We start from the raw sequence: 57,671 nt of genomic DNA, 5'->3' as shown, positions 1-57,671 counted from the left end.
TAAAGCTTTGACAGACATCATCGGTACTGATGCTTTGACTAAAGAACAGTGGGCTGAAATCCAGCAGAAAGTAACTAAAGGTGGTGCAAACATCATCAACTTGCGTGGCCGTTCTTCATTCCAGAGCCCATCATACGTTTCTATCGAAATGATTGGTGCTGCTATGGGTGGAAAAGCATTCCGTTGGCCTGCTGGTACTTACGTTTCTAACGCTAAGTACGATCACATCATGATGGCTTGGGAAACTTCTATCGATACTGAAGGTTGCCACTGCGCTGAATTGAACGGTACTGCAGAAGAACAGGCTGCTTTGGATAAGAGCTACGAACACTTGTGCGCTTTGCGTGACGAAGTTATCGCAATGGGCGTTCTTCCTCCAGTATCAGAATGGAACAAACTGAACCCGAACATTAAATAATATATAGTTTGAATTCAGTGAAAGAGGCTATCTCAAAATAAATTGGGATGGCCTCTTTTTTTTTAATTTTAAATGATTAGGGATTTCTCTATTATAAGAACTTCCCAGTACCATTCATCTACATAAAAAGCACTCATTATCATAAATATAAACTCACGATTCCAACTGCCGGTTCAAACCGACGACGTCGGCTATACATTCAGCCACGTTGGCTGTACAGCCAACAACGGCAATTCTACATTCAACGACGACGATTAAAAGTTCCGACATTCATCATTGCTCCTTTATTTCTGTTACATCATCTACCGGTTGATAAGACCGGCCTTTTTCCTCCCTCTGTCTTCACTTTTTAACTTTATAAAAATGAACCATTTACTCTTTATTTTGTTCCTTCTAGATGTAATAGCTATAAAAAACACATTTTATGAAATCAAGAAAGTATTTTCTCCTTTTCATTTTATCGACCAGCAACAGCCTTGTATGTGCCAATGAAATACAGCTAAATATAAATAATGATACCACAGGGCATGCAAAAACATTCACCAAGCAGCCTCATTTTACTACATACGATTATTTCAAAAGAGAGTTCTCATACATGGGAATTCCCTTTATTGTATCCGGTCTTGTAGTCAAAAAACAGAACAGCGACTTCCGTACTTTAAGAAACCGGTTCAATCCAACCTTTCACCAACGTTACGACGACTATACCCAGTATGTCCCCCTTGCTGCTACATGGGGAATGAAATTGGCCGGTGTGGAAAGCCGAAGTTCGTGGAAAGAATTGGCAGTAAGCAATGTATTTTCGGCAGCACTAATGGCTGGATTCGTCAACACCTTGAAATATACGACCAAAGAAACCCGTCCGGATAATTCTTCCGACAACTCCTTTCCATCGGGACATACAGCTACTGCCTTTATGTGTGCGACTATTCTGCATAAAGAATACGGAATGAAAAGTCCCTGGTATAGCATAGGCGGATATACCCTGGCTGGACTTACCGGAGTGACACGTCAGTTGAACAACCGGCATTGGATTGGAGATGTGCTTGTGGGGGCTGGGATAGGTATGATATCAACTGATTTGGGATACTTTTTTTTCGGACCTGATTTTTAAACGTAATCAGACAGATACATGGAATGTAAATCCTACTTATAATCGTTATGACAACCCTTCATTCTTAAGTTTCAACATGGGGATTGCTTCCGGACCTTCGATGCTGAAAACAGCCGAGATATACGACTCGGAAGGAGGGAATCCGTTAGGCATGAAGCTTAAAGTCAGCACCGCTACCGTAGTAAGTGTAGAAGGAGCCTACTTTCTCAATCCATACATCGGAATGGGAGGACGGTTGAAGGTGGCTACACTTCCTGTAACAGCCGATATACCTACAGAAAATCTGAAGAACTTCGATTTGGACAGCGATTTACAAGCTGGAGCACCAGTCAATATGTTTCTGCTTGAAGGATTGGAATCGGACCATTTGGGAATGCTGGACATTGATTTGGGAGTGTATTTCTCTTATCCATTGAGCCGGCACTTTCAGATAGGAAGCAAGCTGCTGATGGGATGCAGAAGAACGGCCAATTTCAGTCTGAACTCACTCAGCCGAATCAATCCCCAGATTTTTGACCGACAGATTGTGAGTGAAGAAGCATATAAGAAATTCTATAAGGAAGATGTTGACTTCTATTTGCAACAAGAGCAAATCAGTCAAGCCGAATTGCTGAACAGTACTTTTGCAGACGAAGAGTTTCTAAGGATACGAAGAAGTTCGACCTATAAAATAGGGACTGGATTTTCATTTACCTACCGGTATAAAGAAGATGCAGCCCTCCGGCTATATTGTGACTACGACTTTGCTGCTCCCCGCCTCACCTACGAGCTGAATAACTCATGGGTAAACGAGGATGGAACGCGTCAGACACATTCGTACAGCAGAAAAACCCCGATGCACAACTTTACATTCGGAGCCTCTATTGCCTTTGTATTTTAACATACAGTCTGCCCGAAAGAGAGGCGAACAAAAAGGAATTGCACATTCTACATATTTTTATTATTTTCGCCTCTTAATATGATTGACCAAGCTACCATAGACCGAATACTCGATGCTGCGCAAATTGTAGACGTAGTATCCGAATTTGTCACTCTCCGACGCAGAGGAGTGAACTACATCGGTTTATGCCCGTTTCATAACGAAAAAACACCATCATTCAGTGTTTCACCCAGCAAAGGATTATGCAAATGTTTCAGTTGTGGAAAAGGAGGAAACGTAGTGCACTTCATTATGGAGCACGAACAGCTCTCGTACTATGAAGCACTGAAATGGCTGGCAAAGAAATACAACATTGAAATAAAGGAGCGCGAACTGACTACAGAAGAAAAACAGGCACAAAGCCTTCGGGAAAGTCTGTTTGTTGTCAACCAGTTCGCATCGGAATATTTCCAGAATATCCTGTACAACGATATCGACGGCCAGCGCATCGGTATGACTTATCTGAGAGGACGTGGCTTTCGTGACGATATCATCAAGAAATTCCAGTTGGGATTCAGTACAGAAAGCCACGATGCACTGGCCAAGGCTGCCATACAAAAAGGATTTAAGGAAGACTATCTGGTAAAGACCGGGTTGTGCTACCGTAAAGACGACGGAAGTTTGAGGGACCGTTTCTGGGGACGTGTCATCTTCCCCGTACATACACTTTCCGGAAAGGTCGTAGCTTTTGGAGGACGTGTACTTAGTGCTGCTACCAAGAACGTACAGATGAAGTACGTCAATTCTCCCGAATCTGAAATCTACCACAAAAGCCGGGAACTGTATGGCATCTATTTTGCCAAACAGGCTATCGTGCGACAAGACCGTTGCTTCCTGGTTGAGGGGTATACCGACGTTATTTCCATGCACCAGAGTGGAATAGAAAATGTGGTAGCCTCATCGGGTACAGCTCTTACTTCCGAGCAAATCCGTCTGATTCACCGTTTTACAAACAACATCACAATGCTGTACGATGGTGACGGAGCAGGTATCAAAGCCAGTCTCCGAGGAATTGATATGTTGCTGGAGGAAGGAATGAACATCAAGGTATGTCTGCTTCCTGACGGTGATGACCCCGATAGTTTTGCACGAAAACATAATGCAACCGACTATCAGGCTTACATCAACGGACATGAGGTGGACTTTATCCGCTTCAAGACCAATCTTCTGATGGAAGAAGCGGGAAAAGATCCTATCAAGCGTGCCTCACTGATTTCAAGTATCGTAAAAAGTATATCGGTGATTCCTGATGCCATTGTCCGCTCTGTTTATATCCGTGAATGCAGCCAGCTGCTTCAGATGGAGGAAAAGATATTGGTAGAAGCTACTGCCAAGCTGACTGAACAGGCAAGGGAGGCTAAATTCAAGGAAGAACAGAGAAAACAGTATCGTGCCCAACAGCAGACTACTGCTGCTCCAACTCCTCCCCCCAGTACCAATAAGGAGGAACAGGCGCCACAGGTATATCCGGAAACGGCTCCGCTGCCCGAACTGATTCCCGAGGTTTCATCGGCAGAACCGGAACAGCTACAACCACCTTTCCCAGTAGATATAGTTCCGCCGGAAGACAGTTATCAGTCTTATATCCCCGTTACAGGCAACGAACAAAAAATATTCTACGAGAAAGAACAGGAACTGATGCGCGTACTGATTCGGTACGGCGAGAAAGTGATGTGTTATATCGAAAATGAAGATGGAGAGCAGCTTCCTTTTACAGTAACCGAATGCATCTCTTCCGGACTGGCAGAAGATGAACTGCAGTTTCACGATGCCCTGCACCGAAGAGTTTTGAAAGAAGCTGAAACGCATATACATGACGAAAATTTTATAGCAGAACGCTACTTCATTGCTTCTCCCGATCCGGAAATAAGCAAACTGGCAGTAGAAATGGCAAGCGACCGCTATCAGCTTAGTAAATATCACTCCAAGGGACAGAAAATTGTGACTGACGAAGAACGTCTGTACGAACTTGTTCCTCGCTTGCTGCTGGATTTCAAGTTAGCTATCGTTACCGAAGAAATGAAACATACGTTACAGGCACTAAGCAAACCGGAAATAGCCAATGACCCGCAACGCTGTAACGAAATTATGCAGCGTTATAAGGAATTGCACCAGACCCAAAGTCTGATGGCACAACGAGCCGGCGACCGAGTGGTTCTGAAAGCCTGACTTTTATATGCAGCAAAAGATGTATGCCTCTTTCATACCTCTTTTGCTGCTATTTTTCTTTATCTGTTAGAACTGGAAATAAATAAACGGCTGGATATCGCTGCTTTTTACCTGAATTACGATATAAATAAGTCCTATTAAAATCAAGGCTTGTGCTACAAGTGGCAGACGCACTACACCACGGCAGAAGTAATTCTGCCAACTGTCCGGACACCAGTGCAACAGATACCCGATAAGCATGAAGGCAAAGACCTCCCAGTAACCGGTAAGCAATTGTCCCAACAACTCCGGATGGAAAGCAGTAACAATCTGCCGGATCATAGTCATAGAGGCTTCAAATGTTGTATTACGGAAGAATATCCAGCAGAAGCATACAAAATGAAAAGTCAGTACGACTGCAAAGAATTTCTTTATTCCGGTACTCTGGTAATGTTTAGGACGTTTCAGCAAACTACGCAGAAATTTATGTATTGCCAAAGCCACGCCATGGAGTCCTCCCCATACGATAAAGTTCCAGGAAGCTCCATGCCAGAGTCCTCCCAAAAGCATAGTCAATATCAGATTAATATAAGTGCGCAGTTTCCCTTTCCGGTTTCCTCCCAGCGAAATATAAAGATAATCGCGCAACCAGGTAGACAACGAGATATGCCAACAGTGCCAGAATTCGGTCACACTGTCCGACTTGTAAGGAGAATTAAAGTTGATAGGAAAGCGGAACCCCAATAACAAAGCAATACCAATAGCCATATCACTATAACCGGAGAAATCGCAATAAATCTGAAGGGCATATCCATATACCCCAAACAGATTCTCTATACCGGAATAAAGCCCGGGATTATCGAAGATTCTTTCTACAAAGTTAATGCTGATGTAATCGGATATAACTGCTTTTTTAAACAGACCGCTTATGATGAAAAACACACCCTGTCCGAACATTTCATTCGACACAAACAGGGGCTGACGGATTTGAGGAATGAAATCGCGGGCACGTACAATAGGACCGGCAACCAGCTGCGGAAAGAAAGATACGTAGAACACATAATCCAGCAGATTGTCAAGCGGCTTCAAATCACGACGATACACATCGAGTGTATAACTCAACGACTGGAAAGTAAAAAACGAAATACCCACCGGCAGGAAAATATCCAATGGCTCGAATGTACCATTCCATAAGGGAGCCAGCATTTCGTAAAAGAAGTTGGTATATTTAAAATAGCATAACAGTCCTAAATTAATTGCAAGACTGAGGGTTACCAGCATTTTACGCTTCCACAATGTTTCGATACGAGCAATCTGGCGAGCCAGCAGAAAATCGCTCACCGTGACAATGCCCAGCAAGAAAAAGTAGACACCACTACTTTTATAGTAAAAGTAATACGAGAATAACGATACAAACAGCAGTCGTGCAGTAGTTTTCCGCTGCAGCAGCATATACACCAGACTGAACCCTAAAAACAAGAACAAAAACAGTCCACTACTGAATATCATCGGCTGCTTAGGATCGTACGTCAATATATCGGTCAGTTTACTCCAGTCTATTTCCCACATATTTATTATATTCTTTTATCAATGCTTCGTGTAATAATAATCCTTGTAAAATATATCCTTCGCGTGTAAAATGAATTTTGTCACGCTGGAACAGATGAGCTGCAGTCCAATTCCGGCAGGCATATTGACTTCCTCCTGCCACATGATACATATCCCATACTGCCAATTGATTCTCTTCCGCAAATTTTAGCTGAGTATCGACCACTAAAGAAGTGCGAGGGTTTATGACACGTCCCCTTCGTCCGTTACGCACATAAGCTCCCGGAGGAGTAGTCAGCAGAAAAGTCACATTCGGACATTCCGACTTGATTTTATCAATCAAATGCTTCATTTCCACTGTATGCAATGTCTGTGCATACCGTCTGCCATGTGCCTCATTTGTTCCAAAAGAAAGAATCACCAAATCGGGCTGAAGAGAAGTTACCTCACGCATACGCTCTTCTGTAGCATAAGTACCACAAGTAGCTCCATTCACTCCTATTACATGATATACCACTCCTACGTTACCCGTTTCTTTTGCAATTCCGGATGTCTGATAAGTTAAGGGAATAGGTTCTACTGCATTTCTTCCAAAATCTTCTTCCAAATAACTGCGAACAATATAAGGAAATACGTGTCCACGCACATGTGAATCGCCTATATGTACAATACGTACCGGCTTTTCCAGCTTACACAATTTTTCCCAAAAAGGTGCTAAAGAAAAAGTTGGATCGAATATCTCATTTTCTTGTACACCTTTGAAACTATCAGGCATAGGAGATTCTACGGTCAACAGCTTCAGCAATTGCTTTATTTCTTTACTGACATATACCGGAGTAGAATGTGTATCAGCTTTAGCCTTTCGAGGCAAAGGGTCTTGTGCATATCCGCTCATAACCATCCATACACATACACACCACGCAATCAGCCTGTATTTATTCTGCTTCATACGCTTTCCGTTTCTCATGTTGTTCCTTACCGTACATCAAAGCTTCAAACAAAAGACCAGCAATGTGTTTACCGCCTCTAAAGTTGATATGTGTATAATCGTAATTTGCCATAGAAGGCTTGCTGTTTACCATTTCCACCATACTTCCTTCACCTCCCATGGCTTGAAATAAATTCCAAAAAGCCACATGAGTTTCTGCCGCTAAAGCCTGTTGATAACGAATCAGATTTTTCACTCCCGGCATGGTACGAAGTTCTCCATTTTCATCCTTATATTCTCTGTCTCCTATTCCCACAATCAGAATAGAAGCTTCTGGAAAAGCCTCTTTCAAACGGTTTACCACTTTTGCCATTGGAACTTTATAATAAGAATAGTCTTTCCCTTCCTGAAAAGCCACATTCAACCCATATTGCAATACAATCAAATCGTATGTACGCAAGCGATTGTAAGCTTTCAAGGTAGCCATTGGTATCCGCCCTAACTGCTGTCCTCCGCTACCACGAGTACTGAAGTTATCCAATGTTATTCCTTCTTCTCCATCCATTGTCACTCCATAGAAAGTAGCTACAGAATCCACCTTCTCTACTTTCCAGCAAATATTCCGGATGTTCCCCTCTACTGTAGCCGCCTGCATACTTTCGGCACCTGAGAAATGATAAGAGACAGGAGTACCTCCATTGATACTTGCGGAAAGAATCAGCGAATCGGAAGTATGGAAATAAAAAGTGGAAATACGACAGGAATCCAGTCGGGAAGCATATTTACGCTGTCCCTTCAAAGTAACAGATGCACCCTTCCCGGCTATGAAATAATGGTTGGACAAGTCTTGGCGTGCATCATCAAAAAAAGTAGAATCGGTCACGGAATGACTTTCCCATCCATCGAAAGAATGAAGTACCGTAGGACGGAAACCTGCTATTTTAGAGGTTACGGATACATAACCTACCCCACAACCTCCAAACTTGTTTTGGAGCATTGCACGCAAATCTCCCGTTAAAATATCTGCCTCAATAAATGAATCCCCAAAATAAGCAATACGAACCGGACGATTTAATGTAGAACGATTCGTCAAGGCCTCATAAAAATGAGTCATCCCACGCATCGTAGAATCTGAGTAATCTTCAATGCAGGTAATTCCGGTCTTGCAAGTATCAACAAACGTCGGCTTTACTACAGGAGGAAGAAGTACGGTATCCGAATCGGCAACTTCCACAATATCCGGACGTAAATCAGCTAGTAAATCTACTTTACGCAATGGCTTATCATTCACCTTAACAGGAGGCAGATAATGCAAAGCCAACAGTCCGACAACGACTAATAAAGTAAATAGGAATGTAAATGATATCTTATTCTTCATGCACATGTTTCTAAAAAACAAGTGCAAAGATAGTTTTATTTTTCATTACTTTTCTCTCACATCGCACAAGAAAGCATCTACCATCTTTCTTCCTTTTTCTGTAGTAATGCCGCGCATGTGCAAAAAAGTAATTTCCCTATAAATATCAGACAATGGATAGTTTTCCGATAAATCAGAATGAATAATCAGATCCAACTGCATAGACATGGCCTGATTGATAATCTCAAAATTTATATCTTCACGAAAGATTCCCTGTTTCACCCCTTCATTGAAATGATTTAATGCCGCTGCATCGGAAGAACGTTGTTCTTCTCTTATAAACTCCAACACCTTGGGATATTTCCGAAGGTCACGAAGAAACTGAGGATTCAATTCGTACAATTCTTTCGATTTTCTTCGATAAAAAGCAAAGATTACTTCCAAAGCATTATCAGCCTTGGAAGCAATCTCTATAATGTATTCATTCATTTCCTGCCGATGCATCCGAATGACTTCCATCAGCAACTGTTCTTTGTCATGAAACAATTCATAAAGAGTACGTTTAGACATAGAGAGCGAAAAAGCAATATCATCCATACGTACACTTCTGATCCCCGACTTGGTAAAAGCACGGGAAGCGGCATCCACAATCTGCTTTCGCAAAAGTTCTTTATCGTTTTTAGTCCTCCTTACGTTATTACTCATGCTTAATGAATGATTCCTAATTTAGATGTTTCTACAAATTCAATAATCTGTTCTATTTCCGGACTATTTGGAATTTGTTCTCTTATTCGTAGTAAAGCATCATGCTGTGATGTATTGGCCTTATACAAAATACGGTAAGCCTGAGCAATATGCTTTATCAGTGTTTCCGAAAATCCAAAATGCTCCAATACTACAGTATTTATACTATAAAACGCAATCGGTTCGTGCGCTGCTACGATGAAAGGAGGTATATCCTTTATAAAACGACATCCACCTTGTACAATAGAGAAACTACCTAATCGGGTTTTACCTTGCATCAAGACATTTGAAGTCAGAATTGCATTATCAAATATCTTACAGTTACCAGAAACCTGCGAACCATTACCAATGATACATTTGCTTCCCACTTCAACATCGTGTGACAAACGCGCTCCGGTCATGATAAAATTGTTATCACCAATAGAGCTTTCGTGTTCTACATGAGTTCCACGAATAATCACTGCATTTTCCCGAATCACGTTATTGTTTCCAATACGGGCAATGGTCTCTTCACCAGAATAATCAAAATCCTGAGGAGTTGCAGCTACTACAGCTCCCTGATACACGGTGTTTCCATTTCCCATACGAGTACCGCTCATCAGGCTCGCATAAGGCATAATCACATTGTCATCTCCAATTTCTACATTCTTATCAATGTAGGCAAAAGGATGGACAGTCACGTTGTTTCCAATCTTTGCAGACGGATCAACATAAGCTAAAGGACTAATCATAGTTATTTTATTTAAAGGTTAAACTATTCTCTTCCGCCTCCCAATGCACTATACAAGTTGATTACAGCCTGCATACGCTGGAAATTATCAGCCACTTCACTCAGTTGTGCACTAAGCAAACTTTGTTGTGCTGTCAGGATTTCCAAATAGGTAGCATCTCCACTTTGGAACAACGCTTTGGTGTAAGTTACAGCTTTGTCCAATTGTTCTACCTGTCCTTTATCCTCCTGTAATTTTTTATTTTGAGTTTCATACAAGAATAATGCATCACTTACTTCCTGTCCAGCTTTCAGGATAGCCTGTTGATAATTCATCTGGGCAATCTTTTCTTCAGCCTTAGACACTTTCAGGTTAGCAATCAATTTTCCATTGTTGAAAATAGGTTGAGTAAGAGAACCTATAGCAGTCAACAGCACTTTTCCGGGATTGACAACCATCGCACCAGCACTGTTAGTCCATCCAGCAGTACCAGTAATATTCAAGCCAGGATAAAATGCAGCACGAGCCTGATTAGTAGTATAATAAGCACTTGCCAATGTCATTTCTGCCACTTTCACATCAGGACGGTTCTCCAACAACTGCAAAGGAACACCAGCAGTCAACTCTTCCGGCATCACCTGTTCATCCAATGTACTTCTTTCAATAGTCTGAGGAGCCTTGGCCAATAATACAGCTAAAGAGTTTTCTGTTTCACGTACCTGACGTTTCAAATCCATCAAAGAAGCTTCTACCTGATGACTGGCAGCACGCATCTGTGCAACAGCGGCCTCAGTTGTCATACCGGCAATTTTCATAGCTTCCATTACACGTACATTTTCCTTGTAAATAGCAGATGTTTCTGTAGTAATTTCTACCTGACGATCTAACATCAACAAAGAATAATAAATATTGGCAATACCACAAATCAGCTGAGAACGAACAGCCTGCTGTGCATATTTACTCTGCAAATAGGCTGTTTTTTGATTACGATTGGCATTCAATAACTTACCGAACAAATCGATTTCCCAACTTGCAGCTACCGGCAACTGATAAGTTTTTGAAGTTTTTGAACCATCAAAACTACTCAAAGTTCCTTGTGGAGCTAAATTGATAGAAGGGAGATAAGAAAGACGAGCTGAAGTCAACATGACTTTTGCTTCTTCCACCCGCAAGATAGCGGCCTGCATATCTACATTATTAGCCAATCCTTCTTCTATCAAACTCTGCAATTTCGCATCACGGAAGATTTCCTGCCAAGGTAAATTTCCCATATTCATGGTATCAGCGGCCAATGTATCCACAGCCGATACCGGATCACGGTAAATACCCGAAGCATCAATTGATTCCGGACGGTCATATGCCTTGTAAATGTGGCAACTGCTCATCATAGCAGTTGCACACATCATTCCTATAATTTGTTTTTTCATTATTTCTTCGTATTTTTTAAAGAGTACTGTTCAATTTCAGATTGTACTTCACTTTCATCCAAACCATCCCATTCCATCGGTTTCACTTTTTCTTGTAACCACTGGAATATTACAAACAGCACTGGAACAATGAATATCTGTAATATCATACCAATCAACATACCACCGATAGTAGAAGCTCCCAAAGTACGGTTACCATGAGCACCTACACCCATCGCCAACATCAACGGAATCAAACCGACAATCATCGCCAAAGAAGTCATCAAAATCGGTCGCAAACGAGCAGCAGCTCCCAAAACGGCAGCCCAAGAAATACTCATACCTTGTTTACGACGATCAAGAGCAAACTCTACAATCAAAATAGCATTCTTAGCCAACAGCCCCATCAACATAATCAAGGCAATCTGCATATAGATATCATTTGACATGGAGCCAAGAACCATCTTCAATGCAGGAATACTTCCTAAAGCCGCAAATCCATTTACAAATACAAAGCTACCCATCAAACCGAAAGGAACAGAAAGCAATACTGACAACGGCAAGATGTAACTTTCATACTGTGCACTCAGCAACAAGTAAACAAAGACAAAGCACAATACGAAAATAATACCGGTAGAACTTCCACTTGTCTGCGCCTCTTCACGGGCCATACCACCTAACTCATAACCAAATCCAGTTGGCAGATTTTCCTTTGCAACTTCCGCAATTGCCTGAAGAGCCTGACCAGAAGTGTATCCAGAAGCAGGAGCCACCATTACTTTCATTGATGTATACAAGTTAAAACGGTTGATGATATCAGGACCATATACTTTTTTCAAAGAAACAAACTGAGTAATCGGAGCCATATCTCCATTATTCGCACGCACTTTTACACCATTGAGCGACTCCATATTCTTTGTTGCATCAGGTTCTGCCTGAATCATTACACGATACATCTTACCAAAACGGTTAAAGTTAGATGCATACAAACCTCCAAAATATCCTTGCATGGTAGAAAGAATATCACTCGGACTAATACCTGCTTTCTTACAAGCTGCTGCATCTATATCCAATTGGTATTGCGGGAAATTCGGGTTGAAAGTGGTCTGTGCACGACTAATTTCCGGACGTTTTTCCAATGCTGCGATATAATCCTTTACCACATCAAAGAAGTGATTCAAATCACCACCAGTCTTATCTTGCATGTTCAACTCAATATCACTTGACACTGAATAACCAGGAATCATAGGAGGAGCAAAGAACAATACCTGTGCATCCTTGATTACTTTCTGAGCACGCATAAACAAAGTGGCAACAACCATATCAGAATTCTGCATAGTAGAACGTTCTTCCCAGTCTTTTAACTTGATGATGACAGAACCATAAGAAGGACCTTGACCACCAATAAAACTATAACCAGAAATAATAGTACGTGATTGAACTGCTGGATCTACAGCCACCAAACTATCTACTTTTGCCAAAACGTCCATAGCACGTTCTTGAGAAGTACCAGGAGGCAATGTTACAGCACCCATAATTGTACCTGTATCTTCATTCGGAACCATACCTGTAGGAGTAGTGTTCATAAAGAATACCAATAAAACAATAGATGCACCAACCAGACCCAATGACAACCATTTTTTATGGATAAAGAATACAACACGTTTCTTGTACTTCTTCAGCAATGAATCGTAAGCAGCATTAAAGGATACATGAAAACGATCTATTAAAGACATCTTTTTCTTACTACCATGCTCTCCTGTATGAGGCTTCAGGAAAATAGCACACAAAGCCGGAGAAAGAGTCAACGCATTCAAAGCTGAAAAGCCAATAGAAATAGCCATAGTCAAACCAAACTGACGATAGAATGTACCAGCTGTACCTCCCATGAAACTTACCGGGATAAATACAGACATCATCACCAAGGTAATAGAAACGATAGCACCACCGAGTTCGCTCATAGCATCAATAGATGCTTCACGAGCAGATTTGTATCCTTGGTCCAATTTGGCATGCACACCTTCGACCACCACAATCGCATCATCGACTACAATCGCAATAGCTAACACCATCGCTGACAAAGTCAACAAGTTAACACTAAAGCCAATCAGTTTCAAAACAAAGAAAGTAGCAATCAATGCTACCGGAATAGCAATAGCCGGAATTAAAGTAGAACGAAAATCTTGCAAGAAAATATATACTACAATAAATACCAAGATAAATGCTTCTATCAATGTCTTGATAACTTCATGAATTGAAGCATACAAGAAGTCGTTTGCATTTTGAGCAACATTGATTTTTAAACCTGCAGGCAAACTTTCTTCAGCTTTGCTGATTACATCCAACAAATTATTAATGGTTTCAGTTGCATTGGTACCTGCCATCTGGAAAACGATACAAGTTACGGCTTTATGACCATTTACTGTATTGTTGAAAGTATAAGCCAAACGTCCTAATTCAATTCGAGCAACATCTCCCAAACGAAGCACTTCACCATCAGGTAAAGCCTTAACAACAATATCTTCAAACTCCTCTGTTTGCTGCAAACGTCCTTTATAACGAATAGTGTATTGATAAGTCTGGTTACCACGTTCACCAAACTGTCCAGGAGCCGCTTCAATATTCTGCTCAGCCAAGACACCTGAGATATCAGCAGGAACCAACTTATATTGTGCCATTACATCCGGTTTCAACCAGATACGCATAGAGTAGTCCTGTCCCATGACGTTGGCATCACCCACACCCTTCACACGCTGAACTTCCGGAATCAAGTTAATCTTCGCATAGTTCTCTATAAACTCAATATTATACTTGTCTTCGGCATCATACAATGAAAAAATCAGCAACATAGAGTTCTGTCGCTTTTGAGTCGTTACACCCACTTTTGTTACTTCTGCCGGCAACAATCCTTGTGCCATAGAAACACGGTTCTGAACATTGACCGCCGCCATATCCGGATCTGTCCCTTGGTTGAAATATACACTAATTTCAGCAGAACCGTTATTTGAGGCACTAGACTGAATATACATCATGTTTTCTACACCATTGATTTGATCTTCCAACGGTGCAATTACTGAATTCAATACAGTTTGTGCATTGGCTCCGGTATAAGTAGCTCGTACTGATACAGTAGGAGGCGCAATATCCGGATACTGTGTAACAGGCAAGGTAGCCAAACCTATTATACCCAGAATTACCATCAAGATAGAAATTACCGTTGATAGTACCGGACGATTAATAAATTTATCTAGTTTCATTTTATACCTTATATATTATATAAACGATATTGTTTTAAATTCTTCCGATTATTTAAAAGCTGTAGCAAAATTACCATCGTGCTGGTCTTTCAATGCCTGCTGATATTTTGCTTCTTTCTGAGCTACAGTAATGGGAACTATTTTTTGTCCATCCTGCAAATTCTGTACACCCTCCACTACTATTTTATCACCTGCATTCAAACCACTTGTTACTATATAATTTTTTCCATCATTCAGATTGGAAATCTTTACCTCTGTATGCTTCAATGTACTATCAGCCTGAAGTACATATACAAACTTCTTATCCTGAATTTCCTGAGTAGCAGTCTGAGGTATCAATATTACATTTTCCATTGCATATGGGAAAACAACATTAGCCATACCTCCACTACGTAAAATATTCTGTTTATTCGGGAAAATAGCACGCATACTTACCGAACCCGTTGTCTGATCGATCACTCCACTTACAGCATCAATTTTTCCACTATCTGCATAAAGAGTTCCATCAGCCAACTGTAACTGTACAGCAGGCATTTTTTCCAATTGTTCCTTCAGTGTACCACCCGCACGTGTCAAGTCCAGCAACTGTTTTTCTGTCATAGAGAAATACACATACATATCACCAATCTGAGAAACTGTTGTCAGAGGTTCGGCAACCGAAGGACTCACTAAGGCACCTACACGATAAGGGAAAGTACCAATCACTCCATCAGAAGGACTTGTCACTGTACAAAATCCTAAATTTTGCTTTGCTGCAGCATAAGCAGCTTTAGCCTGCGCTGCATTTGCTTTTGCTGTAAGTAAATTATTCACAGCTGTTTGATATTCAAAATCACTGATGATTTTCTGTTCATGAAGCATTTTCTTATTTACTTCAGTTTCTGCTACAGTTTTCAGGTTTGCTTCAGCTGATTCCACTCCAGCTTTAGCCTGATCATAAGCAGCTTTATACTGAGTAGGATCAATTTCAAACAAAGCCTGTCCTTTACGTACAGTTGCACCTTCATCCACACACAACTTTACAATAAATCCAGATACTTGTGGACGAATTTCAATATCTTGCAAACCCTTAATTGTTGCAGGATACTGTGTAGTCTGTTCACTTGAAGTAAACGAAACTGTCTCTACAGCAAACTCATCGTCACCTAATTTCATTCCGCCTTGACCACCACAAGCAGTCAGCAAAAACATACCTAATGCCACCATGGCTATTCGGCTTGAAGAAAAACTTCTGTTTTTTTCCACTCTCATATTCATTTTAAAAAATAATTAATATTTCATTCACTATTTCCCCAAAAACATCCCTTAGTATTGAAAACTTTTCAACGCTACTTAGTTTTTATCTTTGCAAAGATAGAAAAAAAATTACTCCTTAACTCCCTGTTTTAACTAACAATAACCATAATGTTCGGTTATCCTTACAGATAGGCAAATTTATCCTATTAATTGACCGATTGTACCGACAAAAACCTTGAAGAAGAATAAACAGTTTATGGTTTTTTAAATAAAATAATCTTCCATTTGTTATTTTATTCCTACATTTGTACGACACATAATACGAATATAAACAAAACCAATAGAAATATGACTAAGATAACAAAAGAGGCTGCCTTATTATATCATTCTCAAGGTAAGCCAGGAAAAATTGAGGTTATTCCAACCAAACCTTATCAAACACAAAGAGATTTATCATTAGCCTACTCTCCCGGAGTAGCAGAACCTTGTCTGGAAATCCAAAAAGATCCTAAAACAGCATATGACTATACAGCTAAAGGAAACCTAGTAGCCGTAATATCCAATGGAACAGCCGTTTTAGGACTCGGAGATATTGGCGCGATGAGTGGTAAGCCTGTTATGGAGGGAAAAGGTTTGCTTTTCAAGATTTATGCAGGTATCGACGTGTTTGATATTGAAGTAAATGAAAAAGACCCTGACAAATTTATCGAAGCAGTCAAGGCAATAGCTCCCACATTTGGGGGTATCAACCTGGAAGATATCAAAGCCCCTGAGTGCTTTAAAATCGAGCAGCGCCTAAAAGAAGAATTGGACATTCCTGTTATGCACGATGACCAGCACGGTACTGCAATTATCTCAAGTGCCGGATTGCTCAATGCATTGGAAGTTGCCGGCAAAAAAATTGAAGATGTTAAAATTGTAGTCAACGGTGCAGGAGCCTCTGCTGTATCTTGTACAAAACTCTACATTGCTTTAGGAGCACGTCTGGAAAACATTGTCATGCTCGACAGCAAGGGAGTAATTTCCAAAACCCGTACAGACTTAAATGAGCAAAAGAAATTTTTTGCAACCGACCGCACCGATATACATACATTGGAAGAGGCAATCAAAGGGGCTGATGTATTCTTAGGATTGTCCAAAGGCAATGTACTTAGTCAGGATATGGTACGTAGCATGGCAAGCCATCCGATTGTATTTGCTCTGGCAAATCCGACTCCGGAAATTTCATACGAAGATGCAATGGCATCACGCCCAGACGTATTAATGTCTACCGGACGTTCCGATTATCCCAACCAGATAAACAACGTTATCGGCTTCCCTTATATTTTCCGAGGAGCTCTTGATACACGTGCTACTGCCATCAACGAAGAAATGAAACTGGCAGCCGTACATGCTATAGCCTCTTTAGCCAAGAAACCGGTTCCCGATGTAGTGAACGAAGCTTATCATGTAAACAACCTGACATTCGGTCCCGAATATTTCATTCCCAAACCGGTTGACCCACGCCTTATTACAGAAGTATCTATGGCTGTAGCAAAAGCAGCTATGGAATCGGGAGTAGCACGTAAGCAAATCACCGACTGGGAAGAATACAAGAACCACCTGCGCGAACTGATGGGACAAGAAAACAAACTGACCCGTCAGTTATACGATACAGCCCGCCGTTGCCCACAACGTGTGGTATTCGCTGAAGGCGGTCACCCAAACATGCTAAAGGCAGCCGTTGAAGCCAAGTCTGAAGGATTATGTCATCCTATTATATTAGGAAATGAAGAACGTATCGAAAAACTGGCTAAAGAACTCGACCTCAGTCTGGAAGGCATAGAAATCGTAAATCTTCGTCACGACCGAGAAGCTGAACGCCGCGAACGCTATGCACACATTTTATGTGAAAAACGTGCGCGCGAAGGTGCCAACTACCAGGAAGCCAACGATAAGATGTTCGAACGTAACTACTTTGGTATGATGATGGTAGAAACAGGAGATGCCGATGCTTTTGTAACCGGACTTTATACAAAATATTCGAATACCATCAAAGTAGCCAAGGAAGTAATCGGTATCCAACCCGGTTACAACCATTTTGGAACAATGCATATCCTTAATTCAAAGAAAGGTACCTATTTCATTGCAGATACACTAATCAATCGCCATCCCGATACAGAAACATTGGTCGATATTGCAAAACTGGCTACAAAAGCAGTACGCTTCTTCAACCAAGAACCTGTAATTGCCATGCTATCGTATTCCAATTTCGGTTCGGACACAGAAGGAAGCCCAGCCAAAGTACATGAAGCCATAGCTACCATGCACAAGGAATTCCCCGAGCTTGCCATCGATGGAGAAATGCAGGTAAAATTTGCTCTTGATAATGCGTTACGCGATGAGAAATATCCGTTTACCCGCCTTAAAGGAAAAGAAGTCAACACTCTGGTATTCCCAAATCTAAGTTCGGCCAATGCCACTTACCAGCTCATACAAAATATGAGTGAAACAGAAGTTATTGGCCCCATCCAGATGGGACTGAACAAACCAATTCATTTTACTGACATTGAAAGTTCAGTACGCGATATCGTTAACATCACAGCCATTGCTTGTATTGATGCGATAGTAGCAAAGAAAATGAAATGTACTGAGAAATAATCAACCCACAAATAAAGGATGAAGAATTTTACACATTAGTTCTTCATCCTTTTTTATTTCTATCCGAACCATATACCATGAGAAAACCACTAACCCACACACAATGCATCATTCTTACCCTCTTTTGGGCCTTACTTTGTTTTTTAGTATTAACATCCGCACCTCGTATAGACGGGCCACTCATTGTAGCTATCCTTATCTCAGGAGCATTAGTATTTATACCCATCACCAAGTCAATAAAAGCAAGGAGTAAATAAGCATTTCAACATAACAAAGCTTACATTTTGTATTTTTTGATACACTTTCTTTGTTTTTGTTTATAAAATGTTGCACAAAACAAATTTTATACATAATTTTGTCAGCGGTAAAAAGCTCTATTAACAGATAATACAAATAGAATTATGAATGCAGCTAAAGTATTGGAAGATTTAAAAAGAAGATTCCCTAACGAACCTGAGTATCATCAGGCAGTAGAAGAAGTTTTAAGCACGATTGAAGAAGAGTACAACAAACACCCGGAATTCGACAAAGTAAACCTGATTGAACGTCTTTGCATTCCAGATCGAGTATACCAATTCCGTGTAACATGGATGGATGATAAAGGTAATATCCAGACTAACATGGGTTATCGTGTACAACACAACAATGCCATCGGCCCCTACAAAGGTGGTATCCGTTTCCATAGCTCAGTAAACTTAGGTATCTTAAAATTCCTTGCTTTCGAGCAAACATTCAAAAACTCCCTGACCACTCTTCCGATGGGTGGAGGTAAAGGTGGTTCAGATTTCTCTCCGCGCGGCAAATCTAACGCTGAAGTAATGCGTTTCTGTCAGGCATTCATGTTGGAACTTTGGCGTCACATCGGTCCTGAAACAGACGTACCGGCAGGTGATATCGGTGTAGGTGGACGTGAAGTTGGATTCATGTTTGGTATGTACAAAAAACTGGCACACGAATTCACAGGTGTATTGACAGGTAAAGGTCGTGAATTTGGTGGTTCACTTATCCGTCCGGAAGCAACTGGTTACGGTAACATCTACTTCCTGTTGGAAATGTTGAAAACACGTAATATTGACATTGCAGGTAAGACTTGTCTGGTTTCAGGCTCAGGTAACGTAGCTCAATACACTGTTGAAAAATTAATTCAACTTGGAGCTAAAGTAGTCACAATGTCAGATTCAGACGGCTATATTTACGATCCAGACGGTATCGACCGTGAGAAACTGGATTATATCATGGAATTGAAGAACTTGTACCGCGGACGTATTCGTGAATATGCAGAGAAATATGGTTGCAAATACGTAGCAGGTGCTCGCCCATGGAATGAAAAAGCAGACATTGCTCTTCCTTCTGCTACCCAGAACGAAATCAACGGCGACGATGCAAAAGCACTTATCGCAAACGGAGTATTTGCTGTATCTGAAGGAGCAAACATGCCTTCTACTCCGGAAGCTATCCGTGTATTCCAGGAAGCCAAGATTCTCTACGCACCAGGTAAAGCTGCCAATGCAGGTGGTGTATCAGTATCAGGTCTGGAAATGACCCAGAACTCTATCAAACTGAGCTGGAGTCAGGAGGAAGTAGATGAAAAACTGAAAAGCATCATGAAAAATATTCACGAAGCTTGTGTACAATATGGTACAGAACCAGACGGTTATATTAACTACGTAAAAGGTGCCAATGTAGCCGGCTTCATGAAAGTAGCCAAAGCAATGATGGCTCAAGGTATTGTATAAAACACTACATCCATACAATTTTACACAAACCCTTTGTTTCTTTCTCTTATACAAAGAGAAGAACAAAGGGTTTTCTTCTTTCCATACCCGAGAAGGAAAAGTACCAATATATGCTATCATACAATAGTATAGTATATTTATACACACTCTTACAAAATATTATACAAGGCTAAATTTACTTATCACAAAGATGTTTATTAAAGTCTTTTATCTATCTTTGCAAGCCATAAAATTCTAATTTTTAATCAGATAAAAGATGAAACTAACGCATGTATTTACAAGTATACTGCTCGTCATAGCCAGTACCTCGTGCATTCAAGACGAAGCTCTGAATGTAGAGGCTGCAATAGACGGATGTAGTGGAGCCAATATTCAATTGCTAAATATCAATGAAATAAGTCGGGAAATAGACATTTACGTATTCGACGGAGCCAATACCGCAGCTCAGGAGTTAAACTTCGAACTTCCCGAAGGAGCAAGTATCGTTCCTGATAAAAAAGAAGCCGGAGACAATCCTCCCTATTATGATTTCAGTACGCAAACCCAGCGTAATTTTACCGTCACCTCAGAAGATGGTAACAATCATTCTACCTATACATTAAACATGTATAAAATCAAGTTGCCATTAGAATATTCTTTTGAAAACTTACGTGAAATCAATCCTTACCACATTCTCTATATTACAGACATCAACGGAATTATGCAGTGGGCCAGTGGTAATCCAGGATACAAGTTATGCGGTATGGCTAAAAGTGCAGAAGATTATCCTACAGTACAGACCAGTGGAGGTAAAGAAGGAAAATGCATCACTCTTACCACACGAAGCACAGGTTCTTTTGGAAGCATGACCAAAATGCCTATAGCTGCCGGAAACCTCTTTGTGGGATCATTCGATGCAACCAATGCAGTTATTGCCCCTTTACAAGCAACCCAATTCGGATTTACCTTCACCCGCAAACCTATTCGTATGACCGGATATTACAAATATAAAGCAGGAGATGTATTTACGGATAAAGCCGGACAAGTTGTTAGTGGAAAAACTGATACCGGTGATATATATGCAGTATTATACGAAGCCCCTACGAGTGATTTTTCTTTAGACGGAGACTTGTTTACCCCCGGTAACGAAAAAGCACAACACATCGTAGCACTGGCACGTATAGAAAAAACCATAGAAACAGACCAATGGACCTCATTCGATCTTCCTTTCGAACCTCAGAACGGTAAAACTATCGATGAAGACGGATTGAAAAACGGCAAATACAAACTCGCTGTAGTATTTTCCTCCAGCATACGTGGTGCTTACTTTGAAGGAGCAGTAGGAAGCCAGTTGCAAATTGATGAAGTGAAAATAGAATGTGAAGAAGAAAACTAAAAAATAAGCAAAAATGAAAATAACAAAATATCTTTTCATTCTGACTGCCTTTATAGCAGCAGGAATACAGTCGGTCTATGCCCAGTCGACAGATTCAGAACACAAAGGGCTGCTTTGGTCTTCTCTGCATGGATTAGATTATGAATTCAAAGCCGGAGTTAATATCGGAGGGACTTCTCCACTTCCTCTTCCACAAGAAATCAGAAGTCTTGACAGTTATTCCCCCGGATTGGCAATCACATTGGAGGGAAGCGCCACCAAGTGGATTGATGTCCAAAAGAAATGGGGAGTCAGCATAGGATTCCGTTTAGACAAAAAAGATATGACAACCGATGCTACTGTAAAAAACTATGGCATGGCTATTTTCAATGAAGTAGGTGGCAAGGTAGAAGGTTTATGGACCGGTGGAGTAAATACCAAAGTAAAAATGTCATTACTTACTTTTCCGATATTAGCCAGATATCAAATAAGCAAACGTTGGAAACTATCGGCAGGTCCTTATTTCTCTTATATGATGGATGGAGAATTCTCCGGTAATGTATACGAAGGTCATTTACGTACTCCTGATGCGACCGGCACACGCATCGACTTTCAAGGAGAAAATACAGCTACATACGATTTTTCCAATGAATTGAGAAAATTTCAATGGGGGCTCCAAGTTGGAGGAAGCTGGAATGCATACAGACATCTTACTGTACATGCCGACCTGACATGGGGACTGAATGATATGTTTAAAAAAGACTTCAATACTATTTCATTTGCAATGTATCCCATCTACCTTAACTTAGGATTTGGCTACGAATTCTAATAGGTATCCATCAAGCCTTCACACTTTTTTCCTGCAAATTATCAATACAACAGAAAGGAAAAAAGCATGAAGGCTTTTTCATTCTTTTCTCCCTACCCTATCTATCTGAAATAATAATTCCGTAAGACACAGAAAACACTTTGTAAGAAAAACAAAGCCAATGCAAATGGCAATAGAGCCTCAGCTTACAAGTATTCTCACCAGTCCTTACTTGTAAGTAGTGAACTCATCATTGGGAAAAATTCTACTCCTTTCAAGAAAAAACTCCAGTACTCACTTGAAAGTACTGGCAATGAATGAGACAGGCCTCCTTTTTTATAGCAAAATTCTTTATTTCTGATATACTTTATCTATCCAAAGTTTACTATCAGGAACATCATCCAATTTATCTCCTTCATAACTTGAAAAATAATATAGTAAGACTTTATCTTATTACTCAATACGGACAGCTTATGCCCCTTATTGAAAAAAATAAAGCGATACTGAATATCAGTATCGCTTTATTCCTTAACATAAGAAGTTCATTATTTCTTTATCAAATCCAAACCAATATTGAAGGTTTCAGTTTTACTCCAATAACCTGAAATAAGCTGCAACAATGCACTAGCAGTCTTCGCTTCCTCAGGAATTAAATTAGCAGCTACCAATGCATCCCATACATATATCAAATCATTTTTCATCACAGGTTTTCCCCAATCATCCAATTCTCCAGTTTCACGAAGAGTCATCATAGAATCAAATGCTGACTTATCTAAGTATAAATAAACCTTTCCGGCTTCTTCTTTCTTGTTCATCGGAATACCATTCAAAGCCCATCCCTGCAACTGTTTGATTGTTGCATCTGATACATTAGTCAAATCAATCTGAAACAGACTTTTCAACATCTCCTTCAAAACAGAAGGTTCAGACATCAATACCTGATTGATAATTTCTTCCAAGCCGCTTGCATCCTGTCCTCCAAGCGCTGCGCCTAAGATATTAGCTATATTCAACTTCACCAAGAGTTTTCCGTTACTTTCACTCCAAGTCGCCAATCCTTCCGGTGATGTAGTAAAGCCAGATACAGCCGCTAAAGAAGTAATTTCTGATTCTTTCGGAAAAGTCTGCATCAACATTCCCCCCATTGCCCAATTCATTAACTGATCAGTGCCCTTTAAAGTCGGCTTATCCACATAAGAGGCTATGATATTTCCATCCTCCTTTAATTCCACAGTATTTAAAACTTGAGGAAGAAGAGCAGCTCCCATCATACGGAACATTCCTGAAGCTACTACTGTAAAAGCATCATTGGCTTCCCATTCTGCATACAAAGGACCTGATATCGGGAAATTTTTAATTGGATTCTCTCCTTCAGTTACAGCAAAATCTTCTGTAGTATAATCAGCCAGTCCATAAGTTCCCACCAAAGGATTCACAGGATTAGGAGTATCTCCACCATTATCATCACTACAAGAAGTAAACAATGTCACTGTACACAATACAGCAAGCATGTAATAAAACAAATTCTTTTTCATCCTTATTATTTTCTAAACAGTTATTAATAAAAACAGATACACTCGGTATTGTTTCTTAAAATCGGTTGCAAAGTAACCCACATTTCACAATACTCACAAGGTCTATTTATCTTATTTTTGTTCCATTTTTTACCTTACAATGAGAATTTATTATATAAATCATTAATTTATATAGCTTATCCAGTATTCCAAGGAGATTAATTATAGTCAATATTTCAGAAAATTTTATCTTTGCAAAAAGAGAAAATAAAATGGAAAAGGAACTGCCCAAAATAGAATTGCCAGAAGAATGGATTATTGGAACAGGAATCAGTAAGGAATTACTAAGTTTATATACCAACTTTCCATGTCGGTTAAAATCGGAAATATTTGTACTTTGTATGGATGGGGAAATCGAAGCCTCTATCAACCTTAATCGGATAAAAGTACAAGCAAACGATTTTGTCACTATCATGCCTGGAAGTATCTTCCAGGTTCATAAAGTAGAAGGTAATCTGAAAATCTATTTCGGAGGATTTTCTTCGCAGTACATTAACCAGGCGGCACTTACACGCTCAGCCTTAGATACATTATATATTACCTTAGGACGTCCTGTCATATCTCTCAAACCAAAGGGTGCCCAATTATTAGAAGATTATTTCTGCTTTTTAATCAAATTATACGAGTTCTTCAACGAAACGACCCGCAAACTGATTACTCCTCACCTTTATAACAACATCCATACTGGAATAGCGACAATATACCGTAACAAACCGGAAGAAGCTACCAGTAATATTTCCAAAAGTGAACAGCTCTGCAAAAGTTTTACGCAATTAGTAATGCAAAACTATAATCAGGTTCGCAATGTATCTTGGTATGCAGAAAAATTGAACATTACTCACGCTCATCTCTGTACTACAGTGAAACAAGTTACAGGTAATACATGCATGGAAATTATCTCAAGAATGGTAATTATGGATGCTAAATCACAGTTGAAGTCTACCAAGCTGTCAATACAGGAAATATCCGATTCTTTAAATTTTGCCAATATGTCCTTCTTTGGGAAATACTTCAAACGGTATGTCGGAATGAGTCCGTTAGAATATCGCAACAGTGAATAGCACAACTTACAAAAACATTATATATACAAAAAGAGTCCGAATAAAACCCGGACTCTTTTTGTAAAACACTTTATCGCTATTTCAATAAACTTTATAGAACATAAGTTTATCATATACGACAGATTCTACTGATCATAATCATACTCCAAGCTGAATTCGTCTACCCACATGGTAGAACCGGCACCTCCAGTAAAATAATCTCCATATTTACTAGCCGAACAAACAATCAGCAAATATTTAGGTACACGGTCTGTGTCACGATACTCCAATTCAATCTCGAACTCACGATACTCAGACATGGTTTCACTGCAATTCATTTCTCCGTAAGCAATAATATGAGGATCTGTTTTCGTAAAATACTTCGAATTTTGTGGATTTGTACGTATTTCTACAGGTTCATCCCAATCTCCCAGTGAAACCCATATGATACAAGTATCCTGTTTGCCCTTTAAATCCTCATGAGCCTTATCGGCATATTTAATAATGGAACTTGTATATTTAAAATATCCTTTCAGTTTAGTAGGCCGTGCAGTAAACTCCCTTCCAAATCCTAAAATACCATTTGTGCCGTCTGTTTCCTTATATTCACCCAAGAACAAGTTACCGGCAGCAAATTTACCGAAGGAACCAAGCCCTACAAACTTAGAACCTAACATGGCAGCCTGACCTCCCTGAGGAGCTCCGCTCCAAACATCAGAAGTAGGCTGAGTAATATTGTCATTAGCAGAAAGTGTTGTACTTCCCCAGTTTCCTGTATCCCAATAAGATATACCTCCTTCTTTCCAAGGACATATTACTTTTCCTTCCTTATGCCATTCGTCGAAGCCTAAGTTAGGAACTGTAGCAGCAATTCCAGTGGTAAACTTTGTTTCCTCTCCATACTCTTCTCCCGAGTAAGCTCTACAAACATAAGTAGTAGCAGCATCCAAATGAATCAGACGAGCTTTAAAGTTACCACCCTCATGAGTTATGTCCGAATTGCTTACGCGAATCCAATCCTGCTCTCCGTCCTTTTTATATTCACAGCCATTTTCTGCACCTTGACGTCCAAATCCGTTAACCCAAGCTACATTAGTCCAAGCATCTACACTATTAACTCCTACATTTATATCTGTAAGGTTTACATATAAAGTCCACTCTTCATCAATGAAATCACTATATTTCACCTGTACTTTAGCAGTTGCAAATGCTCCTTTGTTCTCCCACTGTAATTCAGGGAGTGCAGTTGTTCCATTTTGTGTAGAGCCTTCCGGACCTAATTTCAATGCAGTCAGTTGAATCGATTTCAGACCCTGTGCCCGAGGAATATTCACCGCAGCTTCCCTTTCTTCCGGATAAAAATAAGCTTGACCAATCTGACCATTTACAGTAAATACCCGTTCAATTGTCTGTTCGGCAACCACTGTCCAAATATAATCTTGATACAAGGACAAAGTTATATTCAACGGTTGGCTTAAATCAACAATCGATTCTGGTTCAATCGAAGCCTTTCCACCTTCTGTTACTTCCAAAGAGTGAATCTTTACTTTCTTTGGATTTACAGTTTCATTCAATTGTAGGGTTACTTTCCGTTCATCATTCGAAATTACTGCATTTCCCACTTGTCCTTCTACAGTCATATCGGTGATATAGAGTTTTACCGTAGGATAAGGAAAGTCATTTTTCAAACAAGCAGTGAGCAAACATACTATTAAACAAAGACAGACCCCTGCTATTTTATATATTATCTTCTTCATATCATCAGATGCATACGGTTAAACCGATATTGATATTCAACAAATTAATTTTAAAATTGGCTCCGCTGTTGGTTCGTTTACCAGTCTCTCCCGAACTTTTCTTCTGTTTTTCCCAATTATAGGTAAAACCTGCCACCCCAAATGAAATTTCAGCTCCCACATTAGGCATAACAGAAATGGCAATACCCGGATTAATACCAAAGTGTAACTGATTGATGGTTGTATCCGTATATTTCAAGGTTTCATCAGCCCCACGAGAAAAACGTGAAGAACCGGTATTATACCCTATAGTAGTTTCATTGAATAAGCCAAATAATCCTTTTGGATCAATACCTATATACGAACGATGAAACAAATTAAAAGAATACAAATCTTCTGAATAATGAATATCTTTCAAAGAAACGTCCAAATCATCTATATTTAAAGCAAAATTATTGATTGCTCCAGACACTCTTGAATACCCCAGTTTTACTCCAATTATTGTATTATCTTTTACCGCATAACCAATAAACGGATGCACACTCAATGTACGAAGATTCACATCAATGTCTTTTAACAAAGAAAACAAGACACGACTGTTGTCAGCTTCAAAACTAAACACAGAGAAAGTAACACCACCAATCCATTTATTTTTAGGGATGAAACGGTAATTGGTAATACCACGATTATAACGTCCTACTGGCTTAGTATAAATAATACGTGACGAATCGACTGGAGCTTTCAACTCAGAATTTGATACATATACGGTATCATGTACATGTATAAACTTATAGACAGTATCAGGATGAATTTTTACAATCGAATCAGAAGCCACCTGAGCCATAACCCAGGAAGTTCCCAATAGAATAAATAATATCAAACTATATAAACGCAACAATATTACCATAATTATAAGTAAAATGCAATTCCCAATCCTATTGAGAATATATTAATTTTAAAATTCGCAGAAGTAGACGATTGTTCTCCAGTTTCCACCTGATTAGTTGTCTGTCTCTTCTTACTTAAATTCACTCCCAATACTCCGACACTGACTTCCACCGCCGTATAATTATTGATAAATGCAACTAGTCCCGGACTAACTCCAAGTCCCATATCTACAGAAGTAGAATAAGTTCCAGTAAGTTCCTCTCCACGTCCATTGGATACTTTAGACTGACTTCCTCCAACTTCCAACTGAGTTTCGCTAAACAATGCAAAACGTTTACTTTCTCCCAACGGAATATAGCTACGGAAAATAGCCATCGCTGAATACGAATGCTTAAGCTGATAGATATTATTCACATCAAACTGGTTTTCATCATCCAGATTAATCTGAGTTTCATCCATACGAACAAGTGTACGTGAATAATTGAAACGAGCTCCCAACGCCATATTATCCTTCAGTGCATAAGCAAACATCGGACTTATCTTAAATTTATAACCATCCGAATTTACTCCCTCTACGACCAGAAAGTCATAATTACTTTCTGTATGCTCAGAATAAGAAACATTACTTCCTACAATCCATTGCCCCTTAGGTACAAACACTTTAGGGGGAAGTTTCTTCTGAGTATCCTGTGCGTGCATCTCTACGATGCCGCACATCAGACACAACAATATATAAACTATTTTTTTCACAAATTTACTTTATCTAAGTTTATTCATAAATCAACTCCATATCGTCAAGCCACATTTTACTACCGGTACTTCCAGCAAAGTAATCACCATATTTACTTGCCGAAGCTACAATAATGATAGAGGTAGGTTTACGCTTATTACCTCCATAATTGTCATAATCCAGATTTATTGTCAACTCAACCAGATTCTCTCCATCCTTGTAAGCTTCATCGAAAGTCTTCTCACCATAAGCAATAGTACCATCTCCCGAATAAGTCCCTTTCTCGGTACTGAACAGACTTGCCTGATTTTTAGTTCTTACCACGAAAGGCCATGTCATTCCATTTGCTTCCTGACCAGCCCAGTCGCCCACTGCCACATAAATAATTCCCTTATCCATATCTCCTTTATTGATAAGCGAAGTTCCTGTATGATTGTAGTCCACAGTTCCCGGTTCATAGCGTACCCACACTTTCAAAGCCTTCGGACGACTGGTACAAGGACGTCCCCATCCAAGTATTCCATCAGTACCGTCTTTTGAAATAAACTGCCCTACGAATAAGTTTCCGGCAGCAAATTTACCAAAGATACCCAAGCCTACATACTGGGAAGACAACAAGATAGACTGTTTTCCACCGTGTTTAACAGATGTATCTGGAGTAGTAACATTCACTCCCAAAGTTGAAGAGCCCTGATTTCCGGTATCCCACCACATAGACTGTCCATCACCATAAATCAGTATATACGAAGTTTCAGAAGTATATTCAAATCCTGCATTTTCCGGCTGGAATGTATCTTCTGTGGTAAACTCACACACCACAGAAGAAGCCTGTTCACCATCCATTGCCTGATATTCATAAGTAGTTCCAGGAACTAAGCCTGAAATTTCCTTGCTGAAACTCTGTTCTGTCAAATCGGCATCCACAATAGTCCAATCTGTAGTTTCTTTTACACGATAACGGAAACGTGGAGCAGAGTTCAAAGCTCCAACAACAGTACCATGTAAAGTAGCCTTTGAAGTCCATACTTCATAGGGAAGTATTTCCTCCGTTATTACTTTAACATCCGAAGCAATGATATCCCATACTACAGTACGAGTTTTTCCATTAGTATCAGTAGCAGTAATATTAGTTACAGAATTATTACCTGTGGCAGTCATTTTGGCTATCAAACTTTGAGCAAACAATACCTTCCAATTATCTCCATTGAGAGTAGAATTCTTATCTGCAACCGAAAGTCCCAAAGATTTTAAAGCCTCTTCTTGCCCATTAAGTTGCAACATATCAAACTGATTAGCATCAAATCCCCACTCTGTAAAACGGTCATTCTGAATAACCAAACTTACCAATGGAGAAGAAGTGGCTATCTGAAAATAAAAGTCTTTCTGTACCCCAGGTTCCAAAAATACAGGATGCTCTAAGTCATATGTAACTCCCTCTCCATCCACACAAGTTATTACAGGACGCTGCTTCAACGTAATCACGAACTCCTCTTCCTGTAACGGAGTTTCATCTATCTGAATCGTTATTGCAGCACCTCCAGTAGGATTCTGTTCTGGAGACGTATAACGGTAAGTTAAATTATAGAGAGTACCAGACTTCAGTTCTGTAAGCTCTGTAGAATTCTCATACTTTTCTCCATTCAACTTAGTCGCACTGAATTTACAAATTAATTTTCTATTATCTTCCGGTAAACTGAAATACCCTTTCTGATCCGCATTAGCTGAAGAGAAAACTAATTCACCTGTAGCGGAAGTTACCGTAACCTGATAGCCGTCTTTGAAAACCTCTTTCAGCGATTCATCCCACGTTATGGCAACCACAGTATTAGCAATACCACAATTTACTTCAACCGTGCTGGTTTCACCTTTACTTATGGTAAAACCTTTTTTCCCCTCAAAAAAACGCTGGTCAAACGAAGCAGCCACAGAATCACCAGCCGTTACTCTGACAGAATACTCTCCACTGACCAAAGCAATAGAAGCGGGAATATTTTCTATTCCCTGATATTTCTGCACCAGACTTTCTCCACGATAAATACGCACTTTACAATTCTGATTCAAGTCGGTCTGCTCTTCATCAGTAATTGTACGCGAAACCACTTCCACTTTATCGGACACATCCACAGAGAGACGTAAACATCCCTCTGCATCAGCCAATCCGGTATCTTCTTTACAAGCATTCAGGCATAACATAAGGCCAGCCAATGCCATTATATAATATCGCTTCATGATTATACGCTCTTAATCTTTAAGGTTTGTGTAACTTCCAATCCATTCTGGTCAACCAGACGAATGATAAAGTTATGACTTGCCGCTCCATAAATACCCAGTAACGGAGTAAACTCTGTAATACTGAAAAGAATTGTCTTTTGCCCAATTATTTCACTACCTACAGGGAATCCCAAACTTGCCAATCCTTCTTCAAGATCTCCCGGTTCTGCCAAATCAAAGCTCTTCTTCAGGCCCACATCAGTTAAAACTGCTTCTGTCAATGTCTCAGAATCAATCGTTACATACACATGAGCAATACCATTTGGTGCATTCAAGGTAACTGTCAAAGGCATTTTTCCTTCCAAAGTAGTTGGTATAGATAATACATCATTTTCTATATCAAAAGCAGCACCATTGAAGTCGGTTCCCACAATTGATGGTTTATTCTGTTCGGTATCCCCTCCTTCTCCATCTGTAGGGAAGTCATCGATATCCGGTTCTTGCCCCGGATCCACTCCAATAACTTCATCACTTCCATCCAATGATGAATCAATGCCAATTGACACATTTAAAGAACCTTCTTTAGGGATATCTCCATTTACTGTATCAAATTTATAGCGAATTACATTGTGCACTCCCGCTTTTACATTTTCAAAACGCTGACTATAATCAATCGCTTCACCATCTATTGTTCCTTTCAATGTTACAGTCATCGATATATTTTCAGTACTCGGAGCAGCCAAATAAGCCTTTCTTGTTTCAGAAACAGGAATATCCAAAGAATTTTCTCCAATAGTAACGGTAGTGACCACATCTTCTCCTAATAATCCTTCAAAATCCTCGTCATATACTACAGTAAACAGCATATTAGCCAAACTGCATGTAATAGTCGGCACTTCAGTCACTTTATCTTTCTGAATATCGAAAGAAGTACTTCCTTTATAATAAGGAGCATCAAATCCGCTAGTCTGCTCAGCCGATGAAGTCACAGTAATAGTATAACTTCCCACTTCCAGTGAAACAATTTCAGGCATTTCTCTATAAACCCATTGTTTTACTTGTTGAGACTGACTATTATATATTGATACAATATATTGACTGAAATCCACTGAAGTTTGTGAACGAGAACCTAAATACACACTGTCCACCTTCAGATTTACATCCATTTTCAGAGAAGATAAGCTCAATTCTCCCTTTCCTCCTACTCCTTCCGTATCCATCATAGACTCATTATGGCAGGCAGTAAAAGTCAGCATATTAATGAGCAATATCAAATAAACGTAAAATATTTTTTTCATATATTTCTATTTTTTATTTATTCGTAAATCAGTTCTATGTTATCAATATAAAGTTGGCTACCTACATATTCCCCATCACTTAAATTACCAAATTTAGGATAAGATAAGTTAGTTTCATTCGAAACCAAACAATCCGGATTAGCCGAAGAGCGGAAAATAACAGAAATAGATGCAGCTTTCTTCACTATACCATAAGTCAACGGTACGACTTCTTTAGTATATTCCGATACATTTCCACTCCGAGTTATTCTTTGAGAAGCAATGTTTTGTCCTTCTGCATCTTTCACCTCTATCTGCACTTCCCAATAGTCTGCTTCATTCTTAGGAACATACTGATAATAGAAAGCAAGTCCTGTAGGTCTCGATGTAAAATCATATCCATATATTGGAGTATGGGTAGACACATCATAACTACCCAAATACAATTCTCCCGGAGTTACATTCTGACTATCTCTACCATCAGCCTGATTATCATGTCCCCATCCAACGGTACGAATCAATGCAGCATAGCTTCCTTCGTAATGATTATCTGTTCTCAACGTACCGGAGTTGGTAGTATAGCAACATCCCACATAAGGGAAGGTAGGGAATCCCAAAAAGGTAGAAGGAGTAGCACCATATTGTGTGGTTGTCTGGTTCACAGTACTCCAACCTTTTGAAGTATTAATACTTTCATTCCATGGATACCACTTATTCCAATATACTTTACTGTTTCCAGATAAATCTGTACCATCTTCTGCAATTTTATTAGAGAACCACTCTTCCATTCCGGCGTTAGGCAACTGTGTTGCCTGTTCTGTAGTAATCTCTAATTCATTGGAATATAAACCTTGGGTATGTGCAGCACGAATAGTATAAGTAGCTCCTGCTGACAATCCCTTAAGAGTAAATTGATTCATTCCATTCAATGAGACATTATCCCATTTTGTCCACACACCGTCCTTTTTATACTGAAATTCAACGGTCTGTGCCGATATTTCCAGAGACTGAGTCAAATCGGTAACTTGCATATCCACTTTAGTAGCCCACACATCTGCCTTACCGTTTTTCAATGAAACCTGAAGTGTAGGAGCTTCTACAGAAATTATACGTTCTATAGCTTTCGCACCATATGCAGCCTTAAACTTCACTCCATTCTCTGTATCAGTCAGCGAATTTGGATATATCAAAGTCACCGTATACTGATTATCACCATCCGGCTGTACAGAAACATAAGCAGAATCGAAAGGCTTATATATTCCATTTTCATCGTAATAGAACTGTACTTTCGCTACATCTCCTTCCAATGTCAAAGGGAAAGTTATGACAGAACTTCCATAAGGAACCGATGCCGGCAATTGAACATCGAAGACAATAAGATGAGTCAATACCTTCAAAACCAAGTCTTCTGAAACCTTTGAATACAGATCTGTTGCTTTCAAAGTAAATACATGTTCTTCATCTTGTCCACTTACGCAGTACAAATGAGGAATTACATTCTGAAAATCAATTGTCGCTATCTTATCATGATTTGCTCCCAACCCTCTTGTTGCGAGTCCCAATTCTGCCAACTTCTGCGATTGTTCAGCTGTCAGATTCATTAAATCTACACTTTCAGGCCAACCTTGTGTCTTCAAGGCTTCCGACTGAGTAATTAATTCACATCTAGCTAAACCTGCCGGTGCATTTAGATAAGCTTCCAGTTTTTCTGAAACACTTCCATACTCACTCACTTCTATAGCTGTTCCCGAAGAGAAGCCATAAGGTGTAAAAACAGGAGGAGCCGCACTTAAAGCCTCATCCGATATATTTATATCTACATTTTCTTCAGACAATGGATTATCATTAAAGATAATTTTTAGTGAAGCTGTAGAAGCATCTACATCCATCGTCAACCGATACTCATGCTTTACTTCGGCTGTAAAGTTCTTAGGATTCAATGTAATCTTTTGAGAATTTCCCTGACGAGTTACTTCCAAATACACACTCAAATCACCTGGAACAAAATAAGCCCCTCGAATTTCATCAGACAAATAGCTTACCTTATTTCCCTTAGAAGTATTAATATATGCGCTATAAGAAGAAAAATACGTCTGAAAATCTTCTGTATATGTAATTGATACTTTAGCTTTGTTGATAGAACAAAGAATAGAAGCATCGGTTACTTCATTTTTTTTCACATCTACAGTGGTACTACCCAAATAGCTCAATGCATCAAATCCTTCAGTATCAGCATTCCCATACGATGCTGTTACCGTATAAGTTCCTACATCAACTATTACTGGTTCAAAGTCGGCAAAACGATCCCATGACGAAGAAAAGTCTTCATCTTCGGAAACAATGCTCAAACTAAAATCATTTACATCCGGGGTTTCACCACTTACACTGCCTCTTGACTGCTCTCCCAGTAGACTTTGGTCAGCACTCATACTTACACTAATACGCCCTTTTACAGAACTTGCCGTCTCCTCTTTCGCACAAGAAAATAATCCAAGTAATAGTAAGGACATCAATCCACAATAAGCTTTTTTCATTTTATTTTTTCCCTATACAAACTATAGAATATTCCATTTGCAAAGAAACAGACATTCACAAAAGCAGGAAAGGTCTAATTTTTCTTTTTTTGTTCTAATTTTCATTTTTCATTCTTTCTCAATTACATAATTCTGCAAATTTCACAATATTATTAATCAAATAAATATTCTTTCTTTAAGATTTTAATAGTTCGCAAAGAAAAAGATACCCCCAAACATCAATAATAATATATTATATATCTGGTTTTACTTACACAGACCATATATGAATTTATTTTATCAGACTGCATAAAAAGCATTTTTCTGTTTACCCAAATGGCAAATAAAGAAACCGGACTTTACTCATATCAGGAAAGCCCTTAATAGCATAAATATATGTATAAACAGCAGTTTTATCCAAATCCGGAGAGAAGCAGAAATTAGAATTGTCTTTTTTTTGACAGTTCAACAATGTGGCAGGAATAAAAAGGTAACAATGAATGATAAAAACTTTAATCGACGACGCCGGCTGCACAGTTATCGTTGTTAGCTATACGGCCAACGTAGGCGATTGTGCAGCCGACGTCGTCGATTTCAATCAGCAAACAGAATCATGCGTTTATATTTATGATAATAAATCTTATCTTGATACAGTTTCTCTGTCAAGCACTATCCTATTTCAACAACACCTATTTTTTTCTTTCCATCCATTTTGACAGACAAAGGCTTATCAAAATGTACCCAGCGTATAAACTTAGTTTCTTCTACGGCAGGCATACTGTTCAGAAGTTCCTGATTATACAATCCGTCGTTCATATAGGCATTAATGGTAAAATACCCAACTCCAAACGAAGTAAGATTCTGGAAAAAGTGAGTTCCCTGACTAGGATCTATACGATAATTTGTCAGTCCTGCTTCTACAATGACACGGGCTGCCGATATATTGGGCCATTTCACCGGAATACCCAACCAGGTATCGCTACTTCCCCAACGTCCGGGCCCTACCAGTACATAATGTTTCTCTTCATCCAGGAAACGACGATTCAATTTCTCTATATCATAAGCTATCAACTGGTTGTTCGAAGCAGAATAGCCCTCCGTTTTCACATAAATCACATCGTGAATATCATCCATCACACCATGTCCTAACGAATTCTCGCTCTTCAGCAATAAGCGCTCTTCGGGTATCAATGTCAGATCTTCTGTTAAATTCGCCTTCATATCTACCATCGGACGAATTTGTAACAAATAGAACGTTCCTGATTTGGTACGAGCATCCAAATTAACAGCAAATTCAATCTCTACCGGACGGCGCATCTCTCCCTGTCCATACTTCTGTACCAACTGAAGAATACGAGCCAACGGGAAGACATCATGTTGCAGTATATTGGCAAAAGTAATCAGTTTACGGCCACCCGGATAGATACCATCGCGTATTACCATATCGTAAGGGTCGTAAGTAGAAGCTATATAATTGAGAGAGCCATCGTTCTCTGCCTCTTTTACCGGAAGTTTTAACAGATTAAATCCATCGTCGAGCGAAAAATTATTACCTGTATTTTCCAGGTCAAGTGCATAAAAACGTGTCTGTGTTTCACGTAATGCCATTTCCATTTCACTTGTCTGCAGCACCTTGTCCGGATGATAAGGACATACGCGAAGAGTCAAACCGCCATCTACGATATATTTACCTAATCCCAATGCCAGACTCACTGTACCTTCTTCTGCCTGTTCATCGTTTATCGGATAATAATTAATGGAACGAGCCACACCTGAAATTGAAGGATAATAACGGCTGCCATACTGTGTTCCGACTACCTCCTGCAAGATTACAGCCATTTTTTCCTGGTCGATTACATTCCGTGTAGCCTGCATATAAGCTTTACTATCTTTATAATAGACGGATGCATATACCCCCTTAATGGCATCACTTAACATACGAAGCATTTCATACTTATCTTCCAGATAAGGTATCATATAAGTGGAATAAATGCCAGCAAAAGGTTGGTAATGCGAATCTTCCAACAAGCTGGACGAGCGGATGGCAATTGGCGCCTTTACAACCTCAAAGAACGCAAAAAAGTCCTCTACCAATCTGTCCGGCAGCTTTGCACGGAGAAAAGCGCGAAGAATGGTTTCATCGTCTGCATCACTTAAGGCCAGCTGGTACAGATTGTTCATATCCATAAATTCATCGAAAATATCCGTACACAGTACCACCGTTTTCGGAATAACTACCGTTGCATTTTCAAATTCCTCGAATTCGGCATGACGCTTCACCATATTATCAATGAAGGCAAGTCCTCTTCCTTTTCCTCCCAATGAGCCGTCGCCAATACGCGCAAAATTGGAATAACGGTCGAAACGGTCACGCTGGAATACAGCCACAACTCCCTGATTCTTCATCTTCCGGTATTTCACAATCGCTTCAAAGATGATTTTACGATGTGCATCAATATCTTGTAAAGATTCCCAAGTAACCTGTTTCAAAAATTCAGCTACAGGAAAGATTGCTCTTGAATACAACCAGCGCGATACATGATTACGAGTAATATGATATAATAAGGAGTCAGCAGGAATAGAATAGATGACATTCTGAAGTTCTTTCAGATTATGTACCCGTACTACTTCTTCCATGGTTTGGGGATTTAAGAAAATAAAATCACCAAAACCGAAGCTTGCAGACACGGCTTCCCTCAAATCGACATCCATTTTCTTCGAATTCTTATCGATAAACTGCACATCCAATTCATTGGCATAGCTTCTGTTTTCTTCTTCTGCCGACTGTAGGATAAGAGGTACAAAAGGATCGTAGCGACGGATTTCTGTCAACAGTTTGACACCAGCCAACGGGTCGTCCACTCCTTCATGCGGAAATCGGGCATCTGATATGATACCCAAGGTATTGTTACTGTATTTTTTATAGAGCCCCATCGCTTCCTCGTAAGAACGGGCCAACACAATCTTAGGACGTCCACGCATACGAAGTGTACGCTGATGTTCGTTCAAGGCTTCGGTTGCAAATTCCTGACTTTGGCGGAGTACGAACTTATAAAGATTAGGAAGGACGGATGAATAAAAACGAATAGAGTCCTCCACTAACATGATCATCTGGACTCCTACCTCCTTGATGTCATGTTCCAAATTCATCTTATCTTCAATCAGCTTGATAATGGATACCAATAAATCGGTATTTCCCAACCAGCAAAATACATATTCAAAAATACTAAGATCTTCACTTGCCATACGTTGGGTAATGCCATGCGAAAATGGAGTCAGAACGACAAGTGGAATTTTAGGATACTTCTCCTTTATCTGTCTGGCAATATCAAATGTATCACTATTATCCGAGCCCGGCATACAAATAACCAAATCAAACATCGTTATTCCCAACTGCTTCCAAGCATCTTCCTCTGTCGACACTTGAGTAAAACGGGGAGGATATCGAAGACTGAGATTCATGTATTCTATAAAAATCTTTTCATCGATACGTCCATCATCCTCCAACATAAATGCATCATAGGGGTTTGCCACCAACAAAACATTGAATATGCGTTTTGTCATTAAGTTCACAAACTGTGTATCTTTAAAATAAAGCTGGTTTAATTTTAATTTGCTAAGCATAGTACACTCTGATTTAGACTCTATTCTGCTAACAAATCTACATAATTCTCCCGATTCATACAACCTATGACTCAGACTTTCATCGTTATCGAATACTTTTAATCACTCACCGCTCGATTTCATAGATGACAACAAGATGTCATTAATAACTTTTTATTGTTATAAACGAGAAAAAGAGTGAAAAACATTTTGAAGATATACAGAAAAGCATATCTTTGCAGATATAAAAGATTTCTTTTTGTCAGACCTTAAACTATATAATTATGGATATCAATCAAATTATGGCTTCCTTGGAAGCTAAACATCCAGGTGAATCTGAGTACTTGCAAGCAGTAAGAGAAGTTTTGCTTTCCATTCAAGATGTATACAACCAACATCCGGAATTCGAAAAAGCTTCGCTAATTGAACGCCTTGTCGAACCAGACCGTATCATCACATTCCGTGTTCCTTGGGTAGATGACAAAGGAAAAGTACAAGTCAATTTAGGTTATCGTGTGCAATTCAACAATGCGATTGGCCCATACAAAGGTGGTATCCGTTTTCACGCTTCTGTAAACCTTTCTATCCTAAAATTTTTAGGATTTGAACAAACTTTCAAAAACGCCCTTACTACATTACCAATGGGAGGAGGAAAAGGTGGTTCCGACTTCTCTCCTCGTGGTAAAAGCGATGCAGAAGTGATGCGCTTCTGTCAGGCCTTTATGCTGGAATTGTGGCGTCATGTAGGTCCGAACATGGATGTCCCAGCAGGAGACATTGGTGTAGGTGGACGTGAAGTGGGCTACATGTTTGGTATGTATAAAAAACTGACTCATGAATTTACCGGAACATTTACCGGAAAAGGGTTGGAGTTTGGTGGTTCACTTATCCGTCCGGAAGCTACCGGATTCGGAGGTCTGTACTTCGTGAAACATATGCTCGACAAGAAAAATATCGATATAAAAGGTAAAACTGTAGCAATCTCTGGTTTTGGAAACGTAGCATGGGGAGCAGCAACAAAAGCAACTCAACTGGGTGCCAAAGTGGTGACAATCTCCGGACCGGATGGATACATATACGATCCGGATGGTATCAGTGGAGAAAAAATCGACTATATGCTTGAATTACGTGCTTCAGGCAACGACATCGTAGCCCCGTATGCAGAACGTTATCCTAACGCAACATTTGTAGAAGGACGCCGCCCATGGGAAGTAAAAGTAGATATAGCGCTTCCTTGTGCAACTCAGAATGAACTAAATGGTGAAGATGCACGTCATCTGATAGACAATCAGGTTCTCTGTGTCGGTGAAATATCCAACATGGGTTGTACTCCTGAAGCTATAGACTCCTTCATTGAACATAAAATTATGTATGCTCCTGGCAAGGCTGTAAATGCAGGAGGTGTAGCGACTTCCGGACTGGAAATGAGCCAGAATGCAATGCATTTAAGTTGGAGTGCACAGGAAGTAGACGAAAAACTACATCAAATCATGCATAATATTCATGAACAATGTGTGAAATACGGAACAGAAACTGATGGTTACATAAATTATGTAAAAGGAGCAAACATTGCAGGTTTCATGAAAGTAGCCCATGCAATGATGGCTCAAGGAATTGTGTAACAATAAAATATCTCGTTTAGTTGTATTTGTATTGTAAGCAACGTTGCTTGCCTGTGACAGGTGGGCAACGTTTTTTATTGTTTCACTGGTATAATAAAGACAAACCATTGCGTTATATACAGAAAAAATAGCGCATAATGAAAAAAATATTTATAACACTCCTCTTTTCAATACTTTTTGCTGGTTGCACTACCGAAAGCCCTCATCACTCCAAAGAATATCCAGTCATTATACAAGGTAAGTTATGTAACACCTTCTTTTCTGAAAAATCACGTACGGTTTCCTCGGAACAATCTCTTCCTGAACTAAGCACTATTTCATTTTTCAGTTCTGGAGGACTATATGTAGATGGTAGTATATTAACCTATTCAGGTACAAACTGGCAAGGAGAACTCCCCAAGAAATGGGAAGAAGAAGAAATCCCAGCCCATATTCTCGCTTATCATCCTCCCGTGTTATCCGATAATCAATCTATCTATAATGAAAAAGAAGAATTACAGGATATTCTTATTGCACAGCAAACTATCCCCTATGGACAACCTATTCAACTGTCGTTTAATCACTTGTTTTCACAAATTTCATTTTCTGTAAGTCCAGAACTTAATCAAACTTTGGAAAAAATAGAATTTACTCCCTCTGCGAGTATTTCTCATATAAATCCAGAAACCTCAGAAATTACCTACGATAATCAAATAAAACACACCATCTTTTTTGAACAAAAAGAAGATGGCATTTATTCTTTCATTATTCCGCCATACGATAATCTATCTATTGATATCACATTAGTCACCCTCAAAGGACGTATACAAACCACACTTCCCAGCCACTCTTTTAGCAGTGGATATTCCTACAATTGCCTAATAAAGACAACAGAAGGCAATATTGGTATCTACACCTCCGAAGATTTCATTGCTTTTACGCAATTAATCAACGGAAATGAATACAAAGGTCGCAGTCTTGAAGAATTTGGCACAACCCAAAATGGAGTGACAACTTACTATTTACAGAACGATCTGACTTTCAGTGAGGCACAATGCGCAGAGCTTCTTGACATAGGATGGATTAAGACAGGTGGACATGAACTTGGCTTCAAAGATATATTCGACGGTCAGAACCACACTTTAAGCAACATCATATTAAGTACATTTACTTATCGTTTACGCACCGGATTATTTGGCTTCATCGATGAAACCGGAGTGGTAAAAAACTTGCACTTATCACAGATTTCGTATTCATCGTTAAAAAACAAATGCTCCATGACGGGACTTTTATGTGGGGAAAACAGAGGCCTAATTGATGGTTGCAGAGTCACTAATAGCCTCTTTAATACAACTAAATCTACAACATCAGGAGGCATCGCAGGAATCAACAAAGGATTTATCATCAACTGCTCTGTAGAACAAACGGAATTTTCTTTCGAAGACGGTTCTTACGGAGGAATCTCAAACATAAATATGAAAGGAATATTGAATTGTTTTACAGAACAATGTTCTTATAAAGAAGCTGCAAATGGAGCAGGAATATGTAATGAACAAAGGGACGGAGGATATATAGAAAACTGTTTTACGCATAACAACAATTACCCCAAAGCATATGGTGCTTTAATTTACAAAGGAAATGGAGGACGTATTTCAAAAAGTTATCACCCAAATACTGTAAAAGCAATAGGTTCGGGACAAATAGAAAATGAAAATATATTTTCTTATAATCCGACAACTTATATAACTACAGATAACAGCCAATCTCTGCTCGATTTATTGAACCAATGGATAGATAATGAAGGTATATCAAAATATCCCAGCCTCTCCTTTTATCATTGGAAACAAGGAGATAACTCTTTAATTATCCATATCAGACCATAACAGATAATATTTTTTTAGCAATACATTCTCCCATGTTCACAAATTAGTTGTATTTTTGCCCAAAATAGTGTTTTCATGGAAAAGAATAAAAAATTCATCATTGCAATAGCCGCTTTAATAGGTGTTATCGGTATTATTTCATTCTTGGCATTCAACGAATTCCGCAAGAATAAAGAAATGACAGAACTCTTTGCTATAGAAAAAGAGGAAATGGAAAATGAATATAATACGTTCGCAACCCAATACGATGAACTTCAAATACAAATCAGCAACGATTCTTTGCGCGAAAAATTGGAAAGTGAAAAGTTGAAAACTCAGCGCTTACTGGAAGAATTGCGCCAAGTAAAGAGTAGCAACGCTGCCGAAATTATGCGTCTGAAAAAAGAACTGAAGACAGTGCGTGCCGTATTAAGAAGTTATGTAATGCAGATAGACTCTTTGAATAAAATAAACGAAGCCTTAACTAAGGAAAATCAAGAAGTCAAGACCAAATACAGTGCTGCAACTGTACAAATCAGTAATCTGGCTGCAGAAAAGAAAAACCTGAACGAAAAAGTATCTTTAGCTGCTCAGCTCGATGCAACCAACATTGTAGTCACCCCGATGAATAAACGAGGTAAAAAAGCTAAAAAAGTAAAAGACGTAAAGAAAATCGCCATTACCTTTACTATTGTAAAAAATATCACAGCAGAAACAGGTAACAAAACTCTATATTTACGTATAGCAAAACCGGACAATGACATCCTAACTAAAGGGAATACTACATTCTCTTACGAAGACAGGAATATTTCATATTCTATAAAAAAATACATTGAGTATACCGGAGAAGAACAAAGTGTAACTGTATATTGGGATGTAGAGGAATTCCTTCCAGCAGGTACATACAATGTATATATCTTTGCTGATGGAAATATGATTGGACAGAATTCATTTCAAATGCGCTAAATAGCATGAAAAAATATCCTATTTATCTTTTAATCAGTCTTCTTTTGCCATCCGTTTTTTTAGGCTCGTGCGGAGAAGATCGCTCAGGAGAGTATTATGCGCTGATTGCTGCCAAAACATGGATTTATGAAACCATGCAGCAGAATTATTTATTTTATGAAGATCTGCCGGCAGAAGATAATATTGATTTTTTCAAAAAACCTCAAGAGTTTTTGTCTTCCGTCGTATCTGACAAAGATAAAAAAGGTTCTGTCATTTTCTCACATATAGATTCTGTTTACCAAAGATCAAGAGTAGAAACGACATCACCTTCTTTTGGATTAGAAGGTACAATAATACGTTTGGAAGATGGGACTAATGCAGTCCGTATCTTATATGTACAGGATCAGTCTCCTGCTAAAGAAGCAGGTTTAAAACGAGGAAGCTGTGTTATTGCTGTAGATAGTCAGAAAATTACCAACAGTAATTACAGCCAATACTTTCAGTACCCTACCCAGTCTTATCGATATATGCTGATTACTCCCCATACGGCAACAGGAGAAAACGATAAGCAAGTTTATGATACTTGCGAAGTACAAATGCCAGCCCCACGTATCGTAGACCAACCAAGCGTCTTCCTAACTAAAAACATAACCACAGAAGGAGGACGAAAAGCATTTTATATCTTATACAACAGTTTCGAAACCGAAGAAGAAGATAAACTAAAAAGTGCATTTGCAGAGGGTATGAGTACATCTCCCAACGATGTAATTTTAGACCTTCGATACAATCCAGGGGGATATGTATCTACAGCCGTATTACTCAGTAGCATGTTGGCACCATCTAGTGCAAGTGGACAAACATGCCTAAAGCTGATATACAATAACAAAATCAATAAAGAAGAAACGATTCCGTTTCAAGAGGGTATAACAGGTTACAATTATGAAAACCTATATATCATTACTTCAGGAAATACGGCATCTGCATCAGAAATGGTCATCAATTGTCTCCGACCTTATTTAGGAGATAAACTCATTCAGGTAGGAGAAGCAACATTCGGAAAAAATGTAGCGCAAAGCCTCTTTACTACTCCCGAATACCCCGAACTGGAGTTTTGGCTGACAACGGCTTATCTTAGTAACTCAAAAGGAGAATATGACTATTTTACCAGCGGCTTGACTCCTGCACACCAAGTGGCAGAGAATCCTGCAGAGAAATTGGGGGAACTGGGTACACCGCAAGATACCTTGCTTTATTCTGTAATGTATCACATGGATCACCACTCATTTCCACAACCACCGCAGCCGGAACAACCAACCACTTCCAATAAAAAGAGCAGGGTAATCTACAATCCGATTGCTTCGAAAGTAAAATACAACAAACTCCCCTAAACAGATAATACACATATTCCCTTTAAGACAGATTCTATATTTGAAAAACTGTCTTAAAGGGAATATTTAAATAAGGTTGTTTCAACAATCTTTTCAACCTTTTGCCTTGGTAATTTGTTAGAATAGCGATATATTTGCAATATTGCATAAGCAACTAAACATTAAAGCTAAATTGGCAATGAAAAGATTTACAAGCTTCCTACTCCTATCTCTGTTCACCGTAGGTACATATGCCCAACGGATACTTAATCTGGACAGTTGCCGAGCCCTAGCTCTTACAAACAACAAAGAATTACGGATCGGCCAAGAAAAAATAAATGCTGCACACTATCAACGTAAAGCGGCATTTACCAATTATTTGCCCAAGATTGATGTAATGGGCACATACATGCATACACAAAAGGAAATTTCCTTACTGAGTGACGATCAAAAACAATCTATCAGCCACATTGGGACCTCTACTTCTGCTGCCTTAAAAGAAATGGCAGCCAATAATCCTATATTATCCACATTACTCCCGGCACTTCAACCATTGGAAGGAGGTTTGAACAGTATGGGGCAAGGCCTGGTTGATGCACTTCGCACAGATACAAGAAATCTATATGCAGGTACAGCTACCCTTACCCAACCACTCTTTATGGGAGGTAAAATCATAGCGTATAATAAAATCACCAAATATGCCGAACAACTTGCCCGCTCACAACATGCCACAGGCATGCAAGAGGTCATTCTGAATACAGACCAAGCCTATTGGCAAGTGATTTCACTCACCAACAAGAAAAAACTGGCAGAAAGTTTTCTTAAGTTGGTGCAAAAGCTGGATGAAGATGTAGATAAAATGGTAGCCGAGGGAGTAGCCACCAAAGCCGACGGTCTTAGTGTGAAAGTAAAAGTCAATGAAGCAGAAATGACACTTACTCAGGTAGACAATGGATTAAGTTTATCAAAAATGTTACTTTGTCAGTTATGCGGTCTACCCTTAGACACTGATTTGCAACTGGCCGACCAAAATATGGAAAATTTAGCCTTACCTGCAACCTATACAGAAAGCAATATCGATTTAGCATTGGCCAACCGTGAAGAATTGAAAAGTCTGGAGTTAGCCAGCAAAATCTATCAACAAAAAGTAAACGTTGCACGTTCGGAATTTCTCCCCACAGTAGGCTTAACAGCCAACTATCTCGTCAGCAATCCCTCTTTACTCAACGGATTTGAAAACAAGTTCAGAGGTATGTGGGGAATCGGAGTCGTAGTTAAAATTCCAGTATTCCATTGGGGAGAGGGAATTTATAAAGTAAAAGCAGCCAAAGCTGAAGCCAACATTGCCCGATATCAGCTTGAAGACGTGAAAGAAAAAGTAGAATTACAAGTTACCCAAAGTTCTTACAAGGTTAACGAAGCAGCTAAAAAACTGGCTATGGCCGAAAAGAATATGGAAAAAGCAGAAGAAAATCTACGATATGCAACTTTAGGCTTCAAGGAAGGAGTAATACCAACCAGCAATGTATTGGAAGCACAAACAGCATGGCTTTCTGCACAATCTGGTAAAATTGATGCACAGATAGACTTAAAAATGAGTGAGATTTACTTAAACAAATCAATGGGAACATTAAAATAAAAACAATATGGCTGAAAAAACTCAACGCAGCAACATAATGCTGGCATTTTTTACATTAGCAGCAGTAATCATACTTGTTAGCATCATCGGATTTCTGACTTTAGGTAAAGGCACAGAAATCATACAAGGACAAGCAGAGGCAACAGAATACCGTGTTTCAAGCAAAGTACCTGGACGTATTCTGAAATTTTTGGTCAGCGAAGGAGATAATGTACGTGCCGGAGATACTTTGGCGATTCTTGAAGCGCCCGATGTATTAGCTAAATTGACACAGGCACAGGCAGCCGAACAGGCAGCTATTGCATTAAACGAAAAAGCAGAACGAGGTACACGTGCCGAGCAGTTACAGGCAGCCTACGAAATGTGGCAAAAAGCAAAAGCCGGACTTGAAATTGCAGAAAAATCATACAACCGTGTCAACCGATTGTTCGAAAGTGGAGTCATGTCTGCACAGAAACGAGATGAAGCCAAGGCTCAATATGATGCAATGGTAGCTACAGAACGGGCAGCCAAAGCACAATATACCATGGCCAAAAACGGTGCACAAAGAGAAGACAAAGCAATGGCTGCCGCTCAGGTAGAGCGCGCCAAAGGAGCAGTTGCAGAAGTTTCCTCTTATATTGAAGAAACCGTTTTGATAGCCTCTGCCGATGGAGAAGTAACTGAAATATTCCCTAAAGTAGGAGAATTGGTTGGAACAGGTGCCCCCATCATGAATGTAGCACAGCTTAATGACATGTGGGTTACATTCAATGTCCGTGAAGATTTCCTGAAAGACTTTACCGTAGGCGGAGAAATCAAAGCCTACATCCCGGCTTTGGAAAAAGAAGCAACATTCAAGGTTACCTATATGAAAGATTTAGGTACATACGCTGCCTGGAAAGCAACCAAAACTACCGGACAATTCGATTTGAAGACTTTTGAAGTAAAAGCCAGACCAGTACAAACTGTAGAAAACCTGCGTCCGGGTATGTCGGCTATTATAGAAAAATAAATAGAATTATATGGCTATAACCATTCATAAACGTATACTTTTGATTGCAAAGCGTGAAGTTTTCCGCATTGCAAGCAAGCCCATGTACCTCTTCTGCATGGTGATAGCACCGATATTTTGTTATCTGTTCTTCACCACACTGATGGGAAAAGGTCTGCCGACCAATCTGCCGGCAGGAGTAGTCGATCTAGATAACACCGCTACAACCCGAAACATCATACGGAATCTTGATGCGTTCCAACAGACAGAAATCGTTGCGCATTATGCAAGTTTCGAAGAAGCTCGTAAGGCTGTACAGCGAGGAGAAATCTACTCGTTTTACTACATCCCTAAAGGAACCACAGAGGAAGCATTGTCCAGCAGACAACCTAAGGTTTCTTTTTACATCAACTATTCGTATCTGATAGCCGGTTCATTAGCCTATAAAGACCAGCGAACCATGTCGGAACTGGCGGGAGCTGCAATTGGACAAGCAACCTTATTGGCACGCGGAGCTACAGAAAATCAGGCAATTGCTTTTCTTCAGCCCATTATAATCGATACTCATGCCCTAAATAATCCGTGGCTTAATTATTCTGTATATTTGTGCAACACTTTACTGCCGGGAGTGTTGATGCTACTTATTTTCTTAACCACAACTTATACATTAGGAGTGGAAATAAAAGAAAACACAGCCAATCAACTAATGAAAATGGCCGATAATTCAATTGTCACTGCTGTAGTTGGAAAGTTATTGCCACAGACGATTATATTTTTTATTTCGGTCAGTTTCTATAATGCCTATCTGTACGGTTTCCTGCACTATCCCTGCCACAGCGGTATTCTTCCCATGCTCCTTGCCGGATTGCTGATGGTATTAGCCTCACAAGCCGTGGGAGTCTTCTTTTTCGGCTTGTTTGGAAGTATGCGCCTTACTCTCAGCGCATCCTCTCTATGGGGAGTATTATCTTTCTCCATTTCCGGATTCTCATTTCCGGTAATGGCAATGCATCCTACTTTACAGGCATTAAGCAACCTGTTTCCACTGCGACATTATTTTCTGATTTATGTCGACCTGGCTTTAAATGGATATCCCATGGTATATGCATGGCATTCTATCGTAGCTCTGCTGTTGTTTATGCTTTTGCCTTTCTTTGTTCTGAAAAAGCTGCGCACAGCCATGTTGCATTATGTCTATATCCCCTAAAATTTATATTTCATGAAGAATCATTCTCTACTACATACCATCAGAGAAGGCCTTGCCGGACTATTTCATATCTGTCGGGAGGAACTGAAAAATACCATCAAAGATCAGGGAGTCTTGATTTTCTTTATTCTTGTTCCGATAGCTTATCCACTGGTATATGCTTTCATCTATACCAACGAAGTAGTACGTGAAGTACCTGCAGCCGTTGTCGATACAGACCGCTCGGCACAGAGCCGTGAATTTTTACGTAAAGTAGATGCCACGGCCGACGTACATATCGTATCATACTGTGCCGACATGGAGGAAGCCAAGCAATTACTGAAAAACGGAAAAGTATACGGAGTAATTTATATTCCTGAAAGCTTTAGTCATGATCTTGCAAAAGGAATCCAGACCCATGTAAGTTTATATTGCGACATGAGTGGTATGCTCTATTACAAAGCTTTGTTAGTAGCTTCCACCGATGTATCTCTACACATGGGAAAAGAAATACAGATACAACGTTTAGGAAACACTACTGACAGACAAGATGAAATCAGCACTACCCCCATAGCCTATCAGGAAGTTTCTCTGTTTAATACGCAAAACGGCTTTGCCAGTTTTCTGATTCCGGCTGTACTGATTCTTATCATACAGCAAACCCTGTTGTTGGGCGTCGGGTTATCTGCCGGAACTGCCCGCGAAAAGAACAGCTTCCGTCATCTTGTTCCGTTCAACAGAGAATATCGGGGAACATTACGTATTGTATTAGGAAAATCGATAGCTTACCTGCTGGTTTATGCAGTAGTTTCGGCCTATATATTGTGTGCAGTACCCTATATGTTCAGCCTCATCCAACTGGCAGAACCTGCTACCCTACTGGCATTCACAGTACCGTACGTATTGGCATGTATCTTCTTTGCCATGACTTGCTCCGTATTCATACATCACCGCGAATCGTGCATGATGATTTATGTATTCACCTCTGTTCCTCTCCTCTTTATTTCAGGAATATCGTGGCCCGGAGCCGCCATTCCTAAATTTTGGGAAATCATTTCATGGATTTTTCCTTCTACCTTCGGTATCAGAGGATTTGTAGGCATCAATTCCATGGGAGCCACTTTACAAGAAATTCAGTCAGATTATTTCGCCTTATGGATACAAACCGGTGTCTATTTCATTACTGCCTGCATTGTATACCGCCGGCAGATACTCTTAAGCCGGCATAAAGCCCTGGCAAGACTACAACAATACCGGAAACGTAAAAAATAAGACCTTAGCCGGACATAAGCTCTCTTATGTTTGGCTTTTATTTTTATTAACAAATGAGTCTTAGTAAATAGGAAGGAATAGCGTAGCTTTGCAATAAATATTATGCAACAATCTATGAGACTATCTATACTTCTGTTTTTTATCTGTAGTGTTACCTTATTACAAGCCATACCAGCTCCCAGCGAAAAGACCAGCTTCCGCATAACGATACTCAAGTCGAGTGGAGAACCCCAGCCCGGCATTGTATTGAAAATAAAAAATAAGACTTTGGAATACAGAGGAAATGCAGAAGGGGTTATCTCTTTCGAATATGATGTGAATTCCAGTTTTTATCGCACGGCAGAATTGTACCTTCCTACTGACATGGAGACAATCCAGTCTTCTTTCTTACTGACTGAAGCCGTAGCCGACACAACACTGTACATAGACAGTCCGAAAGAAATTGCAGCATTACAGCAGGCAGGTACAACTTTTCCTATAGAAGGTCTGATAAGTACAGCCAATGGAGAACCTCTTACCGGAGCAACTGTCAGCATACAGGGCACAGGACGCACTGTACAAAGTGACGAAATAGGCCTTTTTCACATCGAAGCAGATTACAACCATCCTATTGTGATTCGCGCCAAAGGAATGGAAACCCTTTCATTGGAGATTACCCGTTTTCTGCAATTTGGTGAAGAACCTCTTCCTATCGTCATGCCTAAAAAAGGCTCCGACCGCATCTATCGAAGTGTAGAGCAAATGCCGCGTTTTCCGGGAGGCATGAAGGCAATGAGAAACTACATCAACCGAAATCTGCAATATCCCAAACAAGCACAAAATGCAGGTATTGAAGGAGTAGTCGGGGTACAATTCATTGTAGAGAAAAACGGAGAAATTACTGATCCGATTATTGTACGCCATTTAAACGATGAACTGGACGAAGCAGCTTTACATCTGATACGTACCATGCCCCGATGGATTGCCGGGAAAGATCATGGCACCCCCGTACGATGCAAGTATTCTATTCCCATCCAGTTTAAACTACCTAAAAAAGAACCTGTTGTAGCTGGTTCTACAGGCGTAGATAAAACTCAAAAAACAACTTCCAGCCAAGAAGTTGCAAAAAAGATATTACCTGTAGCTTTGCAAAAAGCGCTTCCCATCAATCTGCTGCCTGATTTGAATATTGAATGGACAGAATATTTCCGCCCCCAAGCTATTGAACTGTCCTGGCCGCATGCACTCAAGTCGAAAAAAGGAAAGCGCCGCCGCTAATCAAAATGATACAGAAGATTAATCAGTTCGAATACAACCACATAAAGTATTTATTCCTATACTGATTTGTAACCGACGACGTCGGCTCTATATTTAACGGCATCGATTATAAAAACAACGACGTCGATTGTAGAGCCGACGTCGTCGGTTATACTACATATCCAGTAAAAAACTTTATCCCAAACAGTAATTTATACGACTTAAACAACCGTTTTTTCCAACAAAATACCGACATTTGCAACAAACAGATATGAATTACCGATATGTTACGTAAAATCAGAATCGCGTTTGCAGTCGTATTTTTTACCCTCATCACCCTACTGTTCCTCGACTTTACAGGAAGTATTCATACGTGGTTCGGGTGGATGGCAAAAATTCAGTTTTTACCTGCCTTACTGGCTTTGAATATTGGAGTTGTCGTTCTCCTGATAGTACTGACCCTCGTAGTAGGACGCATCTATTGCTCCGTTATTTGCCCGTTGGGTGTACTCCAGGACATCATCTCATGGAGCAGTGGAAAACGGAAAAAGAAAAAATACCGTTTCACTTACTCAACCGAGAAAAAACTACTCCGGTATGGTGTACTGATTCTCTTTATCATTGCTTTAATCGGAGGTATCGGCTCACTGACGGCTTTACTTGCTCCATACAGTTCTTACGGCCGTATCGCACAAAACCTCTTTGCTCCTTTGTACGGATGGGGAAATAATTTTCTGGCCTATCTGGCCGAACGGGCAGACAGTTACGCTTTCTACCGTACAGAAGTCTGGCTCAAAAGTCTTCCTACTTTCTGTATAGCTCTTGCTACATTAATCATATTGATAATCCTGGCATGGCGCAACGGAAGAACTTACTGCAATACCATCTGCCCGGTAGGCACCTTATTGGGCATATTATCCCGATATTCACTGTTCCGTCCGGTTATACACACCGAGAAATGTAACTCATGCACGCTTTGCTCACGCAAATGTAAAGCCTCTTGTATCGATTCCAAAGCACACCATATTGACTACAGCCGGTGTGTAGCTTGCATGGATTGTATAGATGTGTGCAAGCATGGAGCCATCCGTTTTCAGTATCGCTTCAAGAAAACAGCTCCACAGCAGTCTAAAGAAACACTCAAAGGACAACCGGCTGATCAGGCACGCAGACAGTTCCTCTCCGTTACAGCCGGGCTGGCAGCTACAGCTACTCTTAAGGCACAAGAGAAAAAAGTTGACGGTGGGCTGGCTGTCATCGAAGATAAGAAAATACCCGAACGCAAGACAAGAATCGTACCTCCGGGAGCACTCAGTATCCGTCATTTTGCCCAACACTGTACTGCCTGCCAGTTGTGTGTATCGGTCTGCCCCAATGAAGTACTCCGTCCTTCTAGCGGACTGCTCACACTGATGCAGCCGGAAATGAGCTACGAACGAGGATATTGCCGTCCGGAATGTACCCGTTGCGCAGATGTTTGCCCCGCCGGAGCCATACGCCCTATCAGCAAAGCTGACAAATCATCTACACAAATCGGACACGCGGTATGGATTAAGAAAAACTGCATACCTCTGACCGACGGAGTAGAATGTGGAAACTGTGCCCGTCACTGCCCTGCAGGAGCTATACAGATGGTACCATCAGATGCAGCGAATCCTCAGTCGCTTAAAATTCCGGTAGTCAATACCGAACGCTGCATAGGATGTGGAGCCTGTGAAAATCTGTGTCCGGCACGCCCGTTCAGTGCCATTTATGTAGAAGGGCATGAAATACACCGGACTCTATAAGCGCAACCGAAAAACTGGAATGAAAAACTTAATGGTTTGATATATGACAAACAAAAAACACATATCCCGACGAGACTTCTTTAAGCTGACCGGAGCAGCCGGAATGGCAATTGCCGGATGGACGGCATGCAGCCGTTCTGCACAGCAAGCAGCATCCGGTGAAACGACAAAAGAAATCCCAACCGATCAGATGACTTACCGAACCCATCCGAAAACGGGAGAAAAGGTTTCTATTTTAGGATATGGATGCATGCGCTGGCCTACCATAAAGAGAGAGAACTCCAAAGAGGGAGAAGAAGAAATTGATCAGGAAGCGGTCAACCAGCTGGTCGACTATGCCATTGCGCATGGAGTCAACTATTTTGATACGTCTCCTGCCTATTGCAAAGGCCAGTCGGAACATGCTACCGGTATTGCATTGCACAAGCATCCGCGAAACAAGTATTTCATCGCAACAAAGTTATCGAACTTTGCTCCTTCCACCTGGAGCAGAGAAGCTTCTCTGGAGATGTATCATAACTCATTCAAAGAACTGCAAGTAGACTATATAGACTATATGCTGCTGCATGCAGTGGGAATGGGCGGAGGAATGGAAGAGTTCGAGGCACGGTATATAAAGAATGGTATGCTCGATTTCCTGGTAGAAGAACGAAAAGCCGGACGCATCCGTAACTTGGGTTTCTCTTACCATGGCGATATCAGAGTATTCGACTATCTGCTGTCTCAGCACGACAAATATCAGTGGGATTTTGTACAAATACAGATGAATTACCTCGACTGGGAGCATGCCAAGGAAATCAATCCACGCAATACCAATGCCGAGTATCTGTATGGAGAACTGGCAAAACGGAATATTCCTGCCATTATTATGGAACCTCTGCTGGGAGGCCGTCTGTCGAAAGTACACGACCATATTGTGGCACGCCTCAAACAGCGGGAACCAGAACGGAGTGTAGCTTCATGGGCCTTCCGCTTTGTCGGTACTTTCCCCAATGTACTGACAGTATTGAGTGGAATGACTTTTATGGAACATTTACAGGACAATTTACGCAGCTATTGTCCATTACAGCCTCTTACACAGGAAGAAACACAGTTTCTGTATGATACAGCCGACTTGATGATGCAATATCCTACCATCCCGTGTAACGACTGTAAGTATTGTATGCCATGTCCATACGGAATCGACATTCCTTCTATTCTGCTACATTACAACAAATGTGTCAACGAAGGAAATGTTCCCGAAAATGCACAGGCAGAAAACTACCGGAAGGCACGCAGAGCTTTCCTCATCGGATACGATCGTAGCGTTCCCCGTCTCCGGCAAGCCAATCACTGCATCGGTTGCAAACAGTGTATTTCTCACTGTCCGCAAAGTATAGACATTCCTAAAGAGTTGCACCGCATTGATGCCTTTGTAGAAGACTTGAAACAAAATAAACTCTGAAACAATGAAAGAAATTATTGATTTACTGCATACGCAAAAATGCTCGTGTGTAATAGCGGGAGCAGCAGGAGAAATAAGAAGCTTTCATCAGCGAGGAGTAGCCGACCTGTATACTCTGCTCTGTCAGGAGCCTCAATTTCTACACGGAGCCTCTGTGGCCGACAAGGTAGTGGGAAAAGCAGCTGCAGCATTAATGGTCAAAGGACAAATCAAGGAACTGTATACAGATACCATCAGTACTCCGGCATTAAAGTTGCTGCAGGCAGCCCATATTCCGGTAGAATATACACAAGCAGTACCTTATATCTGCAACCGCGACAATACCGGCTGGTGCCCGCTGGAAACACGCTGCTACGAAGAAGATTCCATCGATATCCTGTTTACCATTATCGACCGGTTTATTAAAAGCAAAATCTAACAAATTCATTCATAGAAATGGAAACAACTGTAAAACTATACACACTCTCTTATAAACAGAGCAAAACCTATCTTACAGCCGCTCTGTTTGTATTGGGCAACATCATATTGCCTCAGCTCTTTCATCTGATTCCACAAGGAGGAGTTACATGGCTCCCTATTTACTTTTTTACCTTAATAGGAGCCTACAAATACGGATGGCAGGTAGGAATACTGACAGCCCTTCTGTCTCCACTTGTCAATTCATTTTTCTTCGGTATGCCTGCTCCGGCAGTATTACCGACTATTTTACTGAAGTCCATTCTACTGGCCACAGGGGCAGGATTTGTAGCCGGATATTTCAAAAAAGTATCTTTGGGACTACTTGTTCTAATTGTTGCTTTTTATCAGATATTCGGTACTTTGGGAGAATGGATGATGCAAGGCGATTTTTATCTGGCTATTCAGGATTTCCGTATAGGCATTCCCGGTATGCTGCTTCAGATAATTGGAGGTTATTTGTTTATTACTCACTTTATACGTAAATAATTATGTTTGGACTTGGTACTCAAGAATTATTATTCATCATACTCCTTATTTTATTATTCTTTGGTGGTAAAAAAATTCCAGAACTCATGAAAGGTTTGGGAAAAGGTGTACGCAGTTTCAAGGAAGGAATGAAAGAAGTAGAAAAAGATTCCGACAAGACTGATAAGACTGATGACAGCGCATCCAAATAAAATAGAAGAAGAGAACTGCATACAGCCCGAAGGGATGTCTTTTTGGGAGCATCTGGACGAACTGAGAGCATCGTTGATAAAAATCATTATTGCCACAATTGCATGTAGCATCATTGCCTTTTTATTCAAAGATGAAGTATTCTCCATTATCCTTGCTCCCAAAAACGATCATTTTATTACCTACCGGTTGCTGAACATGATTAACCGGTGGGCCACAGGAATGGATTCTACGGGATTTTCCGTCAGTTTAATTAACACCGGCCTGGCCGAGCAGTTTATCATCCATATGAAAACTTCTCTCTACACCGGACTGTTGCTTTCTTCTCCTTACATATTATACATCTTATTCCACTTTATCTCCCCAGCCTTATACAGTCATGAACGAAAGTATTCGGTTCGGGTAGCAGGAGGTGGCTATATCATGTTCATGGCAGGTGCTTCACTGAACTACTTTCTTATTTTTCCCCTTACTTTCCGCTTTTTGGGTACTTATCAAGTCAGTACGGAAGTAACCAACATGATTTCCCTACAATCTTATATGGATACTTTACTAATGATGAGCCTGTGGATGGGAATTCTGTTCGAACTTCCTGTAATATGCTGGTTAATGGGAAAATTGGGAGTGCTCTCCGCTTCTTTCATGCGACGTTTCCGAAAACACTCCATTATTGTCATTCTCATTATCGCTGCCATCATTACTCCTACATCCGATGTGTTTACACTTACACTGGTCAGTTTCCCTATTTGGATTTTGTATGAGGCAAGTATCTGGATTGTAGCCAAAGTACATCCCGACTCACAGAAATAACCGTTCTCAGGCAACCATAAAAAGTGAAGGACAAGTATATTTTTTCCAACAGCCTACATTTATTTGAATCTAACGGAAGATTACCTGCTGTTATTTATACAAATTATCTAACTTTGCGTTTAAACCATAAACGAGTAACAATGAAAAAACTTTTTGTACTTTTTTATCTGTTGGCTTGCATTCTGACAGGAGCGCAGGCACAGCAACATGTTACGCTGAAAGATGTAGCACAGGGTACTTACCGTGCAAAAAATATCTATGGCATTAAACCCATGCTGGACGGCGAACATTATACCCAAATAAGCAGTGACGGAAAACGAATCGTGAAATATTCGTTCAAAACAGGAAAAGAAGTAGATACTGTATTCGATGTAACTACTGCACGCAACTGTACATTCAAATCGTTTGACGACTATATTCTTTCGCCCGACGAAAAACGGATTCTGATACAGACAGAAACCCAGCCAATTTACCGCCGCTCGTTTACTGCGGTATATTATATTTTCGATGTAAGAAACAACAAGGTGACTCCTCTTTCCGATAAAGGAGCACAGCAGGTTCCTCTATTCTCGCCCGACGGAAACCAGATTGCCTTTGTGAGAAACAACAATATTTTTCTGGTCAAACTGCTGTTTGGAAACAGTGAGTCGCAAGTAACCAAAGACGGAGAATACAACAAAGTACTGAACGGTATCCCCGACTGGGTATACGAAGAGGAGTTCGGATTCAATCGTGCCTTCGACTTCAGTGCCGACAGTCGTATGATTGCTTATATCCGCTTCGACGAGAGTCAGGTTCCACAGTTTTCATTCCCTTTGTACAAAGGAGCTTTTCCTTCGAACGAAGAATATGCAAGCTACCCGGGAGCATACAGTTATAAATATCCCAAAGCAGGGGAAGTAAACTCGAAAGTAACTGTACATACATTCGATATCAAGAGTCGTGTAACCCGCCAGATGGACCTTCCGCTCGATACAGATGGATACATTCCACGTATCAAGTTTACTTCCGACCCGGAAAAACTGGCTATCATGACTCTGAACCGCCATCAGAACCGTTTCGACCTTTATATGGCTAATCCCCGCAGTTCACTTTGCAAGCTTGCCATCCGCGATGAAGCAGAACAATATATCAAGGAACAGGCTTATTCCGACATCGCTTTCTATCCGGAACATATCGTAATGATGAGTGAAAGAGACGGTTACAATCATCTGTATTTATATACCATTGCCGGCAATCTGGTAAAACAGATTACCAAAGGACAGTTTGAAGTGAAATCGTTCTTGGGATGGGACCAAAACAACAATATCTTTTATTATAGCAGCAATGAAGAGAGCCCACTCCGTAGTGCCGTGTATAAAATCGATGCAAAAGGGAAAAAGACCAAACTGTCTTCACGTACAGGAACTAATGAGGCTATTTTCAGTACCAATCAGAAATACTACATCAACAAGTATTCAGGTATAAAGACTCCAACTCTGATTACCATCAACGACAACAAAGGAAAAGAATTGACTACTTTGCTGGACAATGCAGAACTGAAAGCTAAAGTCAGCAGTCTGAATATGCCAAGTAAGGAATTCTTTAGCTTCAAGACTTCAGACGGTGTGGAACTGAACGGATGGATTATGAAACCACACAATTTTGATGCAAACAAGAAATATCCGGTCATCATGCACCAGTACAGCGGACCAGGCTCTCAGCAGGTACTCGACCGCTGGAACATCGGCAGTATGGGTGATGGAGGTATGTTTGAAGCATATATGTGCGACAAAGGATACATCATGGTATGTGTAGACGGACGTGGAACAGGTGGACGTGGTGCGGCTTTCGAAAAATGTACTTATCTGTACTTAGGAGTAAAAGAGGCACAAGACCAAGTGGAAACCGCCCGCTATCTGGGTACACTCCCCTATGTAGACGGTAAACGTATCGGTATTTGGGGATGGAGTTTTGGAGGTTACACCACACTGATGTCTATGAGTGAAGGTTCTGCAGCCTTTAAAGCGGGAGTAGCCATTGCAGCCCCCAGCGACTGGAGATTTTATGATACCATATATACCGAACGTTTTATGCGTACGCCGAAAGAAAACGGAGAAGGATATAATGCCGGTTCCGCTATCTTAAGAGCACCGCAAATGCAAGGAAAACTGTTGCTGATTCATGGTACAGCCGACGACAACGTACACTACCAGAACTGTGCCGAATATAGTGAGGCACTGGTACAGGCAGGTATCCAATTTGATATGCAGGTATATACCAACCGTAATCACGGCATATTCGGAGGAAATACCCGCAACCATCTGATGAACCGTGTAGCAAACTTCTTTATCAATAACCTTTAATAAAAAGTTCTTGGGCCTCCGGACACTGAAAAGCATCATTCACTTTTCAAGCCGAAAGCCCAAGAATTTTACTTTTAATCCTATGGAACACGTAAAAAAACCTGAATGGCTGAAAATAAAAATCGGTACCAATCAGCGATACACCGATACAAAGCGTATTGTAGATACACAT

The 57,671-nt window shown here is 40.2% G+C and carries 43 protein-coding genes (2 of these 43 running past the window's edge); 27 read left to right on the top strand and 16 right to left on the bottom strand.

Going from position 1 to position 57,671, the window contains the following annotated elements:
* The 4 genes from O6P32_RS03305 to dnaG all read left to right on the top strand — a co-directional run.
* Nucleotides 1-418 carry the end of a malate dehydrogenase gene (locus tag O6P32_RS03305; RefSeq protein WP_178266295.1) on the top strand. 584 nt of this gene lie to the left of the window's left edge, so the window shows 418 of its 1,002 coding nt (coding positions 585-1,002); the start codon falls outside the window, past its left edge; its stop codon occupies nucleotides 416-418.
* 424 nt (nucleotides 419-842) lie between these two features.
* Nucleotides 843-1,532, top strand: a complete 690-nt coding sequence (locus tag O6P32_RS03300) for a phosphatase PAP2 family protein (RefSeq protein WP_269876793.1) — start codon at nucleotides 843-845, stop codon at nucleotides 1,530-1,532.
* 76 nt (nucleotides 1,533-1,608) lie between these two features.
* Nucleotides 1,609-2,412, top strand: coding sequence for a hypothetical protein (locus O6P32_RS03295; protein ID WP_269876792.1), 804 nt, complete (start codon nucleotides 1,609-1,611; stop codon nucleotides 2,410-2,412).
* Between the two features lie 78 nt (nucleotides 2,413-2,490).
* A complete protein-coding gene (gene dnaG / locus O6P32_RS03290) occupies nucleotides 2,491-4,620 on the top strand; it encodes a DNA primase (protein ID WP_269876790.1) in 2,130 nt (709 codons plus the stop codon).
* A 66-nt stretch (nucleotides 4,621-4,686) separates the two neighbouring features.
* Here the strand turns inward: dnaG and O6P32_RS03285 are convergent, their stop codons facing one another.
* The 8 genes from O6P32_RS03285 to O6P32_RS03250 are packed head-to-tail and all read right to left on the bottom strand — an operon-like array spanning nucleotide 4,687 to nucleotide 15,806.
* Complete coding sequence (locus tag O6P32_RS03285; protein ID WP_269876789.1) at nucleotides 4,687-6,168, bottom strand: MBOAT family O-acyltransferase; 1,482 nt, start codon at nucleotides 6,166-6,168, stop codon at nucleotides 4,687-4,689.
* Entirely contained in the window at nucleotides 6,146-7,096 is a 951-nt protein-coding gene (locus tag O6P32_RS03280) for a GDSL-type esterase/lipase family protein (protein ID WP_269876788.1), read from the bottom strand. Before O6P32_RS03280 ends, O6P32_RS03285 begins: the two co-directional genes overlap by 23 nt.
* Nucleotides 7,083-8,453 (bottom strand): SGNH/GDSL hydrolase family protein, encoded by a 1,371-nt coding sequence (locus tag O6P32_RS03275; RefSeq protein ID WP_269876787.1) that lies wholly within the window; start codon nucleotides 8,451-8,453, stop codon nucleotides 7,083-7,085. Before O6P32_RS03275 ends, O6P32_RS03280 begins: the two co-directional genes overlap by 14 nt.
* 45 nt (nucleotides 8,454-8,498) lie before the next feature.
* Nucleotides 8,499-9,095 carry a TetR/AcrR family transcriptional regulator gene (locus O6P32_RS03270; RefSeq protein WP_269876786.1) on the bottom strand — a complete coding sequence of 199 codons (597 nt, stop codon included), beginning with the start codon at nucleotides 9,093-9,095 and terminating at the stop codon, nucleotides 8,499-8,501.
* A gap of 44 nt (nucleotides 9,096-9,139) precedes the next feature.
* Entirely contained in the window at nucleotides 9,140-9,907 is a 768-nt protein-coding gene (lpxA, locus tag O6P32_RS03265; RefSeq protein ID WP_178266290.1) for an acyl-ACP--UDP-N-acetylglucosamine O-acyltransferase, read from the bottom strand.
* Nucleotides 9,908-9,930: 23 nt separating this feature from the next.
* Nucleotides 9,931-11,313, bottom strand: a complete 1,383-nt coding sequence (locus O6P32_RS03260) for an efflux transporter outer membrane subunit (RefSeq protein ID WP_178266289.1) — start codon at nucleotides 11,311-11,313, stop codon at nucleotides 9,931-9,933.
* The gene (locus O6P32_RS03255) at nucleotides 11,313-14,549 is read right to left on the bottom strand and encodes an efflux RND transporter permease subunit (protein WP_269876785.1); all 3,237 of its coding nucleotides are present in this window, start codon (nucleotides 14,547-14,549) and stop codon (nucleotides 11,313-11,315) included. The genes O6P32_RS03260 and O6P32_RS03255 overlap by 1 nt, the downstream gene beginning before the upstream one ends.
* A gap of 48 nt (nucleotides 14,550-14,597) precedes the next feature.
* Nucleotides 14,598-15,806: an efflux RND transporter periplasmic adaptor subunit gene (locus tag O6P32_RS03250; protein WP_269876783.1), complete on the bottom strand. Its 1,209-nt coding sequence runs from the start codon at nucleotides 15,804-15,806 to the stop codon at nucleotides 14,598-14,600.
* A 327-nt stretch (nucleotides 15,807-16,133) separates the two neighbouring features.
* Here O6P32_RS03250 and O6P32_RS03245 point away from each other — a divergent pair, with 327 nt between their 5' ends.
* The 5 genes from O6P32_RS03245 (at nucleotide 16,134) to O6P32_RS03225 (ending at nucleotide 22,344) form a co-directional block, all read left to right on the top strand.
* A complete protein-coding gene (locus O6P32_RS03245) occupies nucleotides 16,134-18,425 on the top strand; it encodes an NADP-dependent malic enzyme (RefSeq protein WP_269876782.1) in 2,292 nt (763 codons plus the stop codon).
* Between the two features lie 77 nt (nucleotides 18,426-18,502).
* Nucleotides 18,503-18,682 carry a hypothetical protein gene (locus O6P32_RS03240; protein WP_269876780.1) on the top strand — a complete coding sequence of 60 codons (180 nt, stop codon included), beginning with the start codon at nucleotides 18,503-18,505 and terminating at the stop codon, nucleotides 18,680-18,682.
* 144 nt (nucleotides 18,683-18,826) lie between these two features.
* Nucleotides 18,827-20,161 (top strand): NADP-specific glutamate dehydrogenase, encoded by a 1,335-nt coding sequence (locus tag O6P32_RS03235; protein ID WP_178266285.1) that lies wholly within the window; start codon nucleotides 18,827-18,829, stop codon nucleotides 20,159-20,161.
* 256 nt (nucleotides 20,162-20,417) lie between these two features.
* Nucleotides 20,418-21,536, top strand: a complete 1,119-nt coding sequence (locus O6P32_RS03230; protein ID WP_269876779.1) for a PCMD domain-containing protein — start codon at nucleotides 20,418-20,420, stop codon at nucleotides 21,534-21,536.
* A gap of 19 nt (nucleotides 21,537-21,555) precedes the next feature.
* On the top strand, nucleotides 21,556-22,344 hold the full coding sequence (locus O6P32_RS03225) for a porin family protein (protein WP_269877035.1): 789 nt from the start codon (nucleotides 21,556-21,558) through the stop codon (nucleotides 22,342-22,344).
* A 524-nt stretch (nucleotides 22,345-22,868) separates the two neighbouring features.
* On the opposite strand, the gene O6P32_RS03220 is transcribed toward O6P32_RS03225, so the two are convergent.
* Complete coding sequence (locus O6P32_RS03220) at nucleotides 22,869-23,858, bottom strand: DUF4925 domain-containing protein (RefSeq protein WP_269876778.1); 990 nt, start codon at nucleotides 23,856-23,858, stop codon at nucleotides 22,869-22,871.
* 251 nt (nucleotides 23,859-24,109) lie between these two features.
* Here O6P32_RS03220 and O6P32_RS03215 point away from each other — a divergent pair, with 251 nt between their 5' ends.
* A complete protein-coding gene (locus O6P32_RS03215) occupies nucleotides 24,110-24,958 on the top strand; it encodes a helix-turn-helix domain-containing protein (RefSeq protein WP_269876776.1) in 849 nt (282 codons plus the stop codon).
* Nucleotides 24,959-25,083: 125 nt separating this feature from the next.
* Here the strand turns inward: O6P32_RS03215 and O6P32_RS03210 are convergent, their stop codons facing one another.
* The 7 genes from O6P32_RS03210 to O6P32_RS03180 all read right to left on the bottom strand — a co-directional run bounded on the left by O6P32_RS03210 (nucleotide 25,084) and on the right by O6P32_RS03180 (nucleotide 37,916).
* Nucleotides 25,084-26,694 (bottom strand): PCMD domain-containing protein, encoded by a 1,611-nt coding sequence (locus O6P32_RS03210; protein ID WP_269876775.1) that lies wholly within the window; start codon nucleotides 26,692-26,694, stop codon nucleotides 25,084-25,086.
* Between the two features lie 4 nt (nucleotides 26,695-26,698).
* Nucleotides 26,699-27,580: a hypothetical protein gene (locus O6P32_RS03205; RefSeq protein ID WP_269876774.1), complete on the bottom strand. Its 882-nt coding sequence runs from the start codon at nucleotides 27,578-27,580 to the stop codon at nucleotides 26,699-26,701.
* Nucleotides 27,581-27,582: 2 nt separating this feature from the next.
* Nucleotides 27,583-28,260: a hypothetical protein gene (locus tag O6P32_RS03200; RefSeq protein WP_269877033.1), complete on the bottom strand. Its 678-nt coding sequence runs from the start codon at nucleotides 28,258-28,260 to the stop codon at nucleotides 27,583-27,585.
* Nucleotides 28,261-28,330: 70 nt separating this feature from the next.
* Nucleotides 28,331-30,520, bottom strand: coding sequence for a DUF4493 domain-containing protein (locus O6P32_RS03195; protein ID WP_269876773.1), 2,190 nt, complete (start codon nucleotides 30,518-30,520; stop codon nucleotides 28,331-28,333).
* 2 nt (nucleotides 30,521-30,522) lie between these two features.
* On the bottom strand, nucleotides 30,523-31,800 hold the full coding sequence (locus O6P32_RS03190) for a DUF4493 domain-containing protein (protein WP_269876772.1): 1,278 nt from the start codon (nucleotides 31,798-31,800) through the stop codon (nucleotides 30,523-30,525).
* 17 nt (nucleotides 31,801-31,817) lie between these two features.
* Nucleotides 31,818-34,313, bottom strand: a complete 2,496-nt coding sequence (locus tag O6P32_RS03185) for a DUF4493 domain-containing protein (protein ID WP_269876770.1) — start codon at nucleotides 34,311-34,313, stop codon at nucleotides 31,818-31,820.
* A gap of 648 nt (nucleotides 34,314-34,961) precedes the next feature.
* Entirely contained in the window at nucleotides 34,962-37,916 is a 2,955-nt protein-coding gene (locus O6P32_RS03180) for a PEP/pyruvate-binding domain-containing protein (RefSeq protein ID WP_178266281.1), read from the bottom strand.
* A gap of 263 nt (nucleotides 37,917-38,179) precedes the next feature.
* Between O6P32_RS03180 and gdhA the strand changes: the two genes are divergently transcribed.
* The 17 genes from gdhA to lipA all read left to right on the top strand — a co-directional run.
* Entirely contained in the window at nucleotides 38,180-39,517 is a 1,338-nt protein-coding gene (gene gdhA, locus O6P32_RS03175; protein ID WP_269876769.1) for an NADP-specific glutamate dehydrogenase, read from the top strand.
* A gap of 137 nt (nucleotides 39,518-39,654) precedes the next feature.
* Nucleotides 39,655-41,379 carry a fimbrillin family protein gene (locus O6P32_RS03170; RefSeq protein ID WP_269876768.1) on the top strand — a complete coding sequence of 575 codons (1,725 nt, stop codon included), beginning with the start codon at nucleotides 39,655-39,657 and terminating at the stop codon, nucleotides 41,377-41,379.
* Nucleotides 41,380-41,454: 75 nt separating this feature from the next.
* Nucleotides 41,455-42,324, top strand: coding sequence for a hypothetical protein (locus tag O6P32_RS03165; protein WP_269876766.1), 870 nt, complete (start codon nucleotides 41,455-41,457; stop codon nucleotides 42,322-42,324).
* A 5-nt stretch (nucleotides 42,325-42,329) separates the two neighbouring features.
* Nucleotides 42,330-43,694 (top strand): S41 family peptidase, encoded by a 1,365-nt coding sequence (locus O6P32_RS03160; RefSeq protein ID WP_269876765.1) that lies wholly within the window; start codon nucleotides 42,330-42,332, stop codon nucleotides 43,692-43,694.
* A 178-nt stretch (nucleotides 43,695-43,872) separates the two neighbouring features.
* Complete coding sequence (locus O6P32_RS03155) at nucleotides 43,873-45,312, top strand: TolC family protein (RefSeq protein ID WP_269876764.1); 1,440 nt, start codon at nucleotides 43,873-43,875, stop codon at nucleotides 45,310-45,312.
* A gap of 7 nt (nucleotides 45,313-45,319) precedes the next feature.
* A complete protein-coding gene (locus O6P32_RS03150) occupies nucleotides 45,320-46,306 on the top strand; it encodes an HlyD family secretion protein (protein ID WP_269876763.1) in 987 nt (328 codons plus the stop codon).
* Between the two features lie 10 nt (nucleotides 46,307-46,316).
* The gene (locus O6P32_RS03145; RefSeq protein WP_269876761.1) at nucleotides 46,317-47,492 is read left to right on the top strand and encodes an ABC transporter permease; all 1,176 of its coding nucleotides are present in this window, start codon (nucleotides 46,317-46,319) and stop codon (nucleotides 47,490-47,492) included.
* 12 nt (nucleotides 47,493-47,504) lie between these two features.
* Nucleotides 47,505-48,743 carry an ABC transporter permease gene (locus tag O6P32_RS03140; protein ID WP_269876760.1) on the top strand — a complete coding sequence of 413 codons (1,239 nt, stop codon included), beginning with the start codon at nucleotides 47,505-47,507 and terminating at the stop codon, nucleotides 48,741-48,743.
* Nucleotides 48,744-48,857: 114 nt separating this feature from the next.
* Nucleotides 48,858-50,000, top strand: coding sequence for a TonB family protein (locus tag O6P32_RS03135; protein ID WP_269876759.1), 1,143 nt, complete (start codon nucleotides 48,858-48,860; stop codon nucleotides 49,998-50,000).
* A 263-nt stretch (nucleotides 50,001-50,263) separates the two neighbouring features.
* The gene (locus O6P32_RS03130) at nucleotides 50,264-51,766 is read left to right on the top strand and encodes a 4Fe-4S binding protein (RefSeq protein WP_269876758.1); all 1,503 of its coding nucleotides are present in this window, start codon (nucleotides 50,264-50,266) and stop codon (nucleotides 51,764-51,766) included.
* A gap of 43 nt (nucleotides 51,767-51,809) precedes the next feature.
* Entirely contained in the window at nucleotides 51,810-53,210 is a 1,401-nt protein-coding gene (locus tag O6P32_RS03125; RefSeq protein ID WP_269876757.1) for an aldo/keto reductase, read from the top strand.
* A 4-nt stretch (nucleotides 53,211-53,214) separates the two neighbouring features.
* Nucleotides 53,215-53,628, top strand: coding sequence for a DUF1893 domain-containing protein (locus O6P32_RS03120; protein ID WP_269876756.1), 414 nt, complete (start codon nucleotides 53,215-53,217; stop codon nucleotides 53,626-53,628).
* Nucleotides 53,629-53,645: 17 nt separating this feature from the next.
* Nucleotides 53,646-54,155, top strand: a complete 510-nt coding sequence (locus O6P32_RS03115; RefSeq protein ID WP_269876755.1) for an ECF transporter S component — start codon at nucleotides 53,646-53,648, stop codon at nucleotides 54,153-54,155.
* 2 nt (nucleotides 54,156-54,157) lie between these two features.
* Nucleotides 54,158-54,346: a twin-arginine translocase TatA/TatE family subunit gene (gene tatA, locus O6P32_RS03110; RefSeq protein WP_178266267.1), complete on the top strand. Its 189-nt coding sequence runs from the start codon at nucleotides 54,158-54,160 to the stop codon at nucleotides 54,344-54,346.
* Nucleotides 54,327-55,154 carry a twin-arginine translocase subunit TatC gene (gene tatC / locus O6P32_RS03105; RefSeq protein ID WP_269876754.1) on the top strand — a complete coding sequence of 276 codons (828 nt, stop codon included), beginning with the start codon at nucleotides 54,327-54,329 and terminating at the stop codon, nucleotides 55,152-55,154. The genes tatA and tatC overlap by 20 nt, the downstream gene beginning before the upstream one ends.
* Before the next feature lie 140 nt (nucleotides 55,155-55,294).
* Nucleotides 55,295-57,499: a S9 family peptidase gene (locus tag O6P32_RS03100; protein ID WP_269876753.1), complete on the top strand. Its 2,205-nt coding sequence runs from the start codon at nucleotides 55,295-55,297 to the stop codon at nucleotides 57,497-57,499.
* Nucleotides 57,500-57,581: 82 nt separating this feature from the next.
* Nucleotides 57,582-57,671: the 5' end (the start) of a lipoyl synthase gene (gene lipA / locus O6P32_RS03095; protein WP_269876752.1), read on the top strand. It continues 762 nt past the right edge of the window; only the first 90 of its 852 coding nucleotides appear in the window; the start codon lies at nucleotides 57,582-57,584; its stop codon lies off the right edge, out of view.

The organism is Phocaeicola acetigenes, assembly GCF_027529745.1.
Classification (GTDB): Bacteria; Bacteroidota; Bacteroidia; order Bacteroidales; family Bacteroidaceae; genus Phocaeicola; species Phocaeicola acetigenes.
The sequence above is the reverse complement of the archived record's forward strand: the minus strand, read 5'-3'. Positions and strand labels throughout refer to the sequence as shown.

Bases quoted from the DNA above. Each gene is read 5' to 3' on its own strand.
- O6P32_RS03300 (WP_269876793.1), top strand. From the start codon at position 843: ATGAAATCAAGAAAGTATTTTCTCCTTTTCATTTTATCGACCAGCAAC.
- O6P32_RS03295 (WP_269876792.1), top strand. From the start codon at position 1,609: ATGGGGATTGCTTCCGGACCTTCGATGCTGAAAACAGCCGAGATATAC.
- dnaG (WP_269876790.1), top strand. From the start codon at position 2,491: ATGATTGACCAAGCTACCATAGACCGAATACTCGATGCTGCGCAAATT.
- O6P32_RS03285 (WP_269876789.1), bottom strand. From the start codon at position 6,168: ATGTGGGAAATAGACTGGAGTAAACTGACCGATATATTGACGTACGAT.
- O6P32_RS03280 (WP_269876788.1), bottom strand. From the start codon at position 7,096: ATGAAGCAGAATAAATACAGGCTGATTGCGTGGTGTGTATGTGTATGG.
- O6P32_RS03275 (WP_269876787.1), bottom strand. From the start codon at position 8,453: ATGAAGAATAAGATATCATTTACATTCCTATTTACTTTATTAGTCGTT.
- lpxA (WP_178266290.1), bottom strand. From the start codon at position 9,907: ATGATTAGTCCTTTAGCTTATGTTGATCCGTCTGCAAAGATTGGAAAC.
- O6P32_RS03260 (WP_178266289.1), bottom strand. From the start codon at position 11,313: ATGAAAAAACAAATTATAGGAATGATGTGTGCAACTGCTATGATGAGC.
- O6P32_RS03255 (WP_269876785.1), bottom strand. From the start codon at position 14,549: ATGAAACTAGATAAATTTATTAATCGTCCGGTACTATCAACGGTAATT.
- O6P32_RS03250 (WP_269876783.1), bottom strand. From the start codon at position 15,806: ATGAATATGAGAGTGGAAAAAAACAGAAGTTTTTCTTCAAGCCGAATA.
- O6P32_RS03245 (WP_269876782.1), top strand. From the start codon at position 16,134: ATGACTAAGATAACAAAAGAGGCTGCCTTATTATATCATTCTCAAGGT.
- O6P32_RS03240 (WP_269876780.1), top strand. From the start codon at position 18,503: ATGAGAAAACCACTAACCCACACACAATGCATCATTCTTACCCTCTTT.
- O6P32_RS03235 (WP_178266285.1), top strand. From the start codon at position 18,827: ATGAATGCAGCTAAAGTATTGGAAGATTTAAAAAGAAGATTCCCTAAC.
- O6P32_RS03230 (WP_269876779.1), top strand. From the start codon at position 20,418: ATGAAACTAACGCATGTATTTACAAGTATACTGCTCGTCATAGCCAGT.
- O6P32_RS03220 (WP_269876778.1), bottom strand. From the start codon at position 23,858: ATGAAAAAGAATTTGTTTTATTACATGCTTGCTGTATTGTGTACAGTG.
- O6P32_RS03215 (WP_269876776.1), top strand. From the start codon at position 24,110: ATGGAAAAGGAACTGCCCAAAATAGAATTGCCAGAAGAATGGATTATT.
- O6P32_RS03210 (WP_269876775.1), bottom strand. From the start codon at position 26,694: ATGAAGAAGATAATATATAAAATAGCAGGGGTCTGTCTTTGTTTAATA.
- O6P32_RS03205 (WP_269876774.1), bottom strand. From the start codon at position 27,580: ATGGTAATATTGTTGCGTTTATATAGTTTGATATTATTTATTCTATTG.
- O6P32_RS03200 (WP_269877033.1), bottom strand. From the start codon at position 28,260: ATGCACGCACAGGATACTCAGAAGAAACTTCCCCCTAAAGTGTTTGTA.
- O6P32_RS03195 (WP_269876773.1), bottom strand. From the start codon at position 30,520: ATGAAGCGATATTATATAATGGCATTGGCTGGCCTTATGTTATGCCTG.
- O6P32_RS03190 (WP_269876772.1), bottom strand. From the start codon at position 31,800: ATGAAAAAAATATTTTACGTTTATTTGATATTGCTCATTAATATGCTG.
- O6P32_RS03185 (WP_269876770.1), bottom strand. From the start codon at position 34,313: ATGAAAAAAGCTTATTGTGGATTGATGTCCTTACTATTACTTGGATTA.
- O6P32_RS03180 (WP_178266281.1), bottom strand. From the start codon at position 37,916: ATGCTTAGCAAATTAAAATTAAACCAGCTTTATTTTAAAGATACACAG.
- gdhA (WP_269876769.1), top strand. From the start codon at position 38,180: ATGGATATCAATCAAATTATGGCTTCCTTGGAAGCTAAACATCCAGGT.
- O6P32_RS03170 (WP_269876768.1), top strand. From the start codon at position 39,655: ATGAAAAAAATATTTATAACACTCCTCTTTTCAATACTTTTTGCTGGT.
- O6P32_RS03165 (WP_269876766.1), top strand. From the start codon at position 41,455: ATGGAAAAGAATAAAAAATTCATCATTGCAATAGCCGCTTTAATAGGT.
- O6P32_RS03160 (WP_269876765.1), top strand. From the start codon at position 42,330: ATGAAAAAATATCCTATTTATCTTTTAATCAGTCTTCTTTTGCCATCC.
- O6P32_RS03155 (WP_269876764.1), top strand. From the start codon at position 43,873: ATGAAAAGATTTACAAGCTTCCTACTCCTATCTCTGTTCACCGTAGGT.
- O6P32_RS03150 (WP_269876763.1), top strand. From the start codon at position 45,320: ATGGCTGAAAAAACTCAACGCAGCAACATAATGCTGGCATTTTTTACA.
- O6P32_RS03145 (WP_269876761.1), top strand. From the start codon at position 46,317: ATGGCTATAACCATTCATAAACGTATACTTTTGATTGCAAAGCGTGAA.
- O6P32_RS03140 (WP_269876760.1), top strand. From the start codon at position 47,505: ATGAAGAATCATTCTCTACTACATACCATCAGAGAAGGCCTTGCCGGA.
- O6P32_RS03135 (WP_269876759.1), top strand. From the start codon at position 48,858: ATGAGACTATCTATACTTCTGTTTTTTATCTGTAGTGTTACCTTATTA.
- O6P32_RS03130 (WP_269876758.1), top strand. From the start codon at position 50,264: ATGTTACGTAAAATCAGAATCGCGTTTGCAGTCGTATTTTTTACCCTC.
- O6P32_RS03125 (WP_269876757.1), top strand. From the start codon at position 51,810: ATGACAAACAAAAAACACATATCCCGACGAGACTTCTTTAAGCTGACC.
- O6P32_RS03120 (WP_269876756.1), top strand. From the start codon at position 53,215: ATGAAAGAAATTATTGATTTACTGCATACGCAAAAATGCTCGTGTGTA.
- O6P32_RS03115 (WP_269876755.1), top strand. From the start codon at position 53,646: ATGGAAACAACTGTAAAACTATACACACTCTCTTATAAACAGAGCAAA.
- tatA (WP_178266267.1), top strand. From the start codon at position 54,158: ATGTTTGGACTTGGTACTCAAGAATTATTATTCATCATACTCCTTATT.
- tatC (WP_269876754.1), top strand. From the start codon at position 54,327: ATGACAGCGCATCCAAATAAAATAGAAGAAGAGAACTGCATACAGCCC.
- O6P32_RS03100 (WP_269876753.1), top strand. From the start codon at position 55,295: ATGAAAAAACTTTTTGTACTTTTTTATCTGTTGGCTTGCATTCTGACA.